This window comes from Variovorax sp. KBW07 (assembly GCF_003852515.1).
In the GTDB taxonomy this organism is placed as follows: Bacteria; Pseudomonadota; Gammaproteobacteria; order Burkholderiales; family Burkholderiaceae_C; genus Variovorax.
In genome coordinates, this window is record NZ_QAJK01000019.1 from 1 (window position 1) to 43,758 (window position 43,758).

Below are 43,758 nucleotides of genomic sequence, written 5' to 3' on the forward strand. Positions count from 1 at the left end.
TGGTGTACCGCTGATCAACGACCACTCTGATGACGCTCACGCGGATGGTGTGCTCTGCGCAGCGAAATAAAGGAGGAGCGAAGCGGGGGACATTCGCGGAGCAGAGCACACCGTCGGCGTGGGCGTCGCCCTGAACAACAGCAGTCTTCGAACCAAACACAACGCGGCAAACAACAAGGCAATGCGTCATCTCAATGCCCTCCCGCAGCAGGTTCAGCAGCCGCAGCGGTCTGCAGCGCCGTCATGCCACCCGGCGAAGTGCCGGTCAGCACCAGCTGCAGATCGGTGTCCGCCAGCCAGAAGTCGCGCTGCGCCTCGATGCCGGCGCTCACCACCAGCATGCTTGCGCGCGTTTCACCGAGAAGCTCCCACACGCTCGCGAGCATCCCGTTGTAGCGCAGCACCATCTCTTCGTTCACCTGCTTGCGCAGCGGCAACACCTCGTCGCGGTAACGGCGGGCGATCGCGTAGGCCGTGTTCCAGCCTTGCCAGGCTTCGCGCGCCTCGCTTGCGGCCAGCACCCCCACGTCGCGCACCCGCGCGGCCGATTGCATGTACTGGGCCTCGGCGCGGCCGTTGCGGGCCTGGCCCCAGTCGAAGATCGGAATCGGCAGGTCTAGCTCGAAGCCGCGCTGCCTCGATTTCGAGCGGTCGGCGTCGTTCTCGAACGTGGTGTTGCGCACCACGCCCAGTTCCATCGCGTTGATCACGCTCGTGGCGTGCGTCAGGCCGAGCGAGCCGGCCACCGCCGTGTTCTGCGCCTGGGCCGAACGCACGTCGAGCCTGTCGCGCAGCGCCAACGCCTGCACGTCGCCCAGCTCGGGGGCGGCCTTCGGCAGCGGCGGCAGCCGGTCGGGCAGGGTGTAGGCGGTGCGCGTGCCGCTCAGGCCCAGCAGGCGCGTGAGCTGCTCGCGGCTGGCGACGGCGGCTTGTTCGGCCCGCGCCAGCTGTGCCGACGCATCGGCCAGCAGCAGCTGTTCGCGCGTGCGTTGCAATGCGCTCCAGTTGCCGACCTTGGCCATCCGGTGTGCCAGCTCGGCACCGGCTTCGGCGGCGTCCTTCGCGTCTCGCAGGTAGGCCACGCTCTGCTGCGCAGCCACCGCGCGCACCCAGGCGCGGCGTGTGTCGGCGGCCAGCAGCAGCACGCTTTGCGCGGCCTGCAGCTTGGCGGCCTCGTGGCGCTGGCCAGTCCAGCGGGCCTGCCACGGCAGCGTGACGAGGCCCACCACGTTGAAGCTCAGCATCCGCTCGAACTCGCGTTCGCTGCCCTGCGCCAGGCGGCTGAAAGACAGCACCGGGTTCGGCAGGCTCGAGGCCTGCACGCGGTCCGCGTCGCTCAGTTGCAGCGTGGCAAAGGCGTCCTGCACGCGCGGGCCGTTGACCAGCGCGATGCGCACGGCGGATTCGGCGCCCAGCGGCTTGGCGAGCAGCGCATCGACGCTCTTCTGCGAGGCCTCGTCGGGCTTGCGCTGGGCCGCGGCGCCCGCCATGAGCGGGTTGCCGTCGACCAGCGACTGCACGTCGGCGCTGCCACCATCGGAGGAGAGGCTGGCGCAGCCGGCCAGCGTCAGCGCGCCGGCCAGCGCCACCGCGCTTTTAAGGAATGAATGAAAGCGGGGCTTGCGTCCGCTGGGCGGCCGCGGGTCGCCATGTGGCGTCACATGGCGGGGGATGCCGGCAGTCTGCCGGCGCACAACAAAGGGGTTCACGCTCGATCTCCATGAGCAATTCGACGGACGCCGCGAGCCTGCAAAGGCTCACTGCGGACGGACTACGGGCAGGGAGATCAGGAAATGGGCGGCTTCAGGCCCTGGGCGGGCTCCGCGCTGGCGAAGCGGGCCGCATGTGCAGCCGGCGCAGCCTGGGGCGCGCCGTGCACGGTATCGACAAGAGGCATGCCGCCGACGGCCACCGTGTGGCAGACCTGGCAGGCGGTGCAGGTGCCGCAGCCCTGGTGGCCGGTGCCGCCGTGGTCGTCGCCGTCACCGCTGCCGCCATCGTGCGAGGCGGCGCTGGCGTGGTCGGCATGGCCGGCCATGCCCGTGTGGTCCATCGCGCCGCTGCCGGCCACTTCCATGGCTTCATGGCAATGCGCTTCCGTGGCCATCGTGAGGGCGGAAGCGGCCGGCTCGGCAGTTGCCACCGCCACCGCGGGCAGCGAGTGCTTCACCATTTCGACCGCCATGGCGTCGCCGAGCCAGCCGCGAATGGGCAGCAGGGCGATCATCAAGGCGAGCAACAGGGTGCGCATGGGGCGGATGATAAACCGGTGGCCTAAGACACCAGCTGGCCGCGGGCCTTGTCGGCCCACACCTGCAGGTTGTCGAGCAGGTCCTTCTGGCTGAAGGAGCAGCTTTCTTCGCTGAAGAGCGCGCTCGATTCGAGCCGGTCGAGCAGGTTCAGCAAAACCTCGCCGTAGCGAGGGGGCAGGGCGGCGAGCAGCTCGGTGCTGGCGCGGGCCTCGTCGGACAGCACGGTGACCGATCGGCCGGTGCCGCCGCCGTTGCGCAAGGCGCCCAGGCGGGCGGCGACGGCGTCGAGTTGCTGCATCGCGTTGGTGTTGCTCATTGCGCAGCCTTTCCCGGTGGCGGCAGCGACAGGCCGCGCTCCCGCATCAGGTCGCGCAGCACGTCGGGGTAATCGGTAATGAGGCCGTCCGCGCCCCAGTCCATCAGCCGCAGCATGTCGGCGCGCTGGTTCACGGTCCAGGGCAGCACCTTCATGCCCAGGCCCTGGGCTTCCTTGATGACGGCGGGCGTCAGGTCGGCGTAGGCGGGCGACCAGATCAGCGGGCCGGGCGTGTTGCCCGCCGCCGCCTTCACCAGCTTCGGCACCGAGGCAAAGCTGGCGGCGTCGAGGCCGGCGGTCCAGCGGCTGTCTTTCAGCGTGCGGGCGGTGCTCAGGTAGGCGCGCGGCAGTTGCGGCGCGAGCTGGCCGACCAGCGCCAGCGTGCGCCAGTCGAAGCTCTGGATGGTCACGCGGTCGGCCATCTTCGCCTTGTCGATCTCGGCCAGCAGCGCGCGCACCATGGGTTCGGGCGCCGCCGTTTCGGCGGGCTTGTTCGGATCGATCTTGGTTTCGATGTTGAAGCGCACCGTCGCCGCATTGGCGCCGCGCGCCTGCACCTGCGCGAACAGCGCGGCCAGCGTCGGAATGCGCTCGCCGTCGCGCGGCTGCTGCAGCGCGAACTGCTTGCCGTAGTCGCTCGCGGGGTTCAGGCGGCCCACGTCGTAGCTCTGCAACTGCGCCAGCGTGAGCGAGCGGACGGCCGCGCCGCTCTTCGGCGCCAGCCAGGCACCGCTGGCGTTGCGCGTGTGGTCGGGGTTGAGCGAGGTGTCGTGCGAGATCACGACCACGCCGTCGGCCGAGAGCCCGATGTCGAGCTCCAGCGTGGTCACGCCCAGGTCGATGGCATTCGAAAACGCGGCCAGCGTGTTCTCGGGCGCCAGGCCGCGTCCGCCACGGTGGGCTTGGAGGTCGAAGTGCAACTTCGTGGTGGGCGCGATGGCCGCGCAGCCACCGGCCACCAGGGCAACGGCAAACAGGAGGTGTTTCATTTGAGTTGGACCTTGATCCCGCTGTCCAGCACGGTGATGTCGCCAATTTCGTAGGTCTTGCGGCCGACCGTGAGTTCATCGGCGGTGAAGCTGCGCAGCACCTGCCCTTGCAGCAGCTCTTGCGCGACCACGGCGCCGACCTTCTGCAGCCGCTGTGCGTCGCGGCCCTCCACGCCCTGCAGCTCGAGCTTTTCGGCCTTGGGCTGGTCGAGCCGCAATGCCCGCGTGGCGGCGTCGTAGCGCAGCGCGCTGCTCACCGACACGATGCCCTGCACCGGCGACGACGCCAGCAGCGGGCTCGCAATGGTCAGCGTGGCGGTGATGGCCGCGCGGTTGGCTTGCGCGTCCAGCGCCAGCAGCGGGTCGCGCAGCCCGACCATGAAGATCTCGGCATAACGCTCGGCCACCGGAAAGCGCTTGGCGATCTGCGACTGCAGCTCGTCGCGGGTGGCGGTGTATTCGTTGGTGAAGAAGTTGAAGCCGGCCAGCGCCGCGAACGGCGCCTGGAGAGCCGTGGCGCCCAGCAGCGCGCGCAGCAACCGACGGCGGGAGGTGGTGGGAGACGGGGTGCGGAGGTTCATACCGTGCCGAGCTTGCCACAGCCGCAAAGGTTCCCGCCAGCCTCCCGTGCTTCTCCCGTGCTTGCTTCAGAGCGGCCGGCGGCGGGCGTAGCGCACCACCGTCACGCCCGGCTTGGCCTGGCGGGTCGAGGGCATCACGAGCACGCAGTCGTCGTACGGCGTGACGACGGGTTCGCCGTCGTTCCAGCCGATCACGGTGCCCGCGCGGGCGATCACTTCCAGGCCGGTGAAGGGCTGTGCAAAACGGAAGTCTTCGCTGCGCGCCACCACCGGGTCGGTCACGTCCAGCGCCCATTGGCGCGGCGCATCGGGCTGCAGCCAGCCGGGCAACTGCTGGGCGATGGCGGCATCGTCCAGCGCGCCGGCCGCGCGCAGGAAGCGCGCACACTGGTCCTGCGCCACGGTGCGGCTGGCCGGATCGCCATGAAAACCGCATTCGACCAGCAGGGCCAGGGCGTCGCTTTGTTCATTGGCATCGGGCGCGCCGAAGCGGCCGAAATCGCGCATGCGCACGCCGTCCTTGTGGCCCGCGTCGATGACCACGTGTTCCGGGCTGCGCATCGCCTGCGCCAGCCGCAGGTTGCGCGGCTGGATGCCGGTGAGTGTGAGCGGCGCCGAGGGCTCGTGCATCGAATGCAGGTCGAGCAGCCAGTCGGCCTGCGCCACGAAGGGCTCCAGCGCGGCGGCGCGGCGCCGCTCCCGCGTGGTGCCGCTTGCCAGGCGCTCGGGCACCCATTGGCGGTTCAGGTCTTCATCGGTGAAGCGCGAGGCATCGTGGTCGGCCGCGTCGAAGCGGTCGAAGGCTTCGAGGTTGCAGAACGCCAGCGTGAGCGTGCCGCGCTGCGGGCGAACCCCGGCTTCCAGCAGGCCCTTGAGCGCCCAGGCGCCGCACACTTCGTTGCCGTGCACCAGCGCGCTGATCATCACGTGCCGGCCGGGCACCGCGGCTTCGAATTGCCAGACGCCTTCGACGCCGGTGTTGCCGGCGCGCCAGGCGGAAAGGTCGGGGGCGGGGAGTTGAAACAAGGCAGATGCAGACACGGACACGCTCATTCCTTGATGTTGGCGAATTGCACGATGGTCTTGTACTTGGCGGTTTCGGTGACCATGAACTTGTCGATGTCCACGTTCGAAGTCGGGACGACCGAGCTGGTGGCCTCCATCTTCTTGCGGAAGTCGGGCGAGCGCAGGGTTTCGTTCAGCGCCGTCTTCAGCCTGGCCAGCACCGGCTCGGGCAGCTTGGCCGGCCCCATCAGCGCGAACCACACGCCGATGTCCAGCCCCTTCAGGCTCGGGCTTTCGCTGAGCGCGGGCAGGTCGGGCGTGATGGCCGAGCGCCTGGCTTCGGTGGTGCCCAGCGCCACCATCTTGCCGCTGCGGATGTAGGGCAGCGCGCTCGACAGCACGAACACGCCGAAGTCGATGTTGCCGCCCAGCAGGTCGTTGGTGAGCGGCGCCACGCCGCGGTAGGGCACGTGCGTCATGAAGATGCCGCCCTGCTGCTTGAGCATTTCGCCGGCCAGGTGCAGCGAGGTGCCCACGCCGGAACTGCCGTAGCTGTACTTGCCGGGGTTCTTTTTCAGCAGCGCGAGAAATTCGCCGGTGTTCTTCACGCCGGCCGCCGGGGCCGCCACCAGCACCAGCGGCTGTGAGGCGATCAGGCCGATGGGGGTGAAATCTTTTGCCTCGTACTTCACGTTGGCGTTGACCAGCCTGCTGATGGCCAGTTCGTTGCTGGCGCCGGCGAGCAGCGTGTAGCCGTCAGGCGCCGCGTTGGCGACCTTCTGTGCGCCGATGGCACCACCGGCGCCACCCACGTTCTCGATGATCACCGGCACGCCGAGGCGATGGGACAGCTCGACGCCGAGCGCGCGCCCGGTCAGGTCGGTCGAACCGCCCGGCGGGTAGGCCACCACCAGCGTGATCGGCTTCGAGGGATAGGCCTGGGCGCTGGCCGGGCCGGACGCGGCCCACGCAAGGCCGCACAGGGCAATGGCGATACAGGAAGAAAAACGGCGGGGGAGACGCATCGTTGCCTCGGAGTTGTAGTAATCCGGGCGATTTTGCGGAGCCGGCCGCTCTTGCGCGGTGCCGTACTGGCACGAAGTGGTGCCGATTGGGTTGCGGATCGAAGAAAAGGCCGATCTGGGGGTAGAGCAACGTCAGCGCGGCGTCATCGCCCGCCACACGTCTTCGGCCAGCGGGCTCAGCCGGCGCTTCGGCCGGTACAACCGGACCTCGAAGCGCACCTCCATGCGCCGCCCGCCCACCGGCACGAGCCGGCCGGTCTTGCAGTCGCCCTGCACCATCGACCAGGGCAGCCACGCCACGCCCAGCCCCCTGAGCACGTATTCGTAGAGCGCATCGGCCGAGTCGCATTCGATGCGGCGCTTCAGGCGCGGCGCATGCGGGTTGTTGGCCAGCAGGTCTTCGACCATGCGCCCCATGGCGAGCGTGCGGACGTACGAAAGAAAAGGCACTTCGCCCGTACCGTCGAGGCTGTGCATCGCGCGGCCCTGCGCGTCGGCGCGCGACACCGGCACCAGCTTGTCGGACGCCACCGTCACATGGGAGAACTGCCGCCCGTCGAGCCGGAAGGTGAGCGCGGCATGGTGAAAGATGAGCGAGAAATCGACCTCGTTGTGCTCCAGCATGCGCACCGTTTCGGCCAGCGCGCCGGTCAGCACGCGCACCTCGCCCTGTTGCAGCACGGGCTGCAGCCGCACCAGCCAGTCGGCCATCACGGTGCGTGCCAGCGTGCGGCCCGTGACCACCGTCACCGTGCGGGCCTGCCGGCCGGCCACGTTGTGCACCTCTTCGCGCGAGCCCTCGACGCTGCGAACCACCTGGCCGGCATTGTCCAGGAAGCTTTCGCCCGCCGCCGTCAGCACCACGGGCGAGCTGCCCCGCTCGATCAACGCCGTGCCGGCCCACGATTCGAGCGCGCGGATGCGCCGCCCGAACGCCGGATGCGTGACATGCCGAAGCTCGGCCGCGCGCGTGAAACTGCGCGTCTGCGCCAGCGCGATGAAGTCTTCCATCCATTTGAGTTGCATGGTGCGTGGTGCGTGGTGTCGTTGGCCGTTGCTGCTGCTTGCGCTAGTTCAGGCCTGCCACCGGATAGCGCCGCCATCCAGCCTCCGCGTGGCGTTTGCCGTGCGCAAAGATGTAGCCCAGAACCTCCCTGGGGTCCGAGAGCTTGTCGGGATTCGCCTTCTTCCATTGCGCGAATCCGGCCTTCAACGCCGGCTCTTCCTCCAGCATCCGGTGCGCGGTGTCTTCGAAGACGTAGTCCGAGAAGTTTTCCTTCTTCTCTAGCACGCTGTTGAAGAAACCCCAGCGAAAGAAGCTGTCTTGGGCCGCGGGCTCGAGCGTCTCGACGAGGTAGCGGGCCTTGTCCTGGTCGAGCGACACCCACACATCGCCGGCGCGCGCCTGCACGGTCTCGGTTCGCTCGACCAGCACCACCTCGTCATGGAACATGTGGCCCTCGTAAGGCCCGGCTCGCGGCACCACGCTCTGGATGCCGTACACCCGGGCCGAATGAAAGACCTGGTCTTCTTCCAGCCGCCGCAACGCCACGCCGTTCCACTGCAGCCGCTCGATCACCTCGCGCCAGGCCTGCGGAATGAGGTAGGCCTTCGGCGCAACAGCCGCGGCGTCTTCGACATAGCGGTTGAAGTACGGAATGTCTTTTTCCCACGGCCGGCTGCGGTCGTAGGCCAGCCGCTGGTAGTTGCCCAGGGCGCTGGGCGTGCGCACCGCCTCGTACCCCTTGAATCGCAGGCTGGCCGGCCGGCTGTGGTCCTCTCGCCATGAGAGCGGCCAGTTGGCTTGCCGCGCGGCCCCGGCCTTCGCCTGGCGACGCAGGTTCTGAATCCGCGCCGCATGCGCGACGGTGAACCCCAGCACCACTTCGACCAGCGACCGCATCGCCGACACACGGTCGGCGTAGGGCTTCAGCATGTGGGTCTCGGGCATGAAGCCGATGGTGTGGTGCAAGGCCGCGTAGCCGGTGGAAAAGCGCGGCGTGTCCAGAAAATCGGCGATGCCGTCGTCCGGCGTTTCGGCCACGCAGTTCACATACGGGCAGGTAGGCCAGCCGTGTTGGTCCATGCCGCTGTAGATTGCCGGCAGCATGCTGTCGCGCAGGAAATGCCCGAGCCCACCTCCCAGCTTGTCGGGCTGGGTCGGAATCAGCGTCATGGTGCAGGCGTAGTCGGCGCCGTTCGACGTGTGGGTGTCGACCATCACGTCCGGGTCCCACGCGGTGAAGAAACGGCTGAACACCTGCGCGGCCAGGCTGTCACACTTGATGAAGTCGCGGTTCAGGTCCAGGTGTCGCCCGTTGCCGCGAAAGCCGAAAGACTCGGGGCCCTGCTGGTTCACGCGCGAAGTGTTCTGGCGGTTCAGGCAGCCGTCCACGTTGTAGACCGGAATGAACAGGAAGACCGTGTCGCCCAGTGCCGCCAGGCGTGCAGGCTGGGTGCAGAAATCGCGCACCAGCGCCATGCAGGTGTCGATGCCTTCGGGCTCCCCGGGGTGAATGCCGTTGTTGTTGAAGAACACCGGCCGCCCTTGCCGTTTCAGCGTCTCGCGGTCGAACTGGCCGCCGGCCGTGACCACGCCCGCGTGCATCGGAATGCCGTTGTCCGACGTGCCGATCTGCGTCCACCGCAGCACCGAGGGAAAGTGCTCGGCCAGCCGCTCGTAGAAAGCGATGCATTCGGCCCAGGTGGTGGTCTGGTTGCGGTTGCCCGCTTCGTACGGCGTGAGGTAGCGGGTGTCTTGCTCTGCAGTCATGGGAAGGGCTCCGTTCAAACAGCTTGCACAAATTCGACAGGTTGCGCGGCGTAGCAGTTCGCCAGCAGCTCGCGCGTGTACGGGTGCGCCACTTCGCCGGCGGTGATGCGGCTTGCCGGAAGGGTCTCGACGACTTCGCCCTGGCGCATGACCGCGACACGGTCGCACATGTGGGCGATCACGCCGAGGTCGTGGCTCACGAAGAGAAAGGTGGTTCCGAGGTCGCGCCGCACCTCCTGAAGCAGGTTCAGCACTTCCGCCTGGATCGATGCGTCCAGCGCCGAGGTCGGCTCGTCGAGCAGCAGCACCTCCGGCTCCAGCACCAGCGCCCGTGCAATGGCCACGCGCTGGCGCTGGCCGCCGCTGAGCTGGTGCGGGAACCTGAAGCGGAAGCTCTTGCCCAGCCCGACCCGGTCGAGGGCAGACACCACGCGCTGCTCGATCCGGTCGAAGCCGTGGCAACGCATGGCTTCGCTCAGGCAGCGGTCGATGGTGTGCCGGGGATGCAGCGAGCCGAAGGGGTCCTGAAAGATCATCTGGACCTTCAGGCGGTAGTCGCGCTGCGGAGCGCTACCGGTCGCGCGCCGATGGCCAAGCACGGAGACCTCGCCCTGCCAGTCGCCATCCAGTCCCGCCAGCACGCGCAGGATGGTGGACTTGCCGCTGCCCGAGCCGCCAACGATGCCGAAGGATTCGCCCTTGGCGACGTCGAACGACGCCTGCTTCACGGCGTGATGGCGCGTGGCACCCTGCCCGTAGAAAACATCCAGCCCCGCGCAATGGATGGCGGTTTCGCGCGGGCTGGTGGCGCTGGCTTTATCGGGCATGTTGCGCCGTCGCTTCCTGGATGAGCTTGCGGTCGATGGTGGGCAAGGCCTGCCCGGGATGCTCGCCCGTGGGCAGGCAGTTGAGCAGGCCGCGGGTGTAGGGGTGCTGCGACTGGAACAGGTCCTTGGCCGCACAGGACTCAAGCACCTGGCCGCGGTACATGACCAGCACGCGGTCACAGAAATGCGCCACCATCTTCAGGTCGTGGCTGATCATCAGCAGGCCCATGCCGCGCTTGCGAATCTCGCGGTCCATCATCTCCAGCACCTGGCCGCGCACCATCACGTCGAGCGCCGACGTGGGCTCGTCGGCAATCAGCAGGCCGGGTTCGGCGATCATCATCGCGGCGATCATCACGCGCTGGCCGATGCCGCCCGAGAGCTGATGCGGGTACGCGTCGTACACGCGCCCGGGCTGGTCCACGCCGACGGTCTCCAGCATCTCGAGCACCCGGGTGCGCGCCTGGCCGGACTTGAACACGCCGTGCAGCAGGCCGGCCTCGGCAATCTGCTTGCCGATGCGCAGCACCGGATTCAGCGAGAACTTCGGGTCTTGCAGCACCATGCCGATGCGGCGCCCGCGAATGCCGCGCCATCCGGCGGCATCTTGCCGCGTCAGGTCGATGCCGTCGTAGGTCATGCGCGCCGCGCGGGCCTGCCCCGGGGAGCGCACCAGGCCCAGAACGGCGCGCGCGGTCATCGATTTTCCCGAGCCGGATTCGCCCACGATGCCGATGCGCTCGGCGCCCATCTGCAGCGACAGCGACCTCACGACATCCACCGGGCCCGTGGCCGTCGGGTACGTGACGGTCAGGTCTTCGATCAGCAGCTCAGCCATTTTTCGGGTCCAGTACGTCGCGCAAGCCATCGCCCACGAGGTTGAAGGCCAGGCTGCCGAGCAGGATCGCCACGCCGGGCACCGCGGCCACCCACCACTGGTCGAAGATGTACTGGCGGCCGGTGGCAATCATCGCGCCCCATTCGGACATGGGTGGCTGCGCACCCAGGCCGAGAAAGCCCAGGCCGGCGGCCGTGAGGATGATGCCGGCCATGTCCAGCGTGACGCGTATCACCGTCGATGGCAGGCAGATCGGCAGCAGGTGGCCAAAGAGAATGCGCGAAGTGGGCAGCCCCTGCACCCTGGCGGCCTGGATGAAGTCGCTGCCCTTGACGGTGCGCGTTTCGGTCCGGGCGATGCGTGCGTAGGGCGGCCATGCGGTGATGGCGATGGCGATCACCGCGTTCACGATGCCCGGCCCGAGCACGGCCACCAGCGCCAGTGCCAGCACCAGGCGCGGAAAGGCCATGAAGATGTCGGTGATGCGCATCAGCACGGCTTCGATCCAGCCGCCGAAGTAGCCCGCGCACATGCCCAGCAACAACCCCACCGGTGCCGACAGCACCGCCACCAGCGACACGATCAGCAGCGTGGGCCGCGTGCCGTAGATGACGCGGCTCAGCAGGTCGCGGCCGAGCTGGTCGGTGCCCAGCCAGTGCGCCGTGCCCGGAGGCAGCAGCCGCTGCGTGATGTCCTGCGCGTTGGGGTCGAACGGTGCCAGCCAGGGCGCGAACACCGCCGACAGCACCATCAACGCGAGGATGACCATGCCGAACACCATGGCCGGGCTGCGCACCGTGCGCAGCCCCACCCGATACCAGCGCCCGCAGCGCGCCTGGAACGCCGAGGCGGGGGCCTCGCTCAGCCACCAATCCTGTCGAAGCATCATGTCCTGGCCCTCGGGTCCATCAGATAACCGAACACGTCGGTCGCGGTGTTGAGAACAACGAAGCACAGGCCCACCAGCAAGGTGCCGCCCAGCACGGCCGACACGTCGGCGCTGAACAGCGCGTTGGTGACATACAGGCCGATGCCGGGCCAGGAGAACACCGTCTCGGTGAGCACCGCGCCTTCGAGCAGCACGGCGTACGACAGCGCGATCACCGTGAGCAGCGGCGCCGCCACGTTCGGCAGCACGTGGCGCACCAGCACCTGCAGCTCCGAAGCGCCCTTGACCCGCGCCGTCAGCACGTATTCCTTGTTCAGCTCTTCGAGAAAGAAGGCCCGCGTCATGCGCGAGATGTAGGCCAGCGAGAAGTAGCCCAGCAATGCGGCCGGTAGCAGCAGGTGCGACAGTCCGTTGCGGAATGCCTCCATGTTGCCGGCACGCAGGGTGTCGACCAGCACCAGGTTGCTCCAGCTGTCGACCGTGTACTGGTAGACGTCGTCGAGCCGCCCGGGGCCGCCGACCCAGCCCAGCCTGGCGTAGAACACCAGCAGCCCGACCAGCCCGAGCCAGAACACCGGCACCGAGTAGCCCAGCAACCCGACCAGGCGCAACAGCTGGTCGATCCACCGGTTGTGCTGATGCGCCGCCAGCATGCCCAGCGGCACCCCGAACAGCACGCCCAGCGCGATGCCGAGGGTTGCCAGTTCGAGCGTGGCGGGGAAGTACTGGCGCAGGTCTTCCAGCACCGAGCGGCCCGTCGACGTCGAGCGACCCAGGTCGCCGCGCGCCGCATTCGCCACATAGCGGGCGAACTGCTCGTAGACAGGTCGGTCCAGGCCCAGGTCGCGCCGGGCCTGCTGGTAGGCCTCGGGCGATGCGCGGTCGCCAACGACCTGGAGCACGGGATCGATGGGTGCCGCCTTGCCGATCAGGAAGGTGACCAGCAGCAGAACCAGCAGCATCAGGGCGAAGGAAAGAAGCGACCGCAGCAGTGCGGCTGGTGCGGCGTACTTGCGCATGGGCGTCTTACTTGGTGACGCCGTCGTACTGGACCAGGTCGGCCACCGAGCCTTGCACGTAGCCCTTGACGTTGCTGCGCAGCGCCACGCGGTTCTGCTCCTGGAACGCGATGACGAACGGCGACCTTGCCTGCACTTCCTTTTGCAGGTTCTGATAGGCGGTGGCCCGCTTGGCCGGATCGGCTTCCTTCAGCGCCGCCAGGGTCTTGGCCGACAACTCGGGAACGAGCCATGAATTGCGCCAGGTCGTGGTGCTCTGGTAGGCACCGTCGCTGTTGTCCACGTTGTAGGCGAACGACTTGGCGTTGGAATGCGGATCGAAGAAATCAGGTCCCCAGTACAGCAGGATGGCCTCGTGCTTGCGGGCACGGTAGCGCGTGATCACCTGGCTGCCGGTGCCGGGCAGCAGGTTGAGCTTGATGCCCGCCTTGGCCATGCTGGCCTGCATCGATTGCGCCATGTCCATGAAGCGCGGGCTGTTGATCACGTCCATGTCGATCTCCAGGCCGTTGATGCCCGCCTTGGCGAGGATGGCCTTGGCGCGTTCCGCATCGAGCTTGTAGGGCGTCGTGGTCAACGCACCCGCGAAGCCGACCGGCAGGAAGGCCTGGTGCGTGCGCATCTGCCCCTTGAGCAATTGCCCGGAGATGCCGTCGTAGTCGACCAGGTAGCGCATCGCGTCCCAGATCGCGGGGTTGCGCAGCTTCTCGTTCTTGAGGTTGAGCGCGATGAAGTGCACCGCGGCCGCGGGGAAGTCTTCGAGACGGATGTCGGGGCGGGCCTTCAGTGCGTCGATCTGGTCGGAGCCGAGATCGCGCACGATGTCCGCGTCGCCGGACTCGATCAACAGGCGCTGCGTTGCAGGCTCGGTGACGCTCTTGATCAGCACGTTGCCGGTCTTCGGCGGGTTGGCGGCTTGCTTGTTCGCCTCCAGCAACAGCACTTCCTTGGGCTTGTAGAGCTTCAGCTTGTAGGGGCCGCTGCCGGCGGAATTGCGGGTCAGCCACTGGTTGCCCAGGTCGCCGGCCTTTTCGTTCTGCAGCACGAGCTTTTCGTCGACGATGGCGCCGGGCCGGGCCGCCAGCACGTTCAGCACATAGGCGGGACCGAATTCGCCGGACCAGCCGAGCACCAGCGTGCCGGCCGAGGTCTTGCGCACCATCTGCTCGATGTTGTCGGGGGTCCACCCCAGCTGGCTCAGGATGGACGCCGGCGCCTTGTTCAGCCGCAGCACGCGCCGGTACGAGAACAGCACGTCCTCCGGGCGCACCGGGTTGCCGCTCTCGAACACCGCGTTCTTGCGCAGCGAGAACTCGATGCTCTTTCCATCGGCCGCGGGCTTCCAGGTGGCGGCCAGGGCCGGCTTCAGCCGGGTCGGGTCCTTGGGGTCGTAGCGCACCAGCGGCTCGTAGATGTTCGCCACCACTTCGCCGCCGGAAAATTCGAAGGCCTCCGCGGGATCGAGACTGACGATGTCATCGATGTTCTTGGCCACCACCAAGGTGTCCTTGGGCGTGGCCGCCAATGCGGACAGCGAGAAAAGAGCGCCGATCACGGCGATACAGATTCGAGGACTCAAGGTTCACTCCTGGTTGAGGGCGGGGACGCGGATCAGGCAGGTCGCTGTGCGATCCACTGCTCGTGCTGGAAAAAACCTTCTTTGGCCTGGTCGCGGACCGCCAGGCATGCATCGAGCACGGGGCCGCCGTAGGCGCCGGCCTTGTCGAGCAGATTCAGGGTGCCGAGCATGCGGCGCCCGTCGAGGATCGGGATGTTGATGACCGCGCCGAGCCCCTGCCCGACGATGGCCGGCAGGTCGGAGAAATGCGGGCCGAAGTGATCGGGGTGGTTGGCCACGAAGCACTCTCCGCGTTCCATCAACGCGGTCCACTCGGTCGTGTCCCTGGGCTTTCTGCCGTGGATCGGATACGCCTCGGGTTGGCTGGAATAGATCCGCTCGACGCTGGGCTCGTGAGGCAGGACGCGGCTGACGGTCAGCAGCCTGTGGCCGATGCGCTGCCGCAGCCGTTCGCTGATGGCGGCAAAGGTGGCTTCGAATTCGGGAGTCGGGTGGGCGCTCATGGGCGGGTCTTTTTTTTCTTGGCTGGCGCAGTCGCCGGCTTGGCCTTGGGCGCGGAAGATCGCCTCGTCGGCGAGCCATGGCTCTGCAGTTCTTCGTGGGTGTCGGCATCGCCCGAACCCGCCTTGAACAGGGGCGCGGTGCCAACCCAAAGCACCGTGGCGGCCTTGGCGAAAGGGTTCTCCCAGCAGTGCGGCGTGTCGGAAGGCAGGTGGACCGAATCGCCTTCGCTCAGGTGGAGTTTTCTCTCGCCCAGGGTGTATTGCAGGTTGCCGCTGATGACGTAGGCCAGCTCTTCGCCAGGGTGCGTCACGGGCGAAGACCTGTGCCCCGGAGGAACGGTCACCACCAGCGCATTCACCACGCTGGAGGGAAATTCCCCGCTGATCCGGTCGAATGTCATGCCGCTCGCCTGGAGCTGGAACGGCGTGCGCGCGCTTTGCGGAAAGTGGTGCCCGCCGGCACTGCGGGCGTGGAAGAAGTAGTCCAGCTCCAGTCCCAGCACCTGGCCGATGCGCATCAGCGCGGTCAGCGAGGGCGATGCCAGGTTTCTCTCGATCTGGGAGATGTAGCCGATGCTGAGTTCGCTGCGCTCGGCGACTTCCGCAAGGCTCAGGTGCAACTGCCGGCGGCGCGAACGCAAGGCTTCGCCGATGTTGGAGAGAACACCCTCGCTGCTCCTTGCGGAGTCGGCGCTCACCGGTTGCTTGAGGGGCGATGGCGACTTTTTCATGAATTAGTAAAAAGCATATCACTCAAAGTAAAAAAATTTTACTTTGAGTCGTGAAGAAAGGCGCGTGGCCCTCGTGCTTCCAACAGGACCTTTTCAACTCCCCCGGGCGCTGGCTAGCGGCGGCCGAGGGGGAGTTCGTAGCGGGCGAAGGACGTGGTCCCTTTTTGAATCTCGCTGTGCAGGGAAAACCCGAAGCGCTCGTAGAGCGCGCGCAGCGGCGCCCTGTCTGCCACGCAGTCGAGCCGCAGGTGCTGCAGGCCCAGGCCCGTCGCATGCTCGCGCGCAAAGCCCAGCAGCGCGGTCGACACGCCGTGCCCGGCCCATTGCCGGCTGACCGCCAGCTTGTGGACGAAGGCCGAGCTGCCGCTTTCGATCTCGGGCCAGAAGTGCGGGTCTTCCAGGTCGATGCGCACCACGCCGGCCACGTCGGCATTCTTCCGCGCGATGAAGTAGCGCCCCGCGTCGGTGTCGCGCTGCACGCGCTCCAGGCCGGTATCGGCGGCCGACCACAGCGGCCGGCCATCGGCGGCAAGCCACTGCGCGGCTTCGGTCAGGACGGCGGAAACGGTGGGCGCCTCGGCGGGTCGGGCTTGTTCGATCTGCATGGAGGCCGAGCATAAGCATCCGCCGCGTGGTGTGCCCGCGCTATGCGTGGCGGACCACCTGAAAGCCTTCGTCCGCCGTCGGCGCGACGAAGTGGCGGGTGATCATGTCGAACTGCGCGTCGCTCGTCTCGAAGGGGTGCTCCCCGCTGGCGTTGCGCGCGCGCAGGCGCTGCTTGCAGACCTCGTCGGGCACATCCAGAAAGTGAAGCTGGTGCGCCGCGCCGGCAGCCTCGAAGATGCCGCGCGCCCACGCCCGGTTGCCCAGCGTGTTGGCCGGAAAGTCGAGCACCACCGACACCCCGGCCGCCAACAGCGCCGACACATGGCTGGCCATGGCCTGCTTCAGCCGCCCGGAGGCGCGCACGTAGTCGGGCAGTTCGCGGATCTCGCCCGGGTACAGGGCGTCGAGCCAGGCGTCTTCGCTGATGAGCACGGTGGCGGGCTCCTGCGCCAGGCGGCGGGTGAGCGTCGATTTGCCGGCGCCGATCTTGCCGCAGACCATGTGAAGCGTGGCGGGCGTGGATGATGGGGTCAATTGGGTTTCTCCTGTGGGCTTGGACTTTGAAAACAGACCCCAGGAGACGTAAAAAACCCGCCTCATGGGGCGGGTCGTGTGGCGTGAACCTTGTTCGAATCGCGCGCTAACCCACCATCTTCGAAATGGTGCGAATAATCGACGCGATCTGCAGGCAGGCCATGGGCCGAGGATAGCGCAGGTCGGCGTCCTCGTCAGTCATGCAGCGACGACAGGAACTGCTTCAGCTCCGCCGTCTGTGGGTTGCCGAACAGTTCCGCCGGCGGACCCATCTCGTGCACGCGGCCCTGGTGCATGAAGATCACGCGGTCACTGACCTTGCGCGCGAAGCTCATTTCGTGCGTGACCATCAACAGCGTCATGCCCTCGTCGGCCAGCGACTCCACCACGCGCAGCACTTCGCCCACCAGCTCGGGGTCGAGCGCGGAGGTAATTTCGTCGCACAGCAACACCGCCGGCTCCATCGCCAGCGCGCGCGCAATGGCCACGCGCTGCTGCTGCCCGCCGGACAGTTGCTCGGGCATGGCGTCGAACTTCTCTGCAAGGCCCACGCGCTCGAGCAGCTTGCGCGCCTGCGAGGCGGCTTCCATCGACGAGCGCTTCTTCACCAGCGTGGGTGCGAGCATCACGTTCTTTCCCACCATGAGGTGGGGGAACAGGTTGAAGCTCTGGAAGATCATGCCCACGCGCTGCCGCAGCTCGCGCATGGCCATGGCGCTCTCGTGCAGCAGCGGCTTGCCGTCGACGGTGAGCGAACCTTCCTGGAAAACCTCGAGCCCGTTGATGCAGCGCAGCAGCGTGCTCTTGCCCGAGCCGCTCTTGCCGATGATGGCGATGACCTCGCCGCGCTTCACGTCGAGGTCGATGCCCTTGAGCACTTCGTTGCTGCCGTACGACTTGCGCAGCGCCGTGATGCGCACGATGGGCGCGGCGAACGTGGCGGGTTCCGCGGGTTCCATGGGGTTGGTTTGTTCAAGCACGGCGGCCATGGGTCTTCCTCTCGAGGTTCTTGGCGTACAGGCTCACTGGGAAGCACAGCACGAAGTAAAGCAGCGCCACGCAGCTGAACACCACGAAGGGCTTGAAGGTGGCGTTCGAAATCATGCTGCCGGCCTTGGTGAGTTCGACAAAGCCGATCACCGAAGCGAGTGCGGTGCCCTTGATGACCTGCACCAAAAAACCGACCGTCGGCGCAATCGCAATCTTCACGGCCTGCGGCAGGATCACGTGGCGCATCTGCTCGCCGAAGCTGAGGGCCAGGCTGCCCGAGGCTTCCCACTGGCCCTTCGGGATCGAGGCCACGCAGCCGCGCCAGATCTCCGTGAGAAAGGCGCTGGTGTAGAGCGTGAGCGCCACGCTGGCCGCCGTCCACGCCGACACGTCGATGCCGAACAGCGCAATGCCGAAGTAGGCGAGAAACAGCTGCATCAGCAGCGGCGTGCCTTGAAAGAGCTGTACGTACAGGCCGACGGCCTTGCCGGCCACCTTGCCGCCGCGCATGCGCGCGAACAGCAGCAGCGCCCCCACGATGCCGCCGCCGATGAAGGCGATGAGCGAGAGCACGACGGTCCATCGCAGTGCCATCAGCAGGTTGCGCAGGATGTCCCAGAGAGAAAAATCGGTCATGGCGGCGTTCCTGCGTTCAGCGGCCGAAGAAGAACCTCGGCCCCGCCCAGTCGAGCAGCCGCCGCAGCGCCACCGACAGCGCAAGGTAGATGAGCGTGGCGATGATGAAGGCCTCGAACGCGCGGAAGTTGCGGCTCTGGATCAGGTTGGCCGCGTAGCTCAGCTCCTCGGTCGAGATCTGTCCGCACACCGCCGAGCCCAGCATCACGATGATGATCTGGCTCACCATCGCGGGCCAGACCTTCTTCAGCGCCGGCGGCAGCACCACGCGCAAAAATACCTGCGCCTTGCTCAGCGCCAGGCTCACGGCCGCTTCGATCTGCCCCTTGGGCGTGGCCTCGATGCCGGCGCGAATGATCTCGGTGGAGTAGGCGCCCAGGTTCATGACCATCGCGATCACCGAGGCCACCTCGGGCGAGAGCTTCACGCCCGCCGCCGGAAGTCCGAAGAAGATGAAGAACAGCTGCACGATGAAGGGCGTGTTGCGGATCAGCTCCACATAGGTGCCCACGATGGCGCGCAGCCAGCGCGGGCCGCCCGAGCGCGCCCATGCGCAGAACACGCCGACCGCCATGCCCAGCACGGTGCCGATGGCGGTCAGGCCGATGGTCCATGCCACGCCGCGCAGCAGCAGCGGCCATTCGGCGAGAACCGCGCCAAAGTCGAATTCGATGCCCATGGCCGCGCCGGTCGATCAGACGGGGAGGTCGCCGGCGGCCTTGCCGAGCCACTTCTTCGACATGGCGTCCAGCGTGCCGTCTTTCTTGGCGGTGGCGATGATGTCGTTGACCTTGGCCTTCAGCGCAGTTTCGCCCTTGGCGATGCCGACGAAGCAGGGGCTGTCTTTCAGCAGCAGCTTGAACTCGGCGCTCACCTTCGGGTTCTTGGCGAGCATGTCGCCGGCGACCGCCGCGCTGGTCGCGAGGGTCTGCGTCTGGCCGGCCACGAAGGCCGCGATGGTCGCGTTGTTGTCCTCGAAGCGGCGGTAGTCGACGTTGGGTGGCGCCACCTTGTTCAGCTCCTGGTCTTCCATCGCGCCACGCGTCACGGCGACGGTCTTGCCTGCCATGTCGGCGAAGTTGGTGAGCTTCATGCTCTTGGCGGCGTACACGGCCTGGAAGAAGGGCGCGTAGGCCGAAGAGAAGTCGATCACCTTCTCGCGCTCGGGGTTCTTGCCCAACGTGGAGATCACCAGGTCGGCCTTGCGCGTCTGCAGGTACGGGATGCGGTTGGCACTGGTCACGGGCACCAGCTCGACCTTCACGCCCAGCTTGGCGGCGATCAGCTCGGCCATTTCGACGTCGAGGCCCTGGGGCTTCATGTTCTTGTCGACCGAGCCGTAGGGCGGGTAGTCGGTCGGCACGGCGATCTTGATGGTCTTGGCCTTGAGCACGTTGTCGAGCGCGTTCTGCGCGTTGGCGGCCCCGGTGGCGGCCAGCATGGCGAGCGACACCAGTGCGAGGGAGAGATGGCGTTTGGACGAAGAGAGGTTCATAGCAGGGCTCCTAGGTAAGTCGAAGAATCGGTGGTGTCGTCGGGGGAAGGCGCAGCGGCCTTGCGGCGCCTGGCCTTGGTGGTCGTACCGGCAACGGCAACCGCGTGGGTGTTCTGCAGCGGTGCCAGCGCGTCGCGCAACTGCGCGAGCGGATCGGTCGGCGCCTGCACGCGCAGCGCCGACTGCACCGTGCCGATGTGCTCGGCCATCAGCGTTTCGGCGGCGGCGTGGTCGCCGCGCTCCAGCGCCGCGACGATGCGCACGTGGTCTTCGCACGACTGCACCGCGTCGTGCGTGGACTGGTAGAGCATGGCGATCAGCGTGGTGCGCGCCGTGAAGTCGCGCAGCGTGTCGGCCAGCAGCGTGTTGCCCAGGCATTCGGCCAGGCACACATGAAAGTCGCCCAGCAGAAAGCTGCGGTTGCCGACGTCGCTTTCTTTCAGTGCGGCTCTTTCACGTTGCAGGTGCGCCTTCAGTTGGCGCAGGGCGGCCTTGTCGATCTTGCCGGTACTGCCCGTGCTGCGGATGAGGCCCAGCTCGATCACGCGGCGGGCCTCGAAGGCCTCGCGCGCCTCGTCTTGCGAGGGCTCGATGACGAACCAGCCGCGCCGCGCGCTGACCGTGACGATGCCGCGCGCCGCCAGCCGGGTGAGCGCTTCGCGCACGATGGTGCGGCTGCAGTCGAACAGCATGGCCAGCTGCTGCTCGCCCAGGCGCGAACCCGGCGCGAGCTTTTGCGCCATCACCGCTTCGACGATGCGTGCACTGATTTCGGATGCGGAAATGGCCATAGGCCTGCATATCAGCAGCTTCTGTGCCAACTGGTATGCAAGCTGTGTGCACCGAAATGGGCCACGGCAGGGCGCGCGCCCGCTGGCCCGGGGCGCCGCCGGCCAGGGCGCTTATCGCTTGCCGAGCGCGCTGCGCGGTAGCGCCAGCAGCATCAGCAGCGCCGACAGCACCAGCGCACCGCTCAGGACATAGAGGCTGGCCGTGAAGCCGCCCGTCGCCGTCTTCAACGCGCCGACCATCATCGGTGCGACCAGCCCCGCGCTGCCGCCTATGGTGCTGATGAGCGCGATGCCTGCCGCCGCGGCGCTCTTCGACATGAAGCTGCCGGGAATCGACCAGAGCACGGTGAACGCGCTCGAGATGCCCATCGACGCCAGCGCCAGGCACAACACGGCCGCAAAAGCGTTGTGCATGAACAGCGTGGTCAGGGCCAGGCCCGCCGCGCCCACCAGCGCGCCCAGCGCGAAGTGCCAGCGCCGTTCCTTGCGCCGGTCGGAATGCCGCCCGACGACGATGTTGGCCGCGATGCCCGCGACCGCGGGAATGACCGAATAGAAGCCGATCTGCAGCACGCTGAGCCCCATCGATTTCAGGATGGTCGGCTGCCAGAACGACAGCGCGTAAATGCCCAGGATGATCAGGAAAGACATGAAGCCGATCAGCCACACGCGCCCGTCGCGCATGGCCGCCCCGAAGGTGTGCCGCTCGGCGGCGCCATGCATGGCCTGGTCGTCGGCCAGCAGGCGCGCCACGCGCTGCTTTTCAGCGGCGCAGAGCCACGGCGCTTGAGCAGGGCTGTTCGACAGGCAGCGGAAAGCCGCGATGCCCAGCAACACACTCGGCAGGCCTTCGAGCAAAAACAGCCATTGCCAACCCCGCAGCGCCAGCACGCCGTCGAGGTAGGTCATGGTGAGCCCGGCAATCGGCCCCGCCACGATGGGCGCCGCGCCGAAGGCCATGAAGAACAGCGCGGTCGCCTGCGCGCGGCGGTGCGACGGAAACCAGAGCGTCAGGTAGAACAGCACGCCCGGCGCGAAGCCGGCTTCGAACACGCCGATGAGAAAGCGCAGCACATAGAACTGCATGGGCGTGGTGGCGAACATCATCGCCGCCGAGGCCAGTCCCCACAGGCCCATGATGCGCAGCAGGGTGGCGCGCACGCCGATCTTCGCGAGCATCAGGTTGCTCGGGATCTCGAACACCGCATAGCCGATGAAGAAGATGCCCGCGCCCAGCCCGAACACCGCATCGCTGAAGCCCAGCTGCTCTTTCATCTGCAACTGCGCGTAGCCGACGTTGGTGCGGTCCAGGTAGTTCAGCACGTAGCAGGCGCACAGCAGCGGCATCAGGCGCCAGGTGATCTTGCGGAACAGGGCGGCATCGTCGCGGGCGGTGGCATCGGTGGCATCGGTGGCGTCAGTGGCATCAGCGGATGTGGCCGGGCGCGCATTGCCGGCATCGAGGGTGGCGGAGTTCATCGTGCGTGTCTCTTTCTTCTTGACCGATGCGGCGGCGCGTCAGGCCCGCACCGGCGTGCCGAAATTCGTCTCGCCCCACAGGTGGCTGGTCGGCGCCCCCGGAAACAACCAGTGCGGCGAGCACTCGGCCGACGGCACGACGTTGCTGAAGCCGTGCAACGACGAGGTGCCGGCCAGCGTCTTCTCCAGCACCATCGACAGGTACTGGTCGTTGCTGCCTTCCTGCGTGTTGCCGTTGAGGATCACCTCCGCACCCGTGGCCTTCGCATAGCGCCGGATGCCGTTGTGGCGCGACTGCAGCGGCGCCCAGCTGTCGGCCGCCACGCCGTTCTCGCTGCTCACGCGCAGGCCGTCGGCGGTGCGGTAGACCAGCGAGTGGTTGCCTTCGGTATGGCCCGGCGTATGCACCAGCGCAAGGCCGCGCCCGAGCTGGATGCTGCCGTCGAAGGCGACGATGCGCGCGGCCGGCACGCCGTCCAGCCCGTGCGGGCAGTACCACTCGGCCTGCACCGGCAGCAGGCCATGCACGTTCGCCAGCTCTTGCCGATGCACCAGCAGCCTGGCGTTCGGCAGCAGCCCCGGCGCATCCGCGTTGCCGAGCCAGCGTCGCACGTCTTGCGTGTGGAGGTGGTCGTAGGTGATGTAGTCGATCTGCGCGGGCGAAACACCGCAGCTGGCCAATGCCTGAAGCACGGTCTGGTAGACCGGCGCAATGGCCTTGTGCAGGAACTTCGGCGTCTGGTCGCTCAGGCGCTTGAAGTAGGGCGTTTCGTTGCCGGCCTCGAAGTCGGCGGGCGTGAACAGCAGCGTGCGCAGCCGGCCTTCGAAGTCGTCGTACTGGATGAGCGTGGTGCGCGCCAGCAGATGAACCATGTGCGGCTTGAGCAGTTGCTGCGAGTACACGCCGGTAAAAGCGAACCACGCGGGATACGGAATGCGCAGCAGGTTGAAGCTGCGCGCAAAACGCACCGGCGGCCCGTCCAGCAGTTGTTCGCGCAGCGCTTCGGCGCCGTGGCGGATGGCACGCAAGCGGTCTTGCGGAATGGCCGCGTCGCGTGCGCCGTCGAGCTGCGTCAACTGTGCGAAGCCGGTCGGCTCGGGGTCTCGTGTCATGGTCGTCTCCTGAAAACCTGCTCGTTTGTTTGTTGCTGTGCTGGTGTTTGAAGCGTTGCTGTTCAGGGCGTCACTCACGCCGACGGTGTGTTCTGCTCCGCGAATGTCCCCCNNGGCATCGGGTGCTCCCCGCAGCGAAATAAAGGAGGAGCGAAGCGGGGGACATTCGCGGAGGGGAGCACCCGGTGTCAGTCGCACACGCCCAAGAATGACCCCGTGTCCTTGCACAAAGAACTCAATACATCGACCCCTCACCAGAGATGTCGAACACAGCCCCAAATGAATTTGCAGCAGTGGTCACGCAGCAGCGGTCTCGGGCTTCGGCGCCGCGACCGGCTGGCCGAGCAGTCCGGCGACCAACGGGCCGACCGCTTCCGCGGGCACGCCGGCCAGCAGTTGCCGCAGCATCGTCAGCGTGTCGAAGTACACGCGCTCGCACACCAGCCGGTCGCCCTCGAAGATGAAGAACGCATTCATGCGGCAACGAAAACTGTTGCCCGTCGGCGGCAGGCCTTTCAGCGGGCCGCGGTGCGTGCCCAGCAGCCAGAACTCGACGATCACCGAATCGTCGGCATGGCGCAACTGGATGATCTCGTGCCGCTGGTCGGGGAACGCGCGGCGCGTGTCGGCGTAGTACTGGCGCACATCGGCAATGCCGTCGTGCACTTCGCCACTCGGAATCAGCTCGTAGTGCGGGTGCGGGAAGGTGCCGAGCACGGCGTCGAAGTCCTGCCGCGTTTCGTCGGCGAAGTGGTCCAGCACCAGGCGCTCGCGGCGGGTTTGAAGTTCGGTGTTTTCTTTCATCGGGGTGTGCTCCATGTGACAGGGGACATCGGGTTGCCGCGAATGCGCCGACCCGGGCTGTCTGCGTACTATCGGCAGCCCCTCGAACCAAGACTGTCCGTTGTTGGCAATCGCCACCCCGGACAAACCCCCGATGCCACGCAGCACGTCGTCTCACCCGCCCGGCCGGCCGGCCGCAGCTTCCGACGCGGTGCCGTCACCGCCGCAGGGCAGCAGCAGTAGCAGCAGCACCAGCGACATGCGGCTGCCGCAGGACGTGCAGCAGCGCCTGCTGGCCGTGGCCCACCGGCGCACGCTCGCGCGCGGCGAATCGCTGTTTCACAAGGGCTCGTCGCCCGACGCGCTGTTCGGCGTGGTCAGCGGGTCGCTGCGGGTGAGCGTGGTGGCCTCGGGCGGGCGCGAAGCGGTGATCGCGATGCTCGAGCCGGGCCACTGGTTCGGCGAGGTGTCGCTGCTGGTCGGGCGCGAGCGCGTGTACGACACCTGCGCGGTCGATACGACCGAGATGGCCGTGGTGGCGGCGGCCGACTTTCACCGGCTGGTGGCCGCGCATCCCGATGTGCACATGGCTTTCACGCGGCTGGTGTGCCTGCGGCTGCGGCAGGCACTGGCGTGGATCGACGACGTGATCCTGATGCCGCTGCCGGTGCGGCTGGCGCACCGCTTGTTGACGCTGGACGCACGCGCGGCCGCGCCTGCTGATGGCGGCGGTGGCAACAGTGGCGGCACGCTGCTCGGTGTGTCGCAGGAAGATCTGTCCTTCATGCTCGGCGTGTCGCGCCAGAGCGTGAACCGGCAACTGAAGCTGTGGGAAGAAGACGGCACGCTGCGGGTGCGCTACCGCAGCATCGAACTGCTCGACCGCGAACAGCTCGAGCGGCACGCGGCCACGCCGAGCTGAACGCGGGCACCGGCCGCCCGGTCAGGCGGTCGGCGGGTCGGTCAGTCGGTCAGTCGATCAGGCTGCGAGCGTCGCCTTCAGCGTGATCTCGGGCACGCTGGCCAGCGCCTTCGACAGCGGGCAGCCGGCCTTGGCGGCGGCCGCGATCTGCTGGAACTTCGCTTCGTCCAGGTTCGGCACGCTGGCGTCGAGTTCGAGCGCGATGCGGTCGATCTTGAAACCCTCGCCGTCCTTGGCCAGCCGCACGGCCGCGCGGGTGTCGATCTTCGTGGCGGCCAGGCCTTCTTTTTCTAGCGCGAAGGCAAAGGCCATCGTGAAGCAGGCCGCGTGGGCCGAGCCGACGATTTCCTCGGGGTTGGTGCCGCGCTTGTCATCTTCGAAGCGGCTTGCGAAGCCGTAGGGGTAGTCCTTGAGGGCGCCGGTCTCGGTGCTGACCTGGCCCTTGCCGGTCTTGCCGGCACCTTCCCAGTGAACGCTTGCGTGCTTTTCTGCTGCCATGGAATTTCCTTTGAGAAGAACTGAAAAGAACCGCAGGTATCGCTCGGAAAGCGGGGCCTGTCTGTAGTCGCAGGGCGCATCGCGCGGGGCGATGGTGGCCGCCGCGCTTTGGACCGATGTTGTGCCGGTGTCAGCCGCCGTGCACGCCAGCCGTGCTTTTCTTCAGCTGCCCCCGGACTTCGCCCGCCGGCCAGGCCTGGGTCGATACGCTGACGTACCAGAGGCCGGCCATCAGGTCGGCCATCTGTGCCTGCGTCAGCGTGCTCGTGCCGGTCAGCTCGTAGCCGTCGCCGCCTGGGTCGCGCTGCTCGGCCTGGCTGTGCGGCGGCAGCTGGATCGCCAGCGGGCCGTTGCTGCCCTTGGCGGCGGGGCCGTAGAAGCCCGCGAACGTTGCCGGCCCGCTCAGGCGCGCGTAGTTCACGCGCCACTCGAAGCGGCCGGTGGCCAGCGTCAGGGTTCCGAACATCGAGCCGCCACCCTTGCTGCTCTTTCTGGCGAGGGGCGGGACCACTTCCTCGGTGCCGAGCCAGCAGTCGGCCATGAACCATGTCGGCGGCTCCTTGGGCTGCGAACTCGGCGCCGGCTCCTGCGGCCCGAACCGGGAGACCAGCGCGCAGCCGGTTGCGGCCAGCCCCGCCAGCGCGGTGCCGAGCAGGAGGGTTCTTCGGCGGAGTGTGTTGCGTACGAGCTCGAGCATGGCCAGCGGAATTCGGGTGAGGGCGCACGGCCCGGGCCGTCACGATAGCCGATGCCGGGCGTACGAAAAAAGGGCGTCGCCTAGGTGACGCCCCGGGGGCTTCCCCGATGGGAGCGGCGGCCCGGGCGGCTTAGGCTGGTGCGCCGTCATTCCTCCTTCTCTTCTTCCTTCTCTTTCCCCCGCCCGTTCTCACCATGCAACAACGCCCGCACTACAAGTTCTGGCCCAAACGCCTGCCGCATTCGATCACCGTGCCCGCCACCTCGCTCTGGCACAACCTGGCCACGTCGGCCGCGCGCTACCCGGACAAGGCCGCGCTGGTGTTCTTCGGCCGCGTGCTCAGCTACCGCGAACTGGCGGCGCAGGCCGAGCGCCTGGCCGGCGCGCTGCACGCACTGGGCGTGAAGCGCGGCGACCGCGTGATCCTGGACATGCAGAACTGCCCGCAACTGGTCATCGCGCATTTCGCGATCCTGCGTGCCAATGCCGTGGTGGTGCCGGTCAATCCGATGAACCGGGCCGAGGAGCTCAAGCACTACATCACCGACCCCGACGCCAAGGTGGCGATCATTACCGGCGACCTGGCCGGCGAACTGGCCAAGGCCAGCAATGCGCTGCCGCCCGAGCAGCAACTGGCCCACATGATCGTGACCCAGTTCACCGACGCCTTCGACGCCGACGTGTCGGGCGACGACGCCCCGGCCGCGGCATGGAAAGACTGGCTCGGCACCCGCCATCCGTTGCCGGAGCTGACCAACGGCAAGGCCCTGGCCTGGACCGACGCGCTGGCCGCCAACCACACGCCGCCCGAGCACGTGGTGGGCGCCAACGACATGGCGCTGCTGCCCTACACCAGCGGCACCACCGGCCTGCCCAAGGGCTGCGTGCACCACCATTCGAGCCTGATGCACAACGCCATGGCCGGCCAGCTCTGGGGAGGCTCGACCTCCGAAGCCGTGGTGTTGGCCGTGGTGCCCATGTTCCACATCACCGGCGTGGTGAGCATGATGCACACGGCCATCCTCGCGGCGGCCACGCTGGTCATCATGCCGCGCTGGGACCGCGACGTGGCGGGCCGGCTCATCTCGCGCTGGAGGGTCACGGCGTGGACCAACATCCCGACCATGGTGATCGACCTCATGGCAAGCCCCAATTTCGCGAGCTATGACCTGTCGAGCATGAACTACATCGGCGGCGGCGGCGCCGCGATGCCGCAGGCCGTGGCGCAGCGCCTGTTCGAGCAATACGGCCTGAAGTACCAGGAGGGCTACGGCCTGACCGAGACCGCCGCGCCTTCGCACACCAACCCGTCGGACAACCCCAAGCAGCAGTGCCTGGGCATTCCGTTCATGAGCACCGACGCACGCGTGGTCGACCCCGACACGCTGGCCGAGATGCCGATCGGCGAATCGGGCGAAATCATCATTCACGGGCCGGAAGTTTTCCAGGGCTACTGGAAGCGGCCCGACGCAACCGCCGCGGCCTTTGTCGAATTCGAAGGCAAGCGCTTCTTCCGTTCGGGCGACATGGGCCGCATGGACGAAGACGGCTACTTCTTCATCACCGACCGCCTGAAGCGGATGATCAACGCCAGCGGCTTCAAGGTGTGGCCGGCCGAGGTCGAGCTGCTGATGTTTCGCCACCCCGCGGTGCAGGAGGCCTGCGTCATCTCGACCAAGGACGACTACCGCGGCGAATCGGTCAAGGCCGTGGTGGTGCTGCGCGCCACGCACAAGGACACGACCGAGCAGCAGATCATCGACTGGTGCCGCGAGAACATGGCGGTCTACAAGATCCCGCGCAAGGTGCAGTTCGTCGATGCGTTGCCCAAGAGCGGCAGTGGCAAGGTGATGTGGCGGCTGCTGCAGGAGGACGAGAACGGGGCGAAAAAGTAAACGCGAAAGCAAAGGCGCCGGCGGTGCGATGCCGCCGGGGAAACTTCACTTTCGTCCCAGCGACTTCAGCAGCGTCTGCGCTGCTTTCCTGCCGTTCGGCGTGATCGATGCCGATGCCGCGGCCTTGCCCAGGTAGTCGACCACCTTGTGGTCGTTCCGGTTCGGGCCTTCCCACAGGAAGAGCCGCCCCAGCTCCAGCGCCGCGTCGCCGTCGCCCTGCGCGTAGGCGCGTTCGAACCAGAACCGGGCCCAGCGGAAGTTGCCTTCGTCGCGGTAGCAGATGGCCAGGTTGGCGCACCCCGCGACGTCGCCCGCCCTGGCGGCCTTGCGGTACCACTCGCGCGCGGCAGCGGCGTCTTTCTTCACGCCGATGCCATGGTCGAGAAAGTAGCCGACGCTGTTCAGCGCATGGGTCTCGCCCGCTGCCGCCGCCTTGAGGAACAGCGACAGCGCCTTCTTGTGCGCGCCGGCATCCCATGCGTTGTTCGCTTCGAGGAACCAGTCGTCCTTGGTGGGTTCTTGCATGGTGCGTGCTCTCCTTTGAAGCGCAGCTCAAAAGAAAAAGTCTGTGTACCGGTCCGTTCGGGCGCGTGGATCACTTAGCCTCGATCGGTCCAGCCATTCTGCCTATCTCCCGTTTCTTTCTTCATGCATTTGCGCGCGCTGCTGCTTTTCAGCCTTCTTGCCTTTTCTCCCCTCCTGACCCAAGCCGCCCCCCGAAACTGCCTCGTCGTCGGCATCAGCGACGGCGACACGCTCACCGCGCGCTGCGGCCGCATTGGCGCCTACGAGCGCGTCAAGGTACGCATCGCGGCCATCGACGCCCCCGAAAAAGCGCAGCCCTACGGCCAGCGCAGCAAGCAGGCGCTGAGCGACATCTGCTTTCGCGAGAACGCGCTCATCACCGAGGTCGACACCGACCGCTACGGCCGCACCGTGGCCGACGTGAGCTGCAACGGAGAAGACGCCGGCAGCCGCATGGTGTCGCAAGGCTGGGCCTGGGTGTACGACTACAACCGCATCGCGACCAAGCGCGGTGGCGGGCTGTTCAAGCTGCAGGACGGCGCGCGTGTGCGGCGCCTGGGCCTGTGGGCCGACGCCAATCCCACGCCGCCGTGGGACTGGCGCAAGCGCCAGCGGCACCAGGAACAGCCGCGCTGGGGCGGCAGCTTCTTCTAGGCATTTTTTTCCGGCCCGGGGGGCCATTCGCGGCCATGTGTCATGCGGGATTCACGGGACGAAGAGACCATCTTCCGCTCCCCGCAATCCTGATGACGAGAAGAACATGGCCAAAGACTACGCCCTGATGGAGGACTCCAACCCCTCCGCCAACCCGACGATCCACGAGGTGTCAGACCCGAGCCGGCGCGTGTTCGTGCGCGGCGGCCTGGCGGCTGCGGTGGCTGGCCTGTTCGGCCCGCTCGCGGCCGGCACGCTGGCGGGATGTGCGACCACCACGGCCGGCGGCCCGGTGAGCGGCCTGGGCCGGGCGATCGGCTTCAAGAGCGTGCCGATGGCGGCGGTCGACACGGTGGTGGTGCCCGAGGGCTACAGCACGCAGGTGCTCTACCGCTGGGGCGACGCCACCGGCATCGCGGGCCGCATGCCCGCCTTCAAGGCCGATGGCTCCAACACCGCCGAAGAGCAGGCCCTGCAGGCCGGCATGCACCACGACGGCATGGCCTTCTTTCCGCTCGAAGGCTCCAATCGCGGCCTGCTGGTGCTGAACCACGAGTACGTCGACGACGGCCTGCTGCATGCGGACGGCATGAAGACCTGGACGGCCGAGAAGGTGCGCAAGTCGATGAACGCGCACGGCGTGTCGGTCATCGAACTGCAGCGCGAAGGCGCCAAGTGGTCGCAGGTGCTGCCGTCGCGTTTTGCGCGCCGCATCACCGCGCTCACGCCGATGACGTTCACCGGCCCCGCCACGGGCCACCCGATGCTGCGCACCGCGGGCGACCCGACGGGCACGCAGGTGCTCGGCACCTACAACAACTGCGCCAACGGCCAGACGCCGTGGGGCACCTACCTGACCTGCGAAGAAAACTTCGCCGATTATTTCGAGGGCACCGACAAGCCCGACGCGCACCAGAAGCGCTGGGGCATCAAGAAGGGCAACGGCGCCAAGTACCGCTGGCACGAGCACGAAGAGCGCTTCGATGTTGCGAAGCACCCGAACGAGTCGAATCGCTACGGCTGGGTGGTCGAGATTGATCCGCAAGACCCGGCCTCGACGCCGCGCAAGCGCACCGCGCTGGGCCGCGCCGCGCACGAAGGCGCCGCCACGGCCCTCACCGACGACGGGCGCGCCGTGGTCTACATGGGCGAAGACTCGCGCTTCGAATACATCTACAAGTTCGTCAGCCGCGACAAGGTGCGCCCCGGCGGCGCCGCGGCCAACCGCGAACTGCTCGACCACGGCACGCTGTACGTGGGCCGCTTCGACGTGGACGGCACCGGCGAATGGCTGCCGCTGGTGCATGGCAAGAACGGGCTGGTGGCCGACAAGGGCTTCGCGGACCAAGGTGACGTGCTCATCAAGTCGCGCCAGGCCAGCGACCTGCTGGGCGCCACCAAGATGGACCGCCCCGAGTGGACCACCGTGGACCCGCTCACCAAGGAGGTGTATTGCACGCTGACGAACAACAGCAACCGCGGCGGCGCCGGCCAGCCCTTCATGGACGCGGCCAATCCGCGCTCCAACAACACGATGGGCCAGATCATTCGCTGGAAGGAAAACGGCGACCTCGATGCGACGAAGTTCGCATGGAACCACCTGGTGCTGGCTGGCGACCCGAAGCAGACGCGCTATGAAGCGCAGGGCAACATCAAGGGCGACACCTTCGGCAGCCCCGACGGCCTGATGGTCGATGCGCGCGGCGTGCTGTGGATCCAGACCGACGTGTCGACATCGACGCTGGGCAAGGGCGAGTACGCCAACATGCCCAACAACCAGATGCTGGCCTGCGACCCGACCAAGGGCGAGATCCGCCGCTTCCTGCTCGGCCCGGCGGGCTGCGAAATCACCGGCCTCACGGCTTCGCCGGACTTGCGCACGCTGTTCATCAACATCCAGCATCCGGGCGAACCGGCCAACGAGCGCAGCGACCCCGACCGTCCGCTCGCGGTGTCGAAGTGGCCCGACGGCGCGGGCCGTCCGCGCTCGGCCACGGTGGCCATCACGAAGAACGACGGCGGCGTGATCGGAAGCTGAGAGAAAGTATGTCGGCGGTGCGCGTCAGCAGGCGCCGCCGACCCAGCAGCGCAGCGAGGGCACGAACAGGCCCACGGCAAAGCTGATCACGCAGAACACCAGCAGGATCAGCGCCGCCATGCGCAGCCCCTCGGCGCTCCAGCGCGGCGCAAAGCTGCTGATCAGGCCCGAGGTAAAAGTGCCTTCGAGCCGCTCGGCGCCGCCCCAGCGCAGCACCCACACAAGAAACAGCGCTTCGAGCGCATGCAGGGCGATCCACAAGGCGAGCGACATGGCTCCGGCTCCGGCTTCAGGATTCGCCCTTGCCCTGCACGTCGGCCACCACGCGCGCATTGCGCTGGAAGCTCCAGTAGGCGCCGGCCCAGTCCATCATCACGACGATGCGGTTGCGAAAACCGATCAGGAAGTACGCGTGCGCGAACAGCCAGAACAGCCATGCGGGCCGGCCGCTGAAACGCAGCGGGCCGAAGGGCGTGCCCAGGTCGACCACCGCCGAGTTGCGGCCGATGGTGGCCAGGTTGCCGTAGTCGGCATAGCGGAACGGCACCGTCGGCTGGCCCGCGATGCGGCGCAGGATGTTCGCGGCCGCGGCGCGGCCCATCTGCTTGGCGCCGGGCGAGACGCCGGGCACCGGCTTGGGCTCCTTGCCGGGCGCGTGGCTCATGGCCGCCGCGAGGTCGCCCACCACGCTGATCTCGGGGTGGCCGGCCAGGCTCAGGTCGGGCTCGACCTTGATGCGGCCCGCGCGGTCGCACTCGACGCCGGTTGCGGCACCGAGCATGCGGCCCAGCGGCGAGGCCGCCACGCCGGCGGCCCACACCACGCAGCTGCTATCGATTCGGTAGCTCGCGACGGCCGAGCCATCGGCACCGCCGCCGGTCTGCACTTCGAGCCCGGTGGGGTCGATGGCGGTGACGCGCGCATTCAGCCGTACTTCGACACCCAGCTTTTCGAGCTGCTCCAGCGCCTTCTGGCTCAGCGATTCGGGCATGGCCTGCAGCACGCGCGGGCCGCCTTCGACCAGCAGCACCTGCGCGCTCGACGGGTCGATGTGGCGGAACTCGCCCGACAGCGTGTGCTTGGCAATTTCGGCCAGCGTGCCGGCCATTTCGACGCCCGTGGGGCCGGCGCCGATCACCACGAAGGTGAGCAGGGCGCGGCGGCGCTCGGGGTCGGTGGCGGTCTCGGCGCTTTCGAACGACAGCAGCACGCGGCGGCGGATCTCGAAGGCATCGGCCAGCGTCTTCAGGCCCGGTGCAACGGGTGCCCATTCGTCGTGCCCGAAGTAGCTGTGCGTGGCGCCGGCGGCAACGATCAGGTGGTCGTAGGGCACGCGGTCGCCGTTGGCCAACTGCACGGCGCGCGTGGCCGGGTCGATGCCGCTCACTTCGCCCAGCAGCGTGGTGATGCGCGGCTGCTTGCGGAACAGCGAGCGCACCGGCGCCGCGATCGACGGCGCCGCGAGGCCGGCCGTGGCCACCTGGTACAGCAGGGGCTGGAACAGGTGGTGGTTGGTCTTGTCGATCACCGTGACATCGACGTCGGCGCCCTGCAGCTTGCGGGCCGCCTCGAGTCCGCCGAAACCGCAGCCGACGATGACGACCCTGGGCCTGGCGGGCCCGGTCGAAGGGTTGTTCGTTTGCATCGAACGGATGATACGCAGCCGCCATGCACGCCCCGGCATCTTGTGCCACAGTGGCTGCCCGCCGAATATTCGGCGCCGGGGCTGCGGCGTTTTGTCCTACGCACCGCCGCAACCCGGATGGGCTACAACTTGCGGCTGACCCGACTGGAGACCCCATGACGCTTTCCCGGCCGATCACACAGGCGGCGGGCGCACTGCGCGACAAGTTTCGCGAGGTGCGCGCCACCAGCCTGGCGCTCGCAGCGCCGCTTTCCGCCGAAGACCAGTGCATTCAGTCGATGCCCGATGCGAGCCCGACCAAATGGCACCTGGCGCACACCACGTGGTTCTTCGAGACCGTGCTGCTGCAGCCGCATGCAAAGGGCTACCAGCCTTTCGATCCGCGTTTTCATTACCTCTTCAATTCGTACTACGAAGCCCTGGGCCCGCGCCATCCGCGGCCGCACCGCGGGCTGCTCACGCGGCCCTCGGTCGACGAGGTGCATGCGTACCGCCGGCATGTGGACGAGGCGGTGATCGGGCTGCTCGAAGAAGAGGGAGAGAGGGGAGAGGGCGGCCTCGACTGGGCCGCCATCGAGCCCATCGTCACGCTCGGGCTCAACCACGAGCAGCAGCATCAGGAGCTGTTGCTCACCGACATCCTGCATGCGCTGTCGTGCAACCCTTTGCTGCCGGCCTACAAGCCGGCGAGCGGGCCGGCCTTGCGGCTGGCGGCCGTGCCGCCCGCGGTGCGCTGGCTGTCGCGGCCCGGTGGCCTTGTCGAAGTGGGCCATGCGGGCGCCGATTTTTCTTTCGACAACGAGACACCGCGCCACCAGGCGCTGGTGCAGCCCTATGCCATTGCCGACCGCCTGGTGAACTGCGGCGACTACGCGCAGTTCATTGCCGATGGCGGCTACCAGCGGGCCGAGCTGTGGCTGTCCGATGGCTGGGCCGCGGTGCAGGCGAACGGATGGCGCCATCCCGCGTACTGGCTCGCGCCCGACGATCCGCGCCTCGGCTTCGGCCTGCAGCCCCAGCAGCACCATCAACAACAGCACGCGTCGCCGCAGGGCGCGGCGGCCGGCTGGCATGTGTTTGGCCTCAATGGCGTGCGGCCGATGGAGGCCGATGCACCGGTGGCGCAGCTGAGCTTCTATGAAGCCGCCGCGTACGCCGAATGGGCCGGTGCGCGGCTGCCGACCGAGTTCGAATGGGAGGCCGCGTGCGACGCACCCGGCATCGCGCAGATGACGGGCCACGTCTGGCAGTGGACCCGTTCGTCGTACGACCCGTACCCGGGCTTTCGGCCCATGCCGGGCATCGCGGCCGAATACAACGGCAAGTTCATGGTGGGGCAACTGGTGTTGCGCGGTGGCAGCGTGGCCACGCCGGCCGGGCACACGCGGCCCAGCTATCGCAACTTTTTTCCGCCGGCTGCGCGCTGGCAGTTCTCGGGGCTGCGGCTCGCGAAAGACCTTTGATCATGCGCAATCCAAACACCTCGTCTTCCTCGCTGTCGTTCGTGGCGGCGAAGTCGCAACAGCAGCCGCAACAGCATCAACAACCGGCGCAACGCTCGACGGCGGCAACGGGCGAGCCGCTGTCCGAGTTCGGTCGCGAGATGCAGGCGGGCCTGTCGCGCACGCCGCGCAGCATCTCGCCGAAGTTCTTCTACGACGCCGCGGGCTCACAATTGTTCGACCGCATCTGCGAACTGCCCGAGTACTACCCCACGCGCACCGAGCTTCGCATTCTTGGCGAATGCGCGGGCGAGATCGCCGGGCAGATCGGGCCGAATGCCGAGATCGTGGAGTTCGGCGCGGGGTCGCTCACCAAGGTGCGCCTGCTGCTCGATGCGCTTGAAACGCCGAAGCGTTACCTGCCCATCGACATCTCCGGCGAGCACCTCGAAGCGGCGGCCGAGCGCCTGAAGGCCGACTACCCGAAGCTGGTGGTGCAGCCCATTGCAGCCGACTACACGATGCCGCTGGTGCTGCCCGCGCCGATGGCGGGAGCAGGGCGGCGCGTGGGCTTCTTTCCGGGCTCGACCATCGGCAATTTCGAGCCCGACGAGGCGCTGGCATTCCTGCAGCTGGCGGCGCGGATGCTGCGCGGTGGCGGCCTGCTGATCGGCGTCGACCTGGTGAAAGACCCGGCGCGGCTGCATGCGGCCTACAACGATGCGCAAGGCGTGACGGGCGAGTTCAACCTCAACCTGCTGCGCCGGGCCAATGCCGAGCTGGACGCCGACTTCGATCTCGACGGCTTCACGCACGCGGCGTTCTACAACGCGCCGCGGCAACGGATCGAGATGCACCTGGTGAGCCGCCGGGCGCAGAACGTTTCGCTGAAGGGCGAGCAGTTCGGGTTCGAGGAAGGCGAGACGATTCATACGGAGTACTCGCACAAGTTCACTGTCGAAGGGCTGCGTGCGCTGGCGGTGCGGGCGGGGTTCCGGCCGGGGGCGGTGTGGACAGATCCGGAGAAGCTGTTCAGCGTTCACTGGCTGTTGGCCTAGCTGGGTTCCGGGGCGAGGCTCGGCCTCGGGAAGCAAACAAAGCAATAGTGCTCATATCGCCCTGAAAAAAGCACGGGCCCCGAGCAACGGCACAATAGGCAAGCCCCGTGCGGCAGCGCAACGGCCAGCGCCCCGCCACCCCTCCCCCTGGAGTCCAAGACCATGAAAGCAACCTGGAACGGCGTCACCATCGCCGAAAGCGACGACACCGTGCTTGTCGAAGGCAACCACTATTTCCCGATGAGCTCGCTCAATCGCGATCACGTCACCTTCAGCAACCACAAGACCACCTGTCCCTGGAAGGGCACGGCGAACTACTACTCGCTGCTGGTCAATGGCGAGCTCAACACCGACGCCGCCTGGTACTACGCCGACCCGAAGCCCGAAGCCGAGGAAATTCGCGACCGCGTCGCGTTCTGGAAGGACGTGAAGGTCGCCGCGTGACCACGGCCGCATTCACTCCACCCTTCACCGATCCCGCCGAACTGCCCGCCGCACTGCGCGAGCATGGCTACGCGGTGCTGAGCCCGCAGGGCGTGGCCGACTGGATCGGCGCGCCGATCTCGCAGCTCGAGGCACTGCACGCCGACTGGGACGATCTTCCACCCGACGAGTACCTGAAGGACGGCGGCCGCTATCGCACGCGGCGCCATGCCTGCTTCACCGTCGAGCCCGACGAGCGCGCCACGCTGCGGCAGGTGCCGCACCGCGCGCACTGGCAGCCGGTGGAATACAACGCGCTGCACGGCGGCATGCAGCGCTGGTTTGCGCCGATGCTCGATGCCACGATGGCGCAGCCCGTGTGGCAGCGGCTGCTTCAGCAGCTCGGCAAGGTCAGCAGCGACATGCGCGGCACGCCGCAGCGCTGGTATGTCGAGGCGCACCAGTTCCGCATCGACACCGCCGGCGGCATCGGCCGTCCCACGCCCGAGGGTGCGCACCGCGACGGTGTCGACCTGGTGGCGGTGGCGCTGGTCGGGCGCCACGGCATCAAGGGCGGCGAGACGCGCGTGTTCGAGGCCAACGGCCGCCGCGGTGAGCGCTTCACGATGACCGAGCCGTGGACGCTGCTGGTGCTCGACGATGCGCGCGTGATTCACGAGTCGACGCCGATCCAGCCGCTCGAAGAGGGCGGCGACGGATGGCGCGACACGCTCGTGATCACCTGCCGCGCCAAGGGTTTCCAGGGGGACTGAGCCCCTTCGGCGACGCGTGCACGGGGGCCGTGCACGGTCGCTGGCCCGAGTCCTACACCCACCCTCATCAACAGCGGTTAAATTCGGGGCCCGGCTCGGTACGCGCCGTGTCTGTCTGCGAACGAAAGCGAGGTCCGCCATGTTCAATCACATCCTGGTTCCAATCGACGGCTCCGAAACTTCCATGCTCGCTGTCAGCAAGGCCAGTGGCCTGGCTTTGGCTTTTGGAAGCCGCATCACATTGATTCACGTGATCGACAACTATCCCTTCATCGGCGTGGGCGCGGACTATGCGCTCGGCCAGAACGAATACCTGGCCGCCGCCACGGCGAGCGCCAATGCGGCCCTGGCACGCGGCGTTGCGGCGCTGGCGGCCGAGGGCCTGCACAGCGACCAGCGCGTGATCGACGGCCACGTGGTGCACGAAGGCATCGTCGACACCGCCATCGCCATTGCGGCCGACCTGATCGTGATGGGCTCGCATGGCCGCAGCGGCATCGAAAAACTGTTGCTCGGCAGCGTGACGCAGCGCGTACTGCAAGATGCCAACATGCCGGTGCTGGTCGTCAAGGGCTGATCAGCGGCAGCAGCAGTTACTACAACAGCGCAAGAGAAAAACCGGGCGGGCTCTTCCAACGGAAGTCTTGCTGCGTCACCGGGTGCACCAAGCCCAGTTCGCTCGCATGCAGCAGCAGGCGCGGCGCACGTGCCTGCTGCGACGCGTCGCCGTAGAGCGCATCGCCAAGAATCGGATGCCCGATCGACAGCAGGTGCACACGCAGCTGGTGCGAGCGGCCTGTCTCCGGCTCCAGCAACACATGGGTGGCTTCGGGTTCGCTGGGCAGCGCCGACGACGCCAGCGCACGCCAGCGCGTGAGGCTGGGCTTGCCAGCCGGGTCGGTCTTTTGCAAAGGCCGTCGCGGCCAGTCGGCCATGAGCGGCGCATCGATGACCGACCAGTCTTCATGCAACGGCAGTATTCCGTCGACGATGGCTTCGTAGCGCTTGTGCACGCGGCGCTCGGCAAAGGCCGCGCTCAGCGCGCGCTGCATCTCGATGCCGCGCGCCATCACGACCAGCCCGCTGGTGCCCATGTCGAGCCGGTGCACGATCAGCGCGTCGGGCCACTGCCGCATGGCGCGCGCGCTCAGGCAGTCCTGCTTGTCTTCGCCGCGGCCGGGCACGCAGAGCAGGCCGGCTGGCTTGTCGAACACCAGCAGGAACGGGTCTTCGTGGATCGGTTGCAGGGGCGGTGGCACGGTCATGGATGCCGCCGAGTTTAGAGAGAGCCGCGCGAAGGGGCGGAGCAGGGCGCTGCGCCCCGCTCATGCCCCGCTCACACCCGCTCAAGGAGCCTCGGCTATCCTTGAACCAATGTCCGGCCCCGCCCCCGCTTCTTCCCCCTCTCCAGACGCCGCCGCCAAAGCGCCCGGCAACCTTCCTTCGCCGAGCTTCTCCGACCTGACGCGCGAGCGTCCGTTCATGCAGATGTGGACGGCGCGGCTCTTCGGCACCGCCGCCTCGCAGATGCTGCTGGTGGCCATCGGCTGGCACATGTACGAGCTCACCGGCAGCGCCTGGGACCTGGGCCTGGTGGGCCTGTACCAGTTCGTGCCCGCGCTGCTGCTGGCGCTGCTGGCCGGGCACATCGTCGACCGGCACCATCGCGGCCGCATCGTGGCCGCCTGCTTCGCGGTGCAGGGCCTGGTGGCGCTGGTGCTGCTGCTGGCGGTGCAGGAAAAGCACGACACGCGCGGCCTGCTGCTGGGCCTGTCGCTGGTGCTGGGGGCCGTGCGGGCCTTCCAGATGCCGGCACAGCAGGCGCTGACGCCGCTGCTGGTGCCGCCCACCATGCTGGCCCGTGCGATGGCCTTCAGCTCGGCCGGCATGCAGGGCGCCATCATCGGCGGGCCTGCGCTCGGCGGGCTGCTGTTCGTGGCGGGCATGGCGGTGGTCTATGGCGCCAGCGTGGCGTTCTTCGCCGTGGCCTGCGCGCTGGTGCTGCGGCTGCGCTACGCCTACACGCCGGCCATGCGCGAGCCGGTCACGCTGGGCACCGTGTTCGCGGGCGTCGACTTCATCTGGAAGCGCAAGCCGGTGCTGGGCGCCGTGTCGCTCGACCTGTTCGCGGTGCTGCTGGGCGGTGCGGTGGCGTTGCTGCCGATCTACGCCAAGGACATCCTGCACACCGGCCCGTGGGGGCTCGGCCTGCTGCGCGGCGCGCCCGCGGTGGGGGCGCTGGTGATGTCGATCGTGCTCACGCGGCGGCCGGTCGAGCGCCACATCGGTCGCACGCTGCTGCTGGCAATTGCGCTGTTCGGCGTCTGCATGGTGGTGTTCGGCCTGTCGAAGAGCTTCGTGGTGTCGCTGATCGCGCTGGCGGTGTCCGGCGGAGCCGACATGGTCAACGTGGTCATCCGCCAGACGCTGGTGCAGCTTGAAACGCCCGATGCCATGCGCGGGCGGGTGAGCGCGGTCAATTCGATCTTCATCGGTGCGAGCAACCAGCTCGGCGAATTCGAGTCGGGCGCCACGGCGGCGCTGCTCGGGCCGGTGGGCTCGGTGGTGGTGGGCGGCGTGGGCACGGTGCTGGTGGCGCTGACCTGGTTCCGGCTGTTCCCGTCGCTCGCGCAGCGCGACCGGATGGTGGTGGTGATGCCTGCTGCTGTTGGCACTGGCACCGCCGCCAGGGCGCAATCGACCGGAACTGTGTAGCTAGACGGGCTCGAAGACCGAGAACGCCTGCGGCGCGTCGAGCGTGAGGTCGCCCAGCGCTTCGGCCACGCAGGGCAGGATCCAGCCTTCGTCTTTTTCATCGGCGCTCAGGCCGGGCCATTCGATGGTGTGGCGCGTTTCGCCGGACAGCCGCCTGCAGATGCAGGTGCGGCAGGTGCCGTTGCGGCACGAGCTCGGCAGCGCGATGCCGGCCGCCTCGGCGGCCTTCAGGAGCGTGGTGCCGGCTTCGGTTTCGAAGTCCAGGCCCGACGGTTCGAGGCGGACCCTCATCGTCACGGTTGCCGCGGATCTTGTGGTGGTTGTTGCTGCTGTTCGCGGCGTTGCTCGCGCAGCATGAAGAGGTAGAGGCTCTCGACCTTTTCGCGCGCCCAGGGCGTCTTGCGCAGGAATTTCAGGCTGGAGCCCACGCTCGGATCGATCGCGAAGCAGCGAATGGGCACCAGCTCGCCCAGGTGCTCCCAGCCGTAGTAGTCGGCCAGCGCCGTCACGATGGCTTCCAGCGTGAGCCCGTGCAACGGGTTCCGGGGCTGGACCGGCTTGGCCGGGACCGGTGCAGGCGCTTCGTCGGTCACTTGTTCTTGAGCTTGCCGCGCGGAATCACCGCGGTGGTGATCGTGCGGACGGGCTCGATGCCGCCGGTGCCCACGGGCTTCGGCGGGGAGGTGTCCTTCTTCGGTTTCTTTGCTTCCTTGGTGCTGCGCTGCTGACTCTTGGCCATGTATTTCTCCTGTTGATACGACGGATACACCGGGCAGTTTAGCGGTGCGGCGACAATACGAGGTTCCATCTGTTTTTCCGCATTCATGTCAGATTACGAAGTTCGCCCCGCCACCCTGCGCGACGCCAAGGCCGTCGCCGAAGTCCATGCCCTGGCCGCCAAGGCCGCCTACGAAGGCATCCTGTCCGAAGACGACCTGCGCGTGCTGGCCCCCGCCTCGCGCGAAGCCAAGTGGCGCGAAGCCATCGAGTACAGCGAGCCGCAGGTGCACGTGGCCGTGCTCGGCAGCGAAATCGTCGGTTTTGTCGGCTTCGACCGCTCGCGCGACCCCAAGACACCGCCCACCACGGGCGAAATCTGGGCCATCTACGTCAAGCCCGAGCACTGGGACAAGGGCGTCGGCGTGGCCTTGTGGGATGCCGCCCGCGAAGGCCTCGAAGAAGAAGGCTGCAGCACGGTCACCATCTGGGTGCCCATTCGCAACGACCGCGCCATGCGTTTCCACGAACTCGCAGGCTTCAAGCGCGAGATGAAGACCGCCAAGACCACCGCGCTGGGCACCGTGCGCGTGGAGGAAATCCGGCTCAAGCGCAGCGTGGCCTGATGAACCCCGACAGCAGCCTCGGCCCCGCCGCGCGCGTGCGGGCCCACCAGCGCCGCACCACCGCCGTGCAATGGATTCGCCGCACCCACGGCTGGTTCGGCCTGTGGGGCGCCGTGCTGGGCCTGCTGTTCGGTTTCAGCGGCATCTGGCTCAACCACCGCAACGTGTTGAAGCTGCCGCAGGCCCAGGAGCGCACCCGCGCCCAGCTGGCGCTGCCCGACCCCGTGCCCGATACGCCCGAGGCCATGAGCCTGTGGCTGCAAGGCGCGCTGCGCATGAGCGGGCCGCCCAACACCACCCGCATCGAGCCGGCCAAGCCCGTGGCCTGGGCCGACAAGAACGACAAGACCGCTCCGGTGCTCACGCAGCCGGCGCACTGGCTGTTCAATTTCGGTGGCCCGAACGAAATGGTGCAGGCCGAGTACTGGCAGGGCAACCGCTCGGTCGGCGTGAACACCACGCACAACGGCTTTGTCGCCACGCTCACCAACATGCACAAGGGCGGCGGCATGCCGCTGCCTTGGATTTTGCTGGTCGATACGCTGGCCGGCAGCCTGATCTTCCTGTCGCTTTCGGGCGTGGCGCTGTGGATGCTCACGCACCGCCGCCGGCGCGTGGGGCTGGCGCTGTTCGGTGCTTCGCTGGTCGCGGTGCTGACACTGGCGCTGACGGCCCTCTGACCGCCCTCTGACCGCCTCCTCACCGGCGGAAATTCGCAAACGAATGCCGTATCCGCGCCGGTGTTCGGGGCTGGGGCGTACGGGTATTGAAGGGGTGGCCGGCGGCTGCGGATAAGCTCGCCGCTTCTTTTCAGCCCCCATCTTTGCCCATGGCCACCAGCCTGCTCCTGCTGCTCGACGATATTGCGACCGTTCTGGACGACGTGTCGATCCTTACCAAAGTGGCGGCCAAGAAGACCGCCGGCGTCCTTGGCGACGACCTTGCGCTCAATGCGCAGCAGGTGTCCGGCGTCAGGGCCGAGCGCGAAATTCCGGTCGTGTGGGCGGTCTGCAAGGGCTCCTTCGTCAACAAGGTCATCCTGGTGCCCGCCGCACTGGCCATTGGCACCTGGCTGCCCTGGCTGGTCACGCCGCTGCTGATGGTCGGCGGCGCGTTTCTCTGCTTTGAAGGCACCGAGAAGCTCGCCCACAAGTTCCTGCACAAGAAGGAACACGAGGCCGACACCCAGCGCCACGAAAAGGCCGTGGCCGACACTGCGGTCGACGTGGTCGCGGTCGAAAAAGACAAGATCAAGGGCGCGGTGCGCACCGACTTCATTCTCTCGGCCGAAATCATCGCCATCACGCTGGGCACCGTACAGGGCCAGCCCTTCCTCACGCAGCTCAGCGTGCTGGTCGGCATTGCGCTGATCATGACCATCGGCGTGTACGGCCTCGTGGCCGGCATCGTGAAGCTCGACGACGCGGGCCTTTACCTGAGCCAGCGCGCCAGCGCGGCTGCGCGCGGCCTGGGCCGCGGCATCCTGGCCATGGCACCCTGGCTCATGAAGGGCCTGTCGGTCGCCGGCACGGCCGCCATGTTCCTCGTGGGCGGCGGCATCCTGGTGCACGGCGTGCCCGCCTTCGGCCATGCCATCGAAGACTGGTCCAAGGCCACCGGCGGCGTGTTCGGCACGCTCGGCTCTATGGGCGTGAACGCCGGCGTGGGCCTCGTGGCCGGCGCCATCGTGCTGGCCGGCGTGGAGCTTTTCGGAAAGCTGCGCGGCAAGAAGGGCTGAGCCCTTCGATTCCGTTCTGCCGATTGCGTCGCGCGCCGGTTGTTGTCGTTGTTGTTGCTACTGGCGCGGCGATTTGCCGCGCTTGACCAGTTCCACCACGATCAGCGCGGCCCCCAGCACAAGCGCGAACCAGCCCACCAGGTAGGCGCCCGCCACCATCTCGAACCAGCGCGTGCCCTGCAGGAAGCGGGGCCCCAGCAGAACGGCGGCGCCGATCACGAGGCAGAGAATGCCGCGTTCGAGCGTGCGGAGTTGTCGTTTGGGTTGCGCCATGGCTTGTCTTCTTCGTTCGGGAGAGGGTGGATCAGTGCGTCATTGTCCCGCGCATCGCGGCCGGATGGCCCTGCAGCGGGAACGACTTGCCCGTGGGCACCAGCGTATCGCCGTCCAGGCGCAGGATCGTGATGTCCTGGTCGATGAAGTTGCCCACGTACAGGTACTTGCCGTCCGCGCTCCACACCGCGCCTTCGGGCAGGCCGCGCACCACCACCTCGTTGGCGCGCGTGACCTTCTTGCCGTCGATCTTCAGCAGCACCACCGAGCCGTTGCGGTTGTAGAAGTACGCGTTCTTGGCCGAGTTGCTGCCCCGCAGGATCACCGCCACCGCGTGCCTGCCCGTCGGGCTCACGGCCAGCCCTTCGGGCCCGTCGCCCACCACGACCTTGTCGACCACGCGCGGCGGCGTCGCTTCGAGGTCGATCACGCTCACCGTGTCGACCTGCCCGTCGGAGGCGCCCGAGTTTCCGTTGTCCGCCGTCAGCGCGAGCTTGCCGTCGGGCGTCACATCCACGTTGTAGGGCCACAGGCCCGCTGCCAGGTCGACCTTGTTGTAGCTGACCTTCTCGCCATTCACATCGAGCAGCGCAATCTTGTGGCTGGGAAACTTGGCGGCCAGCGCGCGCTTGCCATCGGGCGTGAAGCGCACGTGCGCCACCGAATCGCCCATGGCCACGGTGTCGATGAGCGTGACCTTCTTGCCCGCGATGCGCAGCACGCTGACCGAGTTGTCGGCGCGGTTGGCCACCAGCGCGAGGTTGCCCGCCCGGTTGATCGACAGGCCCGATGGCTGCTTGCCGACCGTGAGGGTGTCGAGCAGCTTGGGCGGCGTGGTGGTGAGGTCGATCACGAAGAGGCGGTTGTCGGGCACCTGCTTGCGTGCGCCGTTTTCTTCGATCACGTTGAGCGAATTGGCGACAAGCGCCAGCGTTTCGCCGGGCGTGATCGCCAGGTTGGTCGGCGGGCCGGCGATGGTGTTGTCCAGCTGCAGCGTGCCGACGACCTTGGGTGCCAGCGGATCGGTGCCGATGTCCAGCACCTGCACGGTGTCGCGCCCCATCGGCCCGAGGATGACGACACCGGCATCGTTCCACGATTGCTTTTCGTCGTTGGCGACGAGCATCAACTGGCGTTGCGGGACGATGGGGGTGAGGTTGGTGCAGCCGGCGAGCGTGCCTAGAGCTGTCAAGGCGAGGGCGGCCAGTGCGGCAGGGCGAAACTTCATGGTGCTGTCTCCGTGTTGTTGGTGTCGTTCTGCGCCGGGGGCGGCTTGGCCTGGCCCGGCAGCGGATGGTAGCGAGAACGCGAGGAGTTGCTGTCATCCGCGTGGTTTGCTCGCAGCGGTTCATTCAGGGCGACGCT

51 protein-coding genes are annotated in these 43,758 nt (G+C 67.5%); 13 read left to right on the forward strand and 38 right to left on the reverse strand.

Going from position 1 to position 43,758, the window contains the following annotated elements; genetic code table 11:
• The 27 genes from DBV14_RS33585 to DBV14_RS04185 form a co-directional block, all read right to left on the reverse strand.
• A partial coding sequence (locus DBV14_RS33585) for a hypothetical protein (protein ID WP_221621869.1) occupies window positions 1-190 on the reverse strand: 190 nt, incomplete at its 3' end.
• A gap of 1 nt (window position 191) precedes the next feature.
• Window positions 192-1,589 carry a TolC family protein gene (locus DBV14_RS04060; RefSeq protein WP_124457967.1) on the reverse strand — a complete coding sequence of 466 codons (1,398 nt, stop codon included), beginning with the start codon at window positions 1,587-1,589 and terminating at the stop codon, window positions 192-194.
• A 197-nt stretch (window positions 1,590-1,786) separates the two neighbouring features.
• Window positions 1,787-2,251: a hypothetical protein gene (locus DBV14_RS04065; RefSeq protein WP_124457921.1), complete on the reverse strand. Its 465-nt coding sequence runs from the start codon at window positions 2,249-2,251 to the stop codon at window positions 1,787-1,789.
• A gap of 23 nt (window positions 2,252-2,274) precedes the next feature.
• Window positions 2,275-2,568 carry a hypothetical protein gene (locus DBV14_RS04070; protein WP_124457922.1) on the reverse strand — a complete coding sequence of 98 codons (294 nt, stop codon included), beginning with the start codon at window positions 2,566-2,568 and terminating at the stop codon, window positions 2,275-2,277.
• A complete protein-coding gene (locus DBV14_RS04075; RefSeq protein WP_124457923.1) occupies window positions 2,565-3,557 on the reverse strand; it encodes a glycerophosphodiester phosphodiesterase in 993 nt (330 codons plus the stop codon). Before DBV14_RS04075 ends, DBV14_RS04070 begins: the two co-directional genes overlap by 4 nt.
• Entirely contained in the window at window positions 3,554-4,138 is a 585-nt protein-coding gene (locus DBV14_RS04080) for a DUF1439 domain-containing protein (protein WP_124457924.1), read from the reverse strand. Before DBV14_RS04080 ends, DBV14_RS04075 begins: the two co-directional genes overlap by 4 nt.
• Window positions 4,139-4,204: 66 nt before the next feature.
• The gene (locus DBV14_RS04085) at window positions 4,205-5,191 is read right to left on the reverse strand and encodes a succinylglutamate desuccinylase/aspartoacylase family protein (protein ID WP_124457925.1); all 987 of its coding nucleotides are present in this window, start codon (window positions 5,189-5,191) and stop codon (window positions 4,205-4,207) included.
• Window positions 5,188-6,168: a tripartite tricarboxylate transporter substrate binding protein gene (locus DBV14_RS04090; RefSeq protein WP_124457926.1), complete on the reverse strand. Its 981-nt coding sequence runs from the start codon at window positions 6,166-6,168 to the stop codon at window positions 5,188-5,190. The genes DBV14_RS04085 and DBV14_RS04090 overlap by 4 nt, the downstream gene beginning before the upstream one ends.
• A gap of 132 nt (window positions 6,169-6,300) precedes the next feature.
• Complete coding sequence (locus DBV14_RS04095; protein WP_124457927.1) at window positions 6,301-7,194, reverse strand: LysR family transcriptional regulator; 894 nt, start codon at window positions 7,192-7,194, stop codon at window positions 6,301-6,303.
• A gap of 43 nt (window positions 7,195-7,237) precedes the next feature.
• Complete coding sequence (locus DBV14_RS04100; RefSeq protein ID WP_124457928.1) at window positions 7,238-8,941, reverse strand: M14 family zinc carboxypeptidase; 1,704 nt, start codon at window positions 8,939-8,941, stop codon at window positions 7,238-7,240.
• A gap of 14 nt (window positions 8,942-8,955) precedes the next feature.
• A complete protein-coding gene (locus DBV14_RS04105; RefSeq protein ID WP_124457929.1) occupies window positions 8,956-9,768 on the reverse strand; it encodes an ABC transporter ATP-binding protein in 813 nt (270 codons plus the stop codon).
• Window positions 9,758-10,606, reverse strand: a complete 849-nt coding sequence (locus DBV14_RS04110) for an ABC transporter ATP-binding protein (protein WP_124457930.1) — start codon at window positions 10,604-10,606, stop codon at window positions 9,758-9,760. Before DBV14_RS04110 ends, DBV14_RS04105 begins: the two co-directional genes overlap by 11 nt.
• Entirely contained in the window at window positions 10,599-11,495 is an 897-nt protein-coding gene (gene nikC / locus DBV14_RS04115) for a nickel transporter permease (protein ID WP_221621871.1), read from the reverse strand. The genes DBV14_RS04110 and nikC overlap by 8 nt, the downstream gene beginning before the upstream one ends.
• Entirely contained in the window at window positions 11,492-12,514 is a 1,023-nt protein-coding gene (locus DBV14_RS04120; RefSeq protein WP_124457931.1) for an ABC transporter permease, read from the reverse strand. The genes nikC and DBV14_RS04120 overlap by 4 nt, the downstream gene beginning before the upstream one ends.
• A 7-nt stretch (window positions 12,515-12,521) precedes the next feature.
• The gene (locus tag DBV14_RS04125) at window positions 12,522-14,093 is read right to left on the reverse strand and encodes an ABC transporter substrate-binding protein (protein ID WP_124457932.1); all 1,572 of its coding nucleotides are present in this window, start codon (window positions 14,091-14,093) and stop codon (window positions 12,522-12,524) included.
• 32 nt (window positions 14,094-14,125) lie between these two features.
• Window positions 14,126-14,596, reverse strand: a complete 471-nt coding sequence (locus DBV14_RS04130; protein WP_124457933.1) for a GAF domain-containing protein — start codon at window positions 14,594-14,596, stop codon at window positions 14,126-14,128.
• Window positions 14,593-15,294 carry a helix-turn-helix domain-containing protein gene (locus tag DBV14_RS04135; RefSeq protein ID WP_185545918.1) on the reverse strand — a complete coding sequence of 234 codons (702 nt, stop codon included), beginning with the start codon at window positions 15,292-15,294 and terminating at the stop codon, window positions 14,593-14,595. The genes DBV14_RS04130 and DBV14_RS04135 overlap by 4 nt, the downstream gene beginning before the upstream one ends.
• 146 nt (window positions 15,295-15,440) lie before the next feature.
• On the reverse strand, window positions 15,441-15,932 hold the full coding sequence (locus DBV14_RS04140) for a GNAT family N-acetyltransferase (protein WP_124457935.1): 492 nt from the start codon (window positions 15,930-15,932) through the stop codon (window positions 15,441-15,443).
• 40 nt (window positions 15,933-15,972) lie between these two features.
• A complete protein-coding gene (locus DBV14_RS04145) occupies window positions 15,973-16,434 on the reverse strand; it encodes an ATP-binding protein (protein ID WP_260396808.1) in 462 nt (153 codons plus the stop codon).
• Window positions 16,435-16,661: 227 nt separating this feature from the next.
• A complete protein-coding gene (locus DBV14_RS04150) occupies window positions 16,662-17,426 on the reverse strand; it encodes an amino acid ABC transporter ATP-binding protein (protein ID WP_185545919.1) in 765 nt (254 codons plus the stop codon).
• 13 nt (window positions 17,427-17,439) lie between these two features.
• On the reverse strand, window positions 17,440-18,093 hold the full coding sequence (locus tag DBV14_RS04155) for an amino acid ABC transporter permease (protein WP_124457938.1): 654 nt from the start codon (window positions 18,091-18,093) through the stop codon (window positions 17,440-17,442).
• Between the two features lie 16 nt (window positions 18,094-18,109).
• Window positions 18,110-18,772 (reverse strand): amino acid ABC transporter permease, encoded by a 663-nt coding sequence (locus DBV14_RS04160; RefSeq protein WP_124457939.1) that lies wholly within the window; start codon window positions 18,770-18,772, stop codon window positions 18,110-18,112.
• A 15-nt stretch (window positions 18,773-18,787) separates the two neighbouring features.
• Window positions 18,788-19,588 carry a transporter substrate-binding domain-containing protein gene (locus DBV14_RS04165; RefSeq protein ID WP_124457940.1) on the reverse strand — a complete coding sequence of 267 codons (801 nt, stop codon included), beginning with the start codon at window positions 19,586-19,588 and terminating at the stop codon, window positions 18,788-18,790.
• On the reverse strand, window positions 19,585-20,379 hold the full coding sequence (locus DBV14_RS04170; RefSeq protein WP_124457941.1) for a GntR family transcriptional regulator: 795 nt from the start codon (window positions 20,377-20,379) through the stop codon (window positions 19,585-19,587). The genes DBV14_RS04165 and DBV14_RS04170 overlap by 4 nt, the downstream gene beginning before the upstream one ends.
• 111 nt (window positions 20,380-20,490) lie before the next feature.
• A complete protein-coding gene (locus tag DBV14_RS04175) occupies window positions 20,491-21,858 on the reverse strand; it encodes an MFS transporter (RefSeq protein ID WP_124457942.1) in 1,368 nt (455 codons plus the stop codon).
• Between the two features lie 39 nt (window positions 21,859-21,897).
• Window positions 21,898-22,971: a hypothetical protein gene (locus DBV14_RS04180; protein WP_124457943.1), complete on the reverse strand. Its 1,074-nt coding sequence runs from the start codon at window positions 22,969-22,971 to the stop codon at window positions 21,898-21,900.
• A gap of 297 nt (window positions 22,972-23,268) precedes the next feature.
• Window positions 23,269-23,775 (reverse strand): ester cyclase, encoded by a 507-nt coding sequence (locus tag DBV14_RS04185; protein WP_124457944.1) that lies wholly within the window; start codon window positions 23,773-23,775, stop codon window positions 23,269-23,271.
• Window positions 23,776-23,908: 133 nt separating this feature from the next.
• Between DBV14_RS04185 and DBV14_RS04190 the strand changes: the two genes are divergently transcribed.
• Window positions 23,909-24,676: a Crp/Fnr family transcriptional regulator gene (locus DBV14_RS04190; RefSeq protein WP_260396806.1), complete on the forward strand. Its 768-nt coding sequence runs from the start codon at window positions 23,909-23,911 to the stop codon at window positions 24,674-24,676.
• Between the two features lie 57 nt (window positions 24,677-24,733).
• On the opposite strand, the gene DBV14_RS04195 is transcribed toward DBV14_RS04190, so the two are convergent.
• Complete coding sequence (locus tag DBV14_RS04195; protein WP_124457946.1) at window positions 24,734-25,174, reverse strand: OsmC family protein; 441 nt, start codon at window positions 25,172-25,174, stop codon at window positions 24,734-24,736.
• Between the two features lie 130 nt (window positions 25,175-25,304).
• Complete coding sequence (locus tag DBV14_RS04200; protein WP_124457947.1) at window positions 25,305-25,871, reverse strand: CHRD domain-containing protein; 567 nt, start codon at window positions 25,869-25,871, stop codon at window positions 25,305-25,307.
• Window positions 25,872-26,065: 194 nt separating this feature from the next.
• Here DBV14_RS04200 and DBV14_RS04205 point away from each other — a divergent pair, with 194 nt between their 5' ends.
• The gene (locus tag DBV14_RS04205) at window positions 26,066-27,766 is read left to right on the forward strand and encodes a long-chain fatty acid--CoA ligase (protein ID WP_124457948.1); all 1,701 of its coding nucleotides are present in this window, start codon (window positions 26,066-26,068) and stop codon (window positions 27,764-27,766) included.
• Between the two features lie 45 nt (window positions 27,767-27,811).
• Here the strand turns inward: DBV14_RS04205 and DBV14_RS04210 are convergent, their stop codons facing one another.
• Entirely contained in the window at window positions 27,812-28,291 is a 480-nt protein-coding gene (locus DBV14_RS04210; protein ID WP_124457949.1) for a tetratricopeptide repeat protein, read from the reverse strand.
• 123 nt (window positions 28,292-28,414) lie between these two features.
• Here DBV14_RS04210 and DBV14_RS04215 point away from each other — a divergent pair, with 123 nt between their 5' ends.
• Window positions 28,415-28,945 (forward strand): thermonuclease family protein, encoded by a 531-nt coding sequence (locus DBV14_RS04215; RefSeq protein ID WP_124457950.1) that lies wholly within the window; start codon window positions 28,415-28,417, stop codon window positions 28,943-28,945.
• Window positions 28,946-29,051: 106 nt separating this feature from the next.
• Window positions 29,052-30,983, forward strand: coding sequence for a PhoX family phosphatase (locus DBV14_RS04220; protein ID WP_124457951.1), 1,932 nt, complete (start codon window positions 29,052-29,054; stop codon window positions 30,981-30,983).
• Window positions 30,984-31,007: 24 nt separating this feature from the next.
• Here DBV14_RS04220 and DBV14_RS04225 read toward each other — a convergent pair whose 3' ends face one another.
• The gene (locus DBV14_RS04225; protein ID WP_124457952.1) at window positions 31,008-31,256 is read right to left on the reverse strand and encodes a hypothetical protein; all 249 of its coding nucleotides are present in this window, start codon (window positions 31,254-31,256) and stop codon (window positions 31,008-31,010) included.
• Between the two features lie 16 nt (window positions 31,257-31,272).
• On the reverse strand, window positions 31,273-32,628 hold the full coding sequence (locus DBV14_RS04230; protein ID WP_124457953.1) for an NAD(P)/FAD-dependent oxidoreductase: 1,356 nt from the start codon (window positions 32,626-32,628) through the stop codon (window positions 31,273-31,275).
• 155 nt (window positions 32,629-32,783) lie between these two features.
• Here DBV14_RS04230 and DBV14_RS04235 point away from each other — a divergent pair, with 155 nt between their 5' ends.
• The 5 genes from DBV14_RS04235 to DBV14_RS04255 all read left to right on the forward strand — a co-directional run bounded on the left by DBV14_RS04235 (window position 32,784) and on the right by DBV14_RS04255 (window position 36,901).
• A complete protein-coding gene (locus DBV14_RS04235) occupies window positions 32,784-34,091 on the forward strand; it encodes an ergothioneine biosynthesis protein EgtB (protein WP_124457954.1) in 1,308 nt (435 codons plus the stop codon).
• 2 nt (window positions 34,092-34,093) lie between these two features.
• Window positions 34,094-35,128 (forward strand): L-histidine N(alpha)-methyltransferase, encoded by a 1,035-nt coding sequence (gene egtD / locus DBV14_RS04240; protein WP_124457955.1) that lies wholly within the window; start codon window positions 34,094-34,096, stop codon window positions 35,126-35,128.
• Window positions 35,129-35,290: 162 nt separating this feature from the next.
• Window positions 35,291-35,572, forward strand: coding sequence for a DUF427 domain-containing protein (locus DBV14_RS04245; protein ID WP_093239030.1), 282 nt, complete (start codon window positions 35,291-35,293; stop codon window positions 35,570-35,572).
• Window positions 35,569-36,324, forward strand: coding sequence for a 2OG-Fe dioxygenase family protein (locus DBV14_RS04250; RefSeq protein WP_124457956.1), 756 nt, complete (start codon window positions 35,569-35,571; stop codon window positions 36,322-36,324). Before DBV14_RS04245 ends, DBV14_RS04250 begins: the two co-directional genes overlap by 4 nt.
• A gap of 139 nt (window positions 36,325-36,463) precedes the next feature.
• On the forward strand, window positions 36,464-36,901 hold the full coding sequence (locus DBV14_RS04255; RefSeq protein ID WP_124457957.1) for a universal stress protein: 438 nt from the start codon (window positions 36,464-36,466) through the stop codon (window positions 36,899-36,901).
• Window positions 36,902-36,920: 19 nt separating this feature from the next.
• On the opposite strand, the gene DBV14_RS04260 is transcribed toward DBV14_RS04255, so the two are convergent.
• The gene (locus tag DBV14_RS04260; RefSeq protein ID WP_124457958.1) at window positions 36,921-37,589 is read right to left on the reverse strand and encodes an RluA family pseudouridine synthase; all 669 of its coding nucleotides are present in this window, start codon (window positions 37,587-37,589) and stop codon (window positions 36,921-36,923) included.
• A gap of 109 nt (window positions 37,590-37,698) precedes the next feature.
• Between DBV14_RS04260 and DBV14_RS04265 the strand changes: the two genes are divergently transcribed.
• The gene (locus DBV14_RS04265; RefSeq protein WP_260396807.1) at window positions 37,699-39,039 is read left to right on the forward strand and encodes an MFS transporter; all 1,341 of its coding nucleotides are present in this window, start codon (window positions 37,699-37,701) and stop codon (window positions 39,037-39,039) included.
• Here the strand turns inward: DBV14_RS04265 and DBV14_RS04270 are convergent, their stop codons facing one another.
• Genes DBV14_RS04270 through DBV14_RS04280 form a run of 3 tightly spaced genes read right to left on the reverse strand, consistent with a single transcriptional unit; the run spans window position 39,040 to window position 39,865 of the window.
• Window positions 39,040-39,330 (reverse strand): 2Fe-2S iron-sulfur cluster-binding protein, encoded by a 291-nt coding sequence (locus DBV14_RS04270; protein WP_124457959.1) that lies wholly within the window; start codon window positions 39,328-39,330, stop codon window positions 39,040-39,042.
• Window positions 39,331-39,332: 2 nt separating this feature from the next.
• On the reverse strand, window positions 39,333-39,632 hold the full coding sequence (locus DBV14_RS04275) for a VF530 family DNA-binding protein (RefSeq protein ID WP_124457960.1): 300 nt from the start codon (window positions 39,630-39,632) through the stop codon (window positions 39,333-39,335).
• Window positions 39,629-39,865: a hypothetical protein gene (locus tag DBV14_RS04280; protein WP_124457961.1), complete on the reverse strand. Its 237-nt coding sequence runs from the start codon at window positions 39,863-39,865 to the stop codon at window positions 39,629-39,631. Before DBV14_RS04280 ends, DBV14_RS04275 begins: the two co-directional genes overlap by 4 nt.
• Between DBV14_RS04280 and DBV14_RS04285 the strand changes: the two genes are divergently transcribed.
• From DBV14_RS04285 to DBV14_RS04295, 3 genes are all read left to right on the forward strand, one after another.
• Complete coding sequence (locus DBV14_RS04285) at window positions 39,864-40,382, forward strand: GNAT family N-acetyltransferase (RefSeq protein ID WP_124457962.1); 519 nt, start codon at window positions 39,864-39,866, stop codon at window positions 40,380-40,382. The genes DBV14_RS04280 and DBV14_RS04285 overlap by 2 nt on opposite strands.
• Window positions 40,382-41,062, forward strand: coding sequence for a PepSY-associated TM helix domain-containing protein (locus DBV14_RS04290; protein ID WP_124457963.1), 681 nt, complete (start codon window positions 40,382-40,384; stop codon window positions 41,060-41,062). The genes DBV14_RS04285 and DBV14_RS04290 overlap by 1 nt, the downstream gene beginning before the upstream one ends.
• A 149-nt stretch (window positions 41,063-41,211) precedes the next feature.
• Window positions 41,212-42,120, forward strand: coding sequence for a DUF808 domain-containing protein (locus DBV14_RS04295; protein ID WP_124457964.1), 909 nt, complete (start codon window positions 41,212-41,214; stop codon window positions 42,118-42,120).
• A gap of 57 nt (window positions 42,121-42,177) precedes the next feature.
• On the opposite strand, the gene DBV14_RS04300 is transcribed toward DBV14_RS04295, so the two are convergent.
• Window positions 42,178-42,393: a hypothetical protein gene (locus DBV14_RS04300; RefSeq protein ID WP_124457965.1), complete on the reverse strand. Its 216-nt coding sequence runs from the start codon at window positions 42,391-42,393 to the stop codon at window positions 42,178-42,180.
• A 31-nt stretch (window positions 42,394-42,424) separates the two neighbouring features.
• The gene (locus tag DBV14_RS04305) at window positions 42,425-43,621 is read right to left on the reverse strand and encodes a YncE family protein (RefSeq protein ID WP_124457966.1); all 1,197 of its coding nucleotides are present in this window, start codon (window positions 43,619-43,621) and stop codon (window positions 42,425-42,427) included.
• Window positions 43,622-43,758: the final 137 nt, after the last annotated feature.

Coding starts and splice junctions, on each gene's coding strand:
- DBV14_RS04065 (WP_124457921.1), bottom strand. CDS start 2,251: ATGCGCACCCTGTTGCTCGCCTTGATGATCGCCCTGCTGCCCATTCGC.
- DBV14_RS04070 (WP_124457922.1), bottom strand. CDS start 2,568: ATGAGCAACACCAACGCGATGCAGCAACTCGACGCCGTCGCCGCCCGC.
- DBV14_RS04075 (WP_124457923.1), bottom strand. CDS start 3,557: ATGAAACACCTCCTGTTTGCCGTTGCCCTGGTGGCCGGTGGCTGCGCG.
- DBV14_RS04080 (WP_124457924.1), bottom strand. CDS start 4,138: ATGAACCTCCGCACCCCGTCTCCCACCACCTCCCGCCGTCGGTTGCTG.
- DBV14_RS04085 (WP_124457925.1), bottom strand. CDS start 5,191: ATGAGCGTGTCCGTGTCTGCATCTGCCTTGTTTCAACTCCCCGCCCCC.
- DBV14_RS04090 (WP_124457926.1), bottom strand. CDS start 6,168: ATGCGTCTCCCCCGCCGTTTTTCTTCCTGTATCGCCATTGCCCTGTGC.
- DBV14_RS04095 (WP_124457927.1), bottom strand. CDS start 7,194: ATGCAACTCAAATGGATGGAAGACTTCATCGCGCTGGCGCAGACGCGC.
- DBV14_RS04100 (WP_124457928.1), bottom strand. CDS start 8,941: ATGACTGCAGAGCAAGACACCCGCTACCTCACGCCGTACGAAGCGGGC.
- DBV14_RS04105 (WP_124457929.1), bottom strand. CDS start 9,768: ATGCCCGATAAAGCCAGCGCCACCAGCCCGCGCGAAACCGCCATCCAT.
- DBV14_RS04110 (WP_124457930.1), bottom strand. CDS start 10,606: ATGGCTGAGCTGCTGATCGAAGACCTGACCGTCACGTACCCGACGGCC.
- nikC (WP_221621871.1), bottom strand. CDS start 11,495: ATGATGCTTCGACAGGATTGGTGGCTGAGCGAGGCCCCCGCCTCGGCG.
- DBV14_RS04120 (WP_124457931.1), bottom strand. CDS start 12,514: ATGCGCAAGTACGCCGCACCAGCCGCACTGCTGCGGTCGCTTCTTTCC.
- DBV14_RS04130 (WP_124457933.1), bottom strand. CDS start 14,596: ATGAGCGCCCACCCGACTCCCGAATTCGAAGCCACCTTTGCCGCCATC.
- DBV14_RS04140 (WP_124457935.1), bottom strand. CDS start 15,932: ATGCAGATCGAACAAGCCCGACCCGCCGAGGCGCCCACCGTTTCCGCC.
- DBV14_RS04145 (WP_260396808.1), bottom strand. CDS start 16,434: ATGGTCTGCGGCAAGATCGGCGCCGGCAAATCGACGCTCACCCGCCGC.
- DBV14_RS04150 (WP_185545919.1), bottom strand. CDS start 17,426: ATGGAACCCGCGGAACCCGCCACGTTCGCCGCGCCCATCGTGCGCATC.
- DBV14_RS04155 (WP_124457938.1), bottom strand. CDS start 18,093: ATGACCGATTTTTCTCTCTGGGACATCCTGCGCAACCTGCTGATGGCA.
- DBV14_RS04160 (WP_124457939.1), bottom strand. CDS start 18,772: ATGGGCATCGAATTCGACTTTGGCGCGGTTCTCGCCGAATGGCCGCTG.
- DBV14_RS04165 (WP_124457940.1), bottom strand. CDS start 19,588: ATGAACCTCTCTTCGTCCAAACGCCATCTCTCCCTCGCACTGGTGTCG.
- DBV14_RS04170 (WP_124457941.1), bottom strand. CDS start 20,379: ATGGCCATTTCCGCATCCGAAATCAGTGCACGCATCGTCGAAGCGGTG.
- DBV14_RS04175 (WP_124457942.1), bottom strand. CDS start 21,858: ATGAACTCCGCCACCCTCGATGCCGGCAATGCGCGCCCGGCCACATCC.
- DBV14_RS04180 (WP_124457943.1), bottom strand. CDS start 22,971: ATGACACGAGACCCCGAGCCGACCGGCTTCGCACAGTTGACGCAGCTC.
- DBV14_RS04185 (WP_124457944.1), bottom strand. CDS start 23,775: ATGAAAGAAAACACCGAACTTCAAACCCGCCGCGAGCGCCTGGTGCTG.
- DBV14_RS04190 (WP_260396806.1), top strand. CDS start 23,909: ATGCCACGCAGCACGTCGTCTCACCCGCCCGGCCGGCCGGCCGCAGCT.
- DBV14_RS04195 (WP_124457946.1), bottom strand. CDS start 25,174: ATGGCAGCAGAAAAGCACGCAAGCGTTCACTGGGAAGGTGCCGGCAAG.
- DBV14_RS04200 (WP_124457947.1), bottom strand. CDS start 25,871: ATGCTCGAGCTCGTACGCAACACACTCCGCCGAAGAACCCTCCTGCTC.
- DBV14_RS04205 (WP_124457948.1), top strand. CDS start 26,066: ATGCAACAACGCCCGCACTACAAGTTCTGGCCCAAACGCCTGCCGCAT.
- DBV14_RS04210 (WP_124457949.1), bottom strand. CDS start 28,291: ATGCAAGAACCCACCAAGGACGACTGGTTCCTCGAAGCGAACAACGCA.
- DBV14_RS04215 (WP_124457950.1), top strand. CDS start 28,415: ATGCATTTGCGCGCGCTGCTGCTTTTCAGCCTTCTTGCCTTTTCTCCC.
- DBV14_RS04220 (WP_124457951.1), top strand. CDS start 29,052: ATGGCCAAAGACTACGCCCTGATGGAGGACTCCAACCCCTCCGCCAAC.
- DBV14_RS04225 (WP_124457952.1), bottom strand. CDS start 31,256: ATGTCGCTCGCCTTGTGGATCGCCCTGCATGCGCTCGAAGCGCTGTTT.
- DBV14_RS04230 (WP_124457953.1), bottom strand. CDS start 32,628: ATGCAAACGAACAACCCTTCGACCGGGCCCGCCAGGCCCAGGGTCGTC.
- DBV14_RS04235 (WP_124457954.1), top strand. CDS start 32,784: ATGACGCTTTCCCGGCCGATCACACAGGCGGCGGGCGCACTGCGCGAC.
- egtD (WP_124457955.1), top strand. CDS start 34,094: ATGCGCAATCCAAACACCTCGTCTTCCTCGCTGTCGTTCGTGGCGGCG.
- DBV14_RS04245 (WP_093239030.1), top strand. CDS start 35,291: ATGAAAGCAACCTGGAACGGCGTCACCATCGCCGAAAGCGACGACACC.
- DBV14_RS04255 (WP_124457957.1), top strand. CDS start 36,464: ATGTTCAATCACATCCTGGTTCCAATCGACGGCTCCGAAACTTCCATG.
- DBV14_RS04260 (WP_124457958.1), bottom strand. CDS start 37,589: ATGACCGTGCCACCGCCCCTGCAACCGATCCACGAAGACCCGTTCCTG.
- DBV14_RS04265 (WP_260396807.1), top strand. CDS start 37,699: ATGTCCGGCCCCGCCCCCGCTTCTTCCCCCTCTCCAGACGCCGCCGCC.
- DBV14_RS04270 (WP_124457959.1), bottom strand. CDS start 39,330: ATGAGGGTCCGCCTCGAACCGTCGGGCCTGGACTTCGAAACCGAAGCC.
- DBV14_RS04285 (WP_124457962.1), top strand. CDS start 39,864: ATGTCAGATTACGAAGTTCGCCCCGCCACCCTGCGCGACGCCAAGGCC.
- DBV14_RS04280 (WP_124457961.1), bottom strand. CDS start 39,865: ATGAATGCGGAAAAACAGATGGAACCTCGTATTGTCGCCGCACCGCTA.
- DBV14_RS04290 (WP_124457963.1), top strand. CDS start 40,382: ATGAACCCCGACAGCAGCCTCGGCCCCGCCGCGCGCGTGCGGGCCCAC.
- DBV14_RS04295 (WP_124457964.1), top strand. CDS start 41,212: ATGGCCACCAGCCTGCTCCTGCTGCTCGACGATATTGCGACCGTTCTG.
- DBV14_RS04300 (WP_124457965.1), bottom strand. CDS start 42,393: ATGGCGCAACCCAAACGACAACTCCGCACGCTCGAACGCGGCATTCTC.
- DBV14_RS04305 (WP_124457966.1), bottom strand. CDS start 43,621: ATGAAGTTTCGCCCTGCCGCACTGGCCGCCCTCGCCTTGACAGCTCTA.